Annotated in this window: 55 protein-coding genes and 1 pseudogene (1 of these 56 running past the window's edge); 18 read left to right on the top strand and 38 right to left on the bottom strand. The window is 68.9% G+C overall.

The window, feature by feature from the left end:
• Positions 1-1,039, top strand: partial view of a cryptochrome/photolyase family protein gene (locus ACK8HH_RS03520; RefSeq protein WP_045537615.1) — the 3' portion only. 404 nt of this gene lie to the left of the window's left edge; 1,039 of the gene's 1,443 nt are visible here — the last part of the coding sequence; the start codon falls outside the window, past its left edge; it ends in the stop codon at positions 1,037-1,039.
• On the opposite strand, the gene ACK8HH_RS03515 is transcribed toward ACK8HH_RS03520, so the two are convergent.
• Both ACK8HH_RS03515 and ACK8HH_RS03510 read right to left on the bottom strand, forming a co-directional pair.
• Positions 1,024-1,221 (bottom strand): lipocalin family protein, encoded by a 198-nt coding sequence (locus ACK8HH_RS03515; protein WP_412475712.1) that lies wholly within the window; start codon positions 1,219-1,221, stop codon positions 1,024-1,026. The genes ACK8HH_RS03520 and ACK8HH_RS03515 overlap by 16 nt on opposite strands.
• 149 nt (positions 1,222-1,370) lie before the next feature.
• Positions 1,371-2,051, bottom strand: coding sequence for a fasciclin domain-containing protein (locus ACK8HH_RS03510; RefSeq protein ID WP_375002683.1), 681 nt, complete (start codon positions 2,049-2,051; stop codon positions 1,371-1,373).
• A 174-nt stretch (positions 2,052-2,225) separates the two neighbouring features.
• On the opposite strand from ACK8HH_RS03510, the gene ACK8HH_RS03505 reads away from it, so the two are divergent.
• Complete coding sequence (locus ACK8HH_RS03505; protein WP_009680160.1) at positions 2,226-4,016, top strand: cytochrome c biogenesis protein CcdA; 1,791 nt, start codon at positions 2,226-2,228, stop codon at positions 4,014-4,016.
• A gap of 59 nt (positions 4,017-4,075) precedes the next feature.
• Here ACK8HH_RS03505 and ACK8HH_RS03500 read toward each other — a convergent pair whose 3' ends face one another.
• Together ACK8HH_RS03500 and ACK8HH_RS03495 are read right to left on the bottom strand one after the other, a co-directional pair.
• Positions 4,076-4,519, bottom strand: a complete 444-nt coding sequence (locus ACK8HH_RS03500) for an SRPBCC family protein (protein WP_009680161.1) — start codon at positions 4,517-4,519, stop codon at positions 4,076-4,078.
• A 14-nt stretch (positions 4,520-4,533) separates the two neighbouring features.
• Positions 4,534-5,478 carry an SDR family NAD(P)-dependent oxidoreductase gene (locus tag ACK8HH_RS03495; protein ID WP_412475537.1) on the bottom strand — a complete coding sequence of 315 codons (945 nt, stop codon included), beginning with the start codon at positions 5,476-5,478 and terminating at the stop codon, positions 4,534-4,536.
• Between the two features lie 173 nt (positions 5,479-5,651).
• Here ACK8HH_RS03495 and ACK8HH_RS03490 point away from each other — a divergent pair, with 173 nt between their 5' ends.
• Positions 5,652-7,007, top strand: a complete 1,356-nt coding sequence (locus ACK8HH_RS03490; protein WP_009680163.1) for a TIGR01777 family oxidoreductase — start codon at positions 5,652-5,654, stop codon at positions 7,005-7,007.
• A 57-nt stretch (positions 7,008-7,064) separates the two neighbouring features.
• Here ACK8HH_RS03490 and ACK8HH_RS03485 read toward each other — a convergent pair whose 3' ends face one another.
• From ACK8HH_RS03485 to ACK8HH_RS03475, 3 genes are all read right to left on the bottom strand, one after another.
• Positions 7,065-7,616: a lipocalin family protein gene (locus ACK8HH_RS03485; protein WP_009680164.1), complete on the bottom strand. Its 552-nt coding sequence runs from the start codon at positions 7,614-7,616 to the stop codon at positions 7,065-7,067.
• 181 nt (positions 7,617-7,797) lie between these two features.
• Complete coding sequence (locus tag ACK8HH_RS03480; RefSeq protein ID WP_231875718.1) at positions 7,798-8,226, bottom strand: hypothetical protein; 429 nt, start codon at positions 8,224-8,226, stop codon at positions 7,798-7,800.
• A 169-nt stretch (positions 8,227-8,395) separates the two neighbouring features.
• Positions 8,396-9,280, bottom strand: coding sequence for an exodeoxyribonuclease III (locus ACK8HH_RS03475; RefSeq protein WP_045539615.1), 885 nt, complete (start codon positions 9,278-9,280; stop codon positions 8,396-8,398).
• Positions 9,281-9,369: 89 nt separating this feature from the next.
• On the opposite strand from ACK8HH_RS03475, the gene ACK8HH_RS03470 reads away from it, so the two are divergent.
• The 3 genes from ACK8HH_RS03470 to ACK8HH_RS03460 all read left to right on the top strand — a co-directional run bounded on the left by ACK8HH_RS03470 (position 9,370) and on the right by ACK8HH_RS03460 (position 13,749).
• Positions 9,370-10,980, top strand: a complete 1,611-nt coding sequence (locus tag ACK8HH_RS03470) for a helix-turn-helix domain-containing protein (protein ID WP_412475536.1) — start codon at positions 9,370-9,372, stop codon at positions 10,978-10,980.
• A gap of 142 nt (positions 10,981-11,122) precedes the next feature.
• Entirely contained in the window at positions 11,123-12,622 is a 1,500-nt protein-coding gene (locus ACK8HH_RS03465; protein ID WP_045539619.1) for an aldehyde dehydrogenase family protein, read from the top strand.
• Positions 12,623-12,636: 14 nt separating this feature from the next.
• Entirely contained in the window at positions 12,637-13,749 is a 1,113-nt protein-coding gene (locus ACK8HH_RS03460) for an NDMA-dependent alcohol dehydrogenase (protein ID WP_006894463.1), read from the top strand.
• Between the two features lie 100 nt (positions 13,750-13,849).
• On the opposite strand, the gene ACK8HH_RS03455 is transcribed toward ACK8HH_RS03460, so the two are convergent.
• Positions 13,850-14,350 (bottom strand): flavin reductase family protein, encoded by a 501-nt coding sequence (locus tag ACK8HH_RS03455; RefSeq protein ID WP_045539621.1) that lies wholly within the window; start codon positions 14,348-14,350, stop codon positions 13,850-13,852.
• Between the two features lie 84 nt (positions 14,351-14,434).
• Between ACK8HH_RS03455 and ACK8HH_RS03450 the strand changes: the two genes are divergently transcribed.
• Positions 14,435-14,941 carry a hypothetical protein gene (locus ACK8HH_RS03450; protein ID WP_045539623.1) on the top strand — a complete coding sequence of 169 codons (507 nt, stop codon included), beginning with the start codon at positions 14,435-14,437 and terminating at the stop codon, positions 14,939-14,941.
• Between the two features lie 17 nt (positions 14,942-14,958).
• Here the strand turns inward: ACK8HH_RS03450 and ACK8HH_RS03445 are convergent, their stop codons facing one another.
• From ACK8HH_RS03445 to ACK8HH_RS03410, 8 genes are all read right to left on the bottom strand, one after another.
• On the bottom strand, positions 14,959-15,558 hold the full coding sequence (locus ACK8HH_RS03445) for a TetR/AcrR family transcriptional regulator (RefSeq protein WP_006894459.1): 600 nt from the start codon (positions 15,556-15,558) through the stop codon (positions 14,959-14,961).
• Positions 15,558-16,349: an enoyl-CoA hydratase family protein gene (locus tag ACK8HH_RS03440; RefSeq protein ID WP_062367394.1), complete on the bottom strand. Its 792-nt coding sequence runs from the start codon at positions 16,347-16,349 to the stop codon at positions 15,558-15,560. Before ACK8HH_RS03440 ends, ACK8HH_RS03445 begins: the two co-directional genes overlap by 1 nt.
• 223 nt (positions 16,350-16,572) lie before the next feature.
• Positions 16,573-17,730 carry an acyl-CoA dehydrogenase family protein gene (locus ACK8HH_RS03435; protein WP_006894457.1) on the bottom strand — a complete coding sequence of 386 codons (1,158 nt, stop codon included), beginning with the start codon at positions 17,728-17,730 and terminating at the stop codon, positions 16,573-16,575.
• A gap of 47 nt (positions 17,731-17,777) precedes the next feature.
• Complete coding sequence (locus ACK8HH_RS03430) at positions 17,778-19,796, bottom strand: biotin carboxylase N-terminal domain-containing protein (protein WP_006894456.1); 2,019 nt, start codon at positions 19,794-19,796, stop codon at positions 17,778-17,780.
• A gap of 11 nt (positions 19,797-19,807) precedes the next feature.
• Positions 19,808-21,409 carry an acyl-CoA carboxylase subunit beta gene (locus tag ACK8HH_RS03425; protein ID WP_412475535.1) on the bottom strand — a complete coding sequence of 534 codons (1,602 nt, stop codon included), beginning with the start codon at positions 21,407-21,409 and terminating at the stop codon, positions 19,808-19,810.
• Positions 21,406-22,566 carry an acyl-CoA dehydrogenase family protein gene (locus ACK8HH_RS03420; RefSeq protein ID WP_045536648.1) on the bottom strand — a complete coding sequence of 387 codons (1,161 nt, stop codon included), beginning with the start codon at positions 22,564-22,566 and terminating at the stop codon, positions 21,406-21,408. Before ACK8HH_RS03420 ends, ACK8HH_RS03425 begins: the two co-directional genes overlap by 4 nt.
• Positions 22,567-22,569: 3 nt before the next feature.
• Entirely contained in the window at positions 22,570-24,291 is a 1,722-nt protein-coding gene (locus ACK8HH_RS03415) for an acyclic terpene utilization AtuA family protein (protein ID WP_412475711.1), read from the bottom strand.
• A gap of 47 nt (positions 24,292-24,338) precedes the next feature.
• A complete protein-coding gene (locus ACK8HH_RS03410; protein ID WP_062367396.1) occupies positions 24,339-25,127 on the bottom strand; it encodes a TIGR03084 family metal-binding protein in 789 nt (262 codons plus the stop codon).
• A gap of 137 nt (positions 25,128-25,264) precedes the next feature.
• On the opposite strand from ACK8HH_RS03410, the gene ACK8HH_RS03405 reads away from it, so the two are divergent.
• A complete protein-coding gene (locus ACK8HH_RS03405; RefSeq protein WP_045536644.1) occupies positions 25,265-26,149 on the top strand; it encodes a PaaI family thioesterase in 885 nt (294 codons plus the stop codon).
• A 378-nt stretch (positions 26,150-26,527) separates the two neighbouring features.
• Here the strand turns inward: ACK8HH_RS03405 and ACK8HH_RS03400 are convergent, their stop codons facing one another.
• The 8 genes from ACK8HH_RS03400 to ACK8HH_RS03365 all read right to left on the bottom strand — a co-directional run bounded on the left by ACK8HH_RS03400 (position 26,528) and on the right by ACK8HH_RS03365 (position 33,480).
• Positions 26,528-27,157, bottom strand: a complete 630-nt coding sequence (locus tag ACK8HH_RS03400) for a hypothetical protein (protein WP_231875719.1) — start codon at positions 27,155-27,157, stop codon at positions 26,528-26,530.
• Between the two features lie 169 nt (positions 27,158-27,326).
• Positions 27,327-28,577, bottom strand: coding sequence for a hypothetical protein (locus tag ACK8HH_RS03395; RefSeq protein WP_006894449.1), 1,251 nt, complete (start codon positions 28,575-28,577; stop codon positions 27,327-27,329).
• Positions 28,574-29,164, bottom strand: a complete 591-nt coding sequence (locus ACK8HH_RS03390) for a nuclear transport factor 2 family protein (protein ID WP_006894448.1) — start codon at positions 29,162-29,164, stop codon at positions 28,574-28,576. The genes ACK8HH_RS03395 and ACK8HH_RS03390 overlap by 4 nt, the downstream gene beginning before the upstream one ends.
• A gap of 1 nt (position 29,165) precedes the next feature.
• Positions 29,166-29,357 carry a ferredoxin gene (locus ACK8HH_RS03385; RefSeq protein ID WP_045536639.1) on the bottom strand — a complete coding sequence of 64 codons (192 nt, stop codon included), beginning with the start codon at positions 29,355-29,357 and terminating at the stop codon, positions 29,166-29,168.
• Positions 29,357-30,775 carry a cytochrome P450 gene (locus ACK8HH_RS03380; protein WP_346074713.1) on the bottom strand — a complete coding sequence of 473 codons (1,419 nt, stop codon included), beginning with the start codon at positions 30,773-30,775 and terminating at the stop codon, positions 29,357-29,359. The genes ACK8HH_RS03385 and ACK8HH_RS03380 overlap by 1 nt, the downstream gene beginning before the upstream one ends.
• On the bottom strand, positions 30,772-31,605 hold the full coding sequence (locus ACK8HH_RS03375; protein ID WP_062367397.1) for an SDR family oxidoreductase: 834 nt from the start codon (positions 31,603-31,605) through the stop codon (positions 30,772-30,774). Before ACK8HH_RS03375 ends, ACK8HH_RS03380 begins: the two co-directional genes overlap by 4 nt.
• The gene (locus tag ACK8HH_RS03370) at positions 31,602-32,849 is read right to left on the bottom strand and encodes a cytochrome P450 (protein ID WP_062367422.1); all 1,248 of its coding nucleotides are present in this window, start codon (positions 32,847-32,849) and stop codon (positions 31,602-31,604) included. Before ACK8HH_RS03370 ends, ACK8HH_RS03375 begins: the two co-directional genes overlap by 4 nt.
• Positions 32,850-32,883: 34 nt before the next feature.
• Positions 32,884-33,480 (bottom strand): TetR/AcrR family transcriptional regulator, encoded by a 597-nt coding sequence (locus ACK8HH_RS03365; protein ID WP_006894443.1) that lies wholly within the window; start codon positions 33,478-33,480, stop codon positions 32,884-32,886.
• Positions 33,481-33,543: 63 nt separating this feature from the next.
• Here ACK8HH_RS03365 and ACK8HH_RS03360 point away from each other — a divergent pair, with 63 nt between their 5' ends.
• The 5 genes from ACK8HH_RS03360 to ACK8HH_RS03340 all read left to right on the top strand — a co-directional run bounded on the left by ACK8HH_RS03360 (position 33,544) and on the right by ACK8HH_RS03340 (position 37,953).
• On the top strand, positions 33,544-35,025 hold the full coding sequence (locus ACK8HH_RS03360; RefSeq protein WP_412475534.1) for an aldehyde dehydrogenase: 1,482 nt from the start codon (positions 33,544-33,546) through the stop codon (positions 35,023-35,025).
• Positions 35,026-35,193: 168 nt separating this feature from the next.
• Positions 35,194-35,925 carry an SDR family oxidoreductase gene (locus tag ACK8HH_RS03355; protein WP_006894441.1) on the top strand — a complete coding sequence of 244 codons (732 nt, stop codon included), beginning with the start codon at positions 35,194-35,196 and terminating at the stop codon, positions 35,923-35,925.
• Positions 35,922-36,794 (top strand): NAD(P)-dependent oxidoreductase, encoded by an 873-nt coding sequence (locus ACK8HH_RS03350; RefSeq protein WP_006894440.1) that lies wholly within the window; start codon positions 35,922-35,924, stop codon positions 36,792-36,794. The genes ACK8HH_RS03355 and ACK8HH_RS03350 overlap by 4 nt, the downstream gene beginning before the upstream one ends.
• Positions 36,795-36,866: 72 nt before the next feature.
• Positions 36,867-37,229 carry a carboxymuconolactone decarboxylase family protein gene (locus ACK8HH_RS03345; protein ID WP_062367423.1) on the top strand — a complete coding sequence of 121 codons (363 nt, stop codon included), beginning with the start codon at positions 36,867-36,869 and terminating at the stop codon, positions 37,227-37,229.
• Between the two features lie 49 nt (positions 37,230-37,278).
• Positions 37,279-37,953, top strand: a complete 675-nt coding sequence (locus ACK8HH_RS03340) for a PaaI family thioesterase (protein WP_412475533.1) — start codon at positions 37,279-37,281, stop codon at positions 37,951-37,953.
• A gap of 8 nt (positions 37,954-37,961) precedes the next feature.
• On the opposite strand, the gene ACK8HH_RS03335 is transcribed toward ACK8HH_RS03340, so the two are convergent.
• The 3 genes and pseudogenes from ACK8HH_RS03335 to ACK8HH_RS03325 all read right to left on the bottom strand — a co-directional run bounded on the left by ACK8HH_RS03335 (position 37,962) and on the right by ACK8HH_RS03325 (position 40,984).
• Complete coding sequence (locus ACK8HH_RS03335) at positions 37,962-38,600, bottom strand: hypothetical protein (RefSeq protein WP_412475742.1); 639 nt, start codon at positions 38,598-38,600, stop codon at positions 37,962-37,964.
• A gap of 85 nt (positions 38,601-38,685) precedes the next feature.
• A pseudogene (locus ACK8HH_RS03330) lies at positions 38,686-39,567 on the bottom strand (SulP family inorganic anion transporter); the annotation flags it as partial.
• Between the two features lie 106 nt (positions 39,568-39,673).
• A complete protein-coding gene (locus tag ACK8HH_RS03325) occupies positions 39,674-40,984 on the bottom strand; it encodes an ion channel protein (RefSeq protein ID WP_412475532.1) in 1,311 nt (436 codons plus the stop codon).
• 95 nt (positions 40,985-41,079) lie between these two features.
• Between ACK8HH_RS03325 and ACK8HH_RS03320 the strand changes: the two genes are divergently transcribed.
• Entirely contained in the window at positions 41,080-41,988 is a 909-nt protein-coding gene (locus tag ACK8HH_RS03320; protein WP_062367426.1) for an amidohydrolase family protein, read from the top strand.
• A 43-nt stretch (positions 41,989-42,031) separates the two neighbouring features.
• The gene (locus tag ACK8HH_RS03315) at positions 42,032-43,066 is read left to right on the top strand and encodes a TIGR03617 family F420-dependent LLM class oxidoreductase (RefSeq protein WP_278126164.1); all 1,035 of its coding nucleotides are present in this window, start codon (positions 42,032-42,034) and stop codon (positions 43,064-43,066) included.
• Here the strand turns inward: ACK8HH_RS03315 and ACK8HH_RS03310 are convergent.
• Positions 43,011-43,976: an NADPH:quinone oxidoreductase family protein gene (locus tag ACK8HH_RS03310; RefSeq protein WP_197462931.1), complete on the bottom strand. Its 966-nt coding sequence runs from the start codon at positions 43,974-43,976 to the stop codon at positions 43,011-43,013. The genes ACK8HH_RS03315 and ACK8HH_RS03310 overlap by 56 nt on opposite strands.
• 44 nt (positions 43,977-44,020) lie before the next feature.
• Between ACK8HH_RS03310 and ACK8HH_RS03305 the strand changes: the two genes are divergently transcribed.
• Positions 44,021-44,680 (top strand): class I SAM-dependent methyltransferase, encoded by a 660-nt coding sequence (locus ACK8HH_RS03305; RefSeq protein WP_006894432.1) that lies wholly within the window; start codon positions 44,021-44,023, stop codon positions 44,678-44,680.
• A gap of 2 nt (positions 44,681-44,682) precedes the next feature.
• Here the strand turns inward: ACK8HH_RS03305 and ACK8HH_RS03300 are convergent, their stop codons facing one another.
• Genes ACK8HH_RS03300 through ACK8HH_RS03280 form a run of 5 tightly spaced genes read right to left on the bottom strand, consistent with a single transcriptional unit; the run spans position 44,683 to position 50,303 of the window.
• Entirely contained in the window at positions 44,683-45,534 is an 852-nt protein-coding gene (locus ACK8HH_RS03300) for an LLM class F420-dependent oxidoreductase (protein ID WP_006894431.1), read from the bottom strand.
• A 55-nt stretch (positions 45,535-45,589) separates the two neighbouring features.
• Positions 45,590-46,645 carry a hypothetical protein gene (locus tag ACK8HH_RS03295; protein WP_006894430.1) on the bottom strand — a complete coding sequence of 352 codons (1,056 nt, stop codon included), beginning with the start codon at positions 46,643-46,645 and terminating at the stop codon, positions 45,590-45,592.
• Between the two features lie 2 nt (positions 46,646-46,647).
• Entirely contained in the window at positions 46,648-47,379 is a 732-nt protein-coding gene (locus ACK8HH_RS03290) for a class I SAM-dependent methyltransferase (protein ID WP_222111199.1), read from the bottom strand.
• Positions 47,380-47,382: 3 nt separating this feature from the next.
• A complete protein-coding gene (locus ACK8HH_RS03285) occupies positions 47,383-48,621 on the bottom strand; it encodes a glycosyltransferase family 4 protein (RefSeq protein ID WP_062367404.1) in 1,239 nt (412 codons plus the stop codon).
• Positions 48,621-50,303, bottom strand: coding sequence for an FAD-dependent oxidoreductase (locus tag ACK8HH_RS03280; protein ID WP_062367427.1), 1,683 nt, complete (start codon positions 50,301-50,303; stop codon positions 48,621-48,623). The genes ACK8HH_RS03285 and ACK8HH_RS03280 overlap by 1 nt, the downstream gene beginning before the upstream one ends.
• Positions 50,304-50,433: 130 nt before the next feature.
• Between ACK8HH_RS03280 and ACK8HH_RS03275 the strand changes: the two genes are divergently transcribed.
• Positions 50,434-51,255, top strand: coding sequence for an acyl-[acyl-carrier-protein] thioesterase (locus tag ACK8HH_RS03275; protein WP_062367405.1), 822 nt, complete (start codon positions 50,434-50,436; stop codon positions 51,253-51,255).
• Positions 51,256-51,284: 29 nt separating this feature from the next.
• On the opposite strand, the gene ACK8HH_RS03270 is transcribed toward ACK8HH_RS03275, so the two are convergent.
• From ACK8HH_RS03270 to ACK8HH_RS03260, 3 genes are all read right to left on the bottom strand, one after another.
• Positions 51,285-51,830 carry a DUF3558 domain-containing protein gene (locus ACK8HH_RS03270; RefSeq protein WP_006894425.1) on the bottom strand — a complete coding sequence of 182 codons (546 nt, stop codon included), beginning with the start codon at positions 51,828-51,830 and terminating at the stop codon, positions 51,285-51,287.
• Positions 51,827-52,702: a DUF3558 family protein gene (locus ACK8HH_RS03265; RefSeq protein ID WP_006894424.1), complete on the bottom strand. Its 876-nt coding sequence runs from the start codon at positions 52,700-52,702 to the stop codon at positions 51,827-51,829. The genes ACK8HH_RS03270 and ACK8HH_RS03265 overlap by 4 nt, the downstream gene beginning before the upstream one ends.
• A gap of 162 nt (positions 52,703-52,864) precedes the next feature.
• Complete coding sequence (locus ACK8HH_RS03260) at positions 52,865-53,254, bottom strand: SHOCT domain-containing protein (protein WP_006894423.1); 390 nt, start codon at positions 53,252-53,254, stop codon at positions 52,865-52,867.
• A gap of 270 nt (positions 53,255-53,524) precedes the next feature.
• Here ACK8HH_RS03260 and ACK8HH_RS03255 point away from each other — a divergent pair, with 270 nt between their 5' ends.
• A complete protein-coding gene (locus tag ACK8HH_RS03255) occupies positions 53,525-53,977 on the top strand; it encodes a flavodoxin domain-containing protein (RefSeq protein ID WP_375002711.1) in 453 nt (150 codons plus the stop codon).
• Between the two features lie 32 nt (positions 53,978-54,009).
• On the opposite strand, the gene ACK8HH_RS03250 is transcribed toward ACK8HH_RS03255, so the two are convergent.
• Both ACK8HH_RS03250 and ACK8HH_RS03245 read right to left on the bottom strand, forming a co-directional pair.
• Positions 54,010-54,870: a DMT family transporter gene (locus ACK8HH_RS03250; protein ID WP_039866598.1), complete on the bottom strand. Its 861-nt coding sequence runs from the start codon at positions 54,868-54,870 to the stop codon at positions 54,010-54,012.
• 55 nt (positions 54,871-54,925) lie between these two features.
• Entirely contained in the window at positions 54,926-55,465 is a 540-nt protein-coding gene (locus tag ACK8HH_RS03245; protein ID WP_062367406.1) for an OsmC family protein, read from the bottom strand.
• Between the last annotated feature and the right edge of the window lie 36 nt (positions 55,466-55,501).

Genomic DNA, 55,501 nt, shown 5'->3' with positions numbered 1-55,501 from the left:
GGCCGGCGGGCCCTACCGTGTCTTCACTCCGTTCAAGCGGGCGTGGCTCGACCACGGCTGGCATTCGCCCGCGCTGACGGGACCGGACACCGTCGACTGGCTCGACCCGGATTCGATTCTTCCGCGCGGCCGCATCGAACGTGTGGGACGTGCCGCCGTCGCCGAGCTGCTGACCGAGGAGGCGAGCGACGCCGCGGCGTTGCCCGTCGCCGGGGAGAAGGCCGCGCTCGAGCGATGGCGCGCGTTCCGGGACGGCGGGACCAGCGAGCTGGATCGTTACGCCGACGACCGCAACCGGCCCGATCTCGACGCGACGTCACGCCTGTCGCCGTACCTGAAGTTCGGCTGCCTCCATCCGCGAACGATCCTGCACGATCTGCGGGCGCGGACCGACGACGGCGCAACCACCCTGCGCAGTGAGCTGGCCTGGCGCGACTTCTACGCGGATGTCCTCTTCCATCGCCCCGAGACTGCTCGCACCGGCGTCGACGCGAAGTTCGATCGGATGGAGTACGACAGCGGCCCGGACGCGGATGCGGCGTTCGACGCCTGGTGCCGCGGCAGGACCGGGTATCCGATCGTCGACGCCGGGATGCGCCAACTGCTGGCGGAGGGCTGGATGCACAACCGGGTGAGGATGATCGTGGCGTCGTTCCTCACGAAGGATCTGCACCTGCCGTGGTGGCGCGGCGCGCGGTACTTCATGACGCACCTGGTCGACGGCGACCTCGCGTCCAACCAGCACGGCTGGCAGTGGACGGCAGGCTGCGGCACCGATGCCGCCCCGTACTTCCGGGTGTTCAATCCGGTGTCCCAGGGCGAACGCTTCGACCCTTCGGGCGACTACGTGCGCCGCTGGGTGCCCGAGCTTCGCAGCATCGCAGGCAAGGCCGTCCATCGGCCGTGGAAGCAGGCGGGCGGACGCACGGCCGAGCCCGCCCTGTTCGACGCTGCCGACGGCGACCGAGGCTACCCGCCGCCGATCGTCGACCACGCTGAGGAACGCGTGGTGGCCCTGGCTCGCTACCGCGATCTGTGACGCGCGACGCCCGTCATCCCAGGCGGGCGAGTTCCTCCGGCAGACCGACGGCACCCCGCACCGCGGACCGACTTCCACTGCGTCGACGACAGGACCGGTGTTCTGGAGAGCACGAAGCCGGACGTCCGGGCGGGGTCGGTCACCAGCGCCCACGAGTAGTCCCTGCCGAGCGCCACGATCACACAGTTCGGCGGGTGGTGGCGACCGCGCTGCGGACGGTCACTCCACGCTGCTCCGACATCGTCTATTCTCCTGGTCTCCACAACGTTCCTGGTACGGACAGCATCGGCGCGCGGAGCGCACGCCCGCTACCCCGCCGCCGATGCGCTCATCACTTGTCGGCGGGCGGAGTGAGGACCTTGTCGATCAGGTAGACGGTCGCGTTGGCGGTGTGCACGCCACCGCAGATCACCCGCGCTCCGTCGACCGACAGATCATCGCCGCTGCCGGTGACCTCGACGGTCGCGCCCTCGACGGTCTTGTGCTTGCCGACGACCTGATCGGGACCGAGCTGACCGGAGACGACGTGATAGGTCAGCAGGGACTTGAGCGCGGGCGCGTCGGTCTTGAGCATGTCGAGAGTGCCCGGATCGACCTTGGCGAAGGCGTCGTCGACCGGCGCGAACACCGTGAACTCGCCGCCGTTGAGCGTGTCGACGAGGTTCACCTGGGGGTTGAGCTTGCCCGACAACGCATCGGTGAGCGTGGTCAGCATCGGGTTGTTCGACGCGGCCACGGCGACCGGTGACGTCGCCATGCCGGTCACCGAGCCCGGTCCGGTCGGCACCTTCTTGGCGTAGTCGGCGCAGCCCGGTCCCACCAGATCCGCGGCGGGGTCGGCGCTCATCGGCGACGAGTTCATGGCCGTGGTCGCCATCGGCGAGCTCGACGCCGCACTGTCCATGTCGTCACTCGAGCAGGCGGTCATCGACGCCGCGACAGCGAGGGCGAATCCCATCGCAGTCACCTTGACGGCCGTCTTTCTTCCTGCGCGCATCGTTCGTGTTCTCATCGGCTGCTCTCCCTTGTCGTGGACCGCGGCGGTTGCCTGGGTCATCAGCAGTGCCGTCAGTCATTCGGGGCGGTCGCGAAAACGGATGGGTCCGATGTCGACGCGTTCTCGGTCGAGCCTGCTAGACCCGACCGCGCGACCCATCCGGGACCGGTACCGCGCCGAATGACCTGCATGACCTCACTGATAGCGATCGGCTTCGTCGGCGGACTCATCACCGGGATCTCACCGTGCATCCTGCCGGTGCTGCCGGTCCTGTTCTTCTCGGGCGCCCAGAACGCGCGCACCGACGACGCAGACGGGAACGCCGAGGGTGTCGCCGAGGACGCAGGGGACGCGTCGACGCGACGGGACCGCCTCGCCGAGAGCTCCCGCCCCTACCGGGTCATCGCCGGCCTCGTGACGAGTTTCTCGCTCGTCACCCTGGTGGGGTCGAGTCTGCTGTCGCTGGTGCGCCTGCCCCAGGACAGCATCCGGTGGGCCGGTCTGGTGGTGCTGACCGCGATCGGGTTGGGACTGATCTTCCCGCGGATCGAGCAGCTCCTGGAGAAGCCCTTCGCACGACTGCCCCAGCGTTCGGTCGGTCGAGGTCGTTCCGGCTTCGGCCTGGGACTGGCGCTGGGCGTGCTGTACGTGCCGTGCGCGGGCCCGGTGCTCGCCGCGATCGTGGTCGCGGGCGCGACCGGTGAGATCGGGGCCCGCACCGTGGTCCTGACCTTGTCGTTCGCGATCGGCGCGACACTGCCCCTGCTGTTCTTCGCTCTCGCCGGGCGACGAGTCGCCGAGCGCGTCGGAGCGTTTCGCCGCAGGCAGCGCCTGATCCGCGTCGCAGGCGGCGTGGTGATGATCGCGTTGGCCGTCGGACTGGTCTTCGACGTTCCCGGCGCACTGCAACGCACGATCCCCGACTACACCGGAGCCTTGCAGAACTCCGTCGGCGGCGGCGATGATCTGAACCGCCGGCTCGATCTCGGCGGAATCGTGACCGACGAGAACCGACAGCTCAGCAACTGCACCGACGGCGCCGAGGAGTTGCAGAGCTGCGGCGCCGCACCCCGGTTGACGGGCATCACCGACTGGTTCAACACTCCCGACGGCCAGGCGCTGCCCCTGTCGCACCTTCGGGGGAAGGTGGTCTTGATCGACTTCTGGGCGTACTCGTGCATCAACTGCCAGCGAGCGATCCCGCACGTCGTGGACTGGTACCGCGCGTATCGCGACAGCGGTCTGGAGGTGATCGGCGTGCACACCCCGGAGTACGCATTCGAGAAGGTGCCGGCCAATGTCGTCACTGCCGCGCGGCGCCTGGGCATCGAGTACCCGATCGCGCTCGATCCGGCGTTCTCGACGTGGACGAATTATCGGAACAGCTACTGGCCGGCGCAGTACCTGATCGACGCGTCCGGGACCGTCCGGCACATCGACTTCGGCGAGGGCGGATACGAACAGTCCGAGCGGCTGATCCGAGAGCTGCTGACCGACGCGCATCCGGGGATCGATCTGCCGCGGCCCACCGAGCAGACAGACACCACGCCCACCGAGGCGACCACTCCCGAGACATATCTGGGAGTCGGCAAGGTCGTCAACTACGGCGGTTCCACGCCCTACCGTGCAGGCACCGCCGACTTCGAGTCGCCCCGCGAACTTCGCTCCGACACCTTCGCTCTCGGCGGTCGCTGGACGCTGGACTATCAGGGAGCGCGCGCCGACCACGACGCGACCATCACCCTCGACTACCGCGCGAAGGACGTCTACATCGTCGCGGGCGGCACCGGAACGATCAGCGTCACCGGCAGCGGCGGGACTGGCGACGGCGGGACTGTCGGCAGCGGGCCGGTCGCCTCGCTTCCGATCAGCGGACCGCCGACTCTGCACCGGATCGTGCACAGCTCGGCCGCCGAGCGCGGTCGCGTCGAGGTGTCGATCCCTGAGGGCATGACGGTCTTCTCGTTCACGTACGGGTGACGTCGGCCGGTCCGCGGTGCTCGCCGCGCCGCTCCCCTTCCCCGCTCGACCGACGCCGATCATCCCAGGCGGGCAAGTTCCTCCGACAGACCGACGGCACCCTGTTCCAGCAGCCTGCGGACCGCGGGGCGCAGCAGCGGCGCAAGCAGGCCGAACACCCCGTGGAAGTCGAACTCCACCGCATAGGTGACGGCGGTGCCGTCCGGTCGCGGCTCGATCCGAATGGTGTCGACCGCGGTCACCGCGGGCTTCTCCCCGCGCAAGCGGATCAACGTGTGCGGCTGCAGGTCGACGAGCCGGTAGTCGAGGTCGGTCTCGCGACCGGCGAACCGACTGGTGACGCGGTAGACGACATCGCCGCTCGGCGTGCCGGCGTCGTCGGACAGCCGAATCACCTTCACTGCGTTCGGGTCCCACTGTTCGGCGTTGGTGAAGTCCGCCAGGTAATCGAAGACGGCGACGGCCGGGGCCGTCGTCGTGACGGTGCGCTGCATGCTGATCATGGCTGTGTTCCTCCTCAGAGTCCGGCGGCCGCGAGGACGTCGTTCCAGACGGCGCGACGGTCGGCCTCGTTCGTTTCTCCCGACAGCAGCCGGTAGTTCATCGGGCGCGGGCGGCGGTCGTGCCAGAAGCGGCCGGTCGGAGGTCTCGGGGCGGTCGCCGCCAGCCAGACCGCGGTGTCAGCGCCCTGCTCTACGGTGCGCAGCAGCGGACCCATCGCGCGTCCGAAGCGTGGCAGCGACTCGGCGACCCCGGGGGTGTCGACCCAGCCAGGATGCATGCCCGCCGTCATGACGCTCGCGTCCGCCCACCGCTCGGCGAGGATCGGCACCATCTCGGTCTGGATCCGTTTGCTCCGCGCGTAGGCCCGCGCACCGCGGTATTCGCCGGACCGGTAGTCGATGTCACCGACCGGCAGCGCCGCGGTGTACATGCCGCCGGACGACATGAAGATCACCCGCGCGTCCGAGCTCGCCGCGAGCTGCGGGAGCAGTCGTTCGGTGAGTCGGATCGGGCCGAGGACGTGGGTCGCCAGCGACAGTTCGTGCCCGTCCGGAGACTCGGTGCGCGTAGGGGGCATCACGCCCGCGTTGTGCACTACGACGTCGACGGAGTCTTCGGCGAGCCGGGCAGCCAGATCGTCGACGTCGTGGGGGTCCGACATGTCGCCGAGTTCGATACTGACCCGGGCGTGGGGTCGTCGTGCCTCGAGGTCGGCGCGGACACGGTCGGCGCGTTCGCGATCCCGTCCCACCAGGATCACTCGACCGCCCAGCGCCAGTGCGCCGGCGGCGACGGCCGCGCCGATGCCGGAGGTCGCGCCCGTCACCACCACGGTCCTCCCGGTCAGCACTTCCGGTTGAGGATCTTCGTCGGGCCACGACGCCGCGCGCACCCGGTACCCCACCCGCGAGTAACCGGCGACCACCGCTCGGTCGAGTGCTGTGTCGAGCAGTTTCATCGGTGTTCCATGCCTTTCCGTTGTCCGGACACTGCAGTCATTCGGAGCGGTCGCCGCTTCGGATCGGTCCTCGGTGTCTCAGGTGGATGACGTCAGGCGATCCGGGTGAGCATCGGCTCCGAATCACTCAGCGTCATGAATCAGCGTCGAACCACCACTGGTAAGGAACCCAGATGAGCTTTGAGCACACCGTCCTTCTCGATGCCCCGATCGACGAGGTCTTCGCATGGCACGAACGCCGGGGAGCATTGCTGCGGCTGCTCCCGCCGTGGCAGCCGATGCGGGCGGTCCGCGAGGCGTCGTCGATCGCCGACGGGCACGCGATCCTCGGTCTGCCCGGCGGATTGCGATGGCGCGCGCAGCATCTCGTCGATGAGTACGACCCGCCGCATCGGTTCGTCGACGAGCGGATCTCCGACGGGATCGCGACCCTTCCCGCCCTGCTGTCCGGTCCGTGGAGGCATGAGCACGTGTTCACCGAAGAGAGCGCGACCACCACCCGCCTCACCGATCGGGTCCACACCGCCGTACCCGGTACGCTGCTGCGGTCCACCTTCCGCTATCGGCACCGGCAGCTGGCCGACGACCTCGCCTCCCACACATCGGCCCGCGCTGCCGGTCTGGCACCGTCGGTGGTGGCGGTCAGCGGCGCCTCCGGAATGGTCGGCTCCCAACTCTGCGCGTTCCTCACCACCGGCGGCCATCGGGTGATCCGCCTCGTTCGCCACGACCCGCGGAGCCGTGACGAACGTCGGTGGGACCCCGACGCCCCGGCCGCCGACCTGCTCGACGGGGTCGACGCGGTGATCCATCTCGCGGGAGCCCCGATCGCCGGCCGATTCACGGACCGGCACCGTGCCGCGGTGCGCGACAGCCGCGTCGGACCGACGCGCCGCCTCGCGGACGCGGCCGTCGGCGCCACGGACGGACCGACGGTGTTCATCAGCGCCTCGGCGATCGGCTTCTACGGGCACGAACGGCCTGACGAGACGCTCGACGAGAGCGCCGCCTCCGGCGACGACTTCCTCGCAGACGTCGTGCGGTCGTGGGAGGAGGCGACTGCGCCCGCAGCGCAGGGCGGTCTCCGGACCGTGCAGGTGCGGACCGGCATCGTCCAGAGCCCGCGCGGGGGCACCCTGCAGATCCAGCGTCCGCTGTTCACGGCGGGTCTCGGCGGTCGTCTGGGCAGCGGGAAGCAGGTGCTGTCGTGGATCGACCTGGACGACCTCGTCGACGTCTATCACCGCGCACTGTACGACGCCGACCTGTCCGGCCCGGTGAACGCGACGGCTCCGGAACCCGTCACCGGGACCGAGTACGCGAAGACTCTCGCATCGGTGTTGCGGCGGCCTGCGCTGCTGCCGACGCCCGCGCTCGGCCCACGGCTGATTCTCGGTGACCAGGGCGCCCGCGAGCTGGCGCTGGCCGACCAGCGCGCGGTGCCCGCAGCGCTCGCCGACCGGGGACATCGGTTCCGCAGGGGATCGCTCGAGGCCTGCCTCCGGCACCAGTTGGGTCGCATGCACTGAGCCGCTGCACGCCGAGGTCGCCTTCACGACGACCTCGGCGTGCGACGGTCGGAGAGATCAGTCGCAGAGTCGGCGGATCTGCTCGAAGCCACCGGTCGTCGGCGACGTCAGATACAGGCAGTCGTCGTTGCCTGCTCGCGCGATGGCGCGTCGGACGGCGGACCATTGCTTCGAGGACAGCGACGGCGTACGGGAGAGGACGAACCCTGAGCCCCGGCGCGAATCGGTGACGTGCGCCCACGAGTAGTCCGGTCCCACTGCGGTCACGATGTAGTTGGCGCGCCCGCGATCCGGATTCGGGATGCCCGGGAAGCTCACATGCAGCCGTGCGTCGGTCTTCGTGTCCAGCACGGTGGCGGTGCCCTTGATCCGGTTCTTCTGCCCGGTCCACGTGGTGCACGAATTGCGAACCGTGACAGCGCCACGCGGGCTGAGCGAGTACCGCGCCTGGGTGTCACGTGCGCAGACCAGGTTGAACGCCTGCGGAACGGCCGCCAGCTGATGCCAGGTGCCCAGGTACTCCGACAGGTCGAACCCGGCGAACGGCGCGGGTGACGCCGCATCGGCTGCCGCGGGGACTGCGGCGGTACACGCGACGGCAGTAAGCATGATCGCGAGGGCGCGTCGTCTCAGGCCGCCTCGGGCTCGACGAATAGTGACTGGTGCGGTCGGGGCTGACATGGCGGTCTCCTGATCCTGTGGTGCGACATTTCCGCGGCGGCGTCGACGAAGACGGACGCCATCAAGGATTCGGAGACGGATCTGATTCGGATGGGTGACGACTGCGCCGTCAGAGCTTCCCGAACGACACGCCCTTGTACGTCCACCCGGCGCCGGTCACGGCGTCCTGGATCGGCTCTTTGATCTCCCCGGTGCGGAACCGATAGTTGTACACCTGGCCGTACTGGCCCTGCTCGGTGAACGCGTACGCGGTCCCGAACGACGCCTCCACCTTCTGCCCGCGGAAGGCCTCGGCCTTCATCGACAGCGACGGCACCCCCGCGCGCCATTCGACGGTCCACTCACGGTCGACGGCACGGACCTCGTGCTGCGCGGGATCCAGCTTCAGGAGGATCTGGAAGACCGAGGTCAGCGACGCCTTCGCGAAGACTTCGTACCAGCGGGCGTCGACCATCCGCCATTCGGCGACGAAGTCGCAGCCCTCGTCGGACCGGGCCGGTCGGATCTGGAAGGGCGCCGTCGGACGATTCACCGCCATGATGGCGTTCGCGACCTCCTGCGGGCTGCGCGGGGGTTCCGGCGGCAGGTTTCTTGGTGCCGGTCAGCTTGTCGAAGAGTCCCATGTGCTCGACCGTATCCGCTGGTGACGGCGGTGTGGAGGGGTGTCGTGCGTCCGACCGACGGAGGTGGTGCCGGGTCCCGGCTTCTCAGTCGCCGATCGTGTGCGGCAGCTTCACCGAACCTGCGGCAGGCTTCGAGGGCCGCGACGGCGGCGGAACCACCGGACCCACGTCGCCGTCGGGTGCGACGTCCAGGTCGAGTAAGACCGGCGCATGGTCGCTGGGCTTGGTGCCCTTGCGCGCCTGCCGGTCCACCCACGACGCCTTCGCGCGCTCGGCCACCGAACCGCCGGCGAGGAGGAAGTCGATCCGCATGCCGAGGTCCTTGTGGAACATCCCCGCGCGGTAGTCCCAGTACGTGTAGATCTGCTTGTCGGGCCAGTGCTCGCGCATCACGTCGTGCAGACCGAGGGCCTTGAGCGCCGCGAAGGCCTCGCGTTCCGCAGGCGTCACGTGGGTGTGTCCGACGAAGGACTCCGGGTCGAAGCAGTCGGCGTCGGTCGGGATGATGTTGTAGTCGCCGCAGATGACGGTCGTATCGGCGTCGGGCTCGACGGCCAGCCGCAGCTTCTCCAGCCAGTTCAACTTGTAGTTGTAGTGGTCGGAGTCCACTTCGCGGCCGTTCGGCACGTACACCGAGTAGACGCGCACACCGCCGCAGACTGCGGACACGGCTCGCCCCTCCGGCGCACCGTCGGCGTCCGGGAAGCCCGGCGCGTCGGGGAACGCGACGCGGACGTCGTCGAGCCCCACCCTGCTCAGCAGGGCGACGCCGTTCCACTGCCCCTGCCCGGCGTGCGCGAACTCGTAGCCGCGCGCCGCGAGCTCGTCACCGAGCTCGGCGGCGAACGCCTCGTCGGACACCTTGGTCTCCTGCAGGCACACGACGTCGGGCTGACGGTCGTCCAACCAGGGCAGAAGTCGCGGTACCCGCTGCTTGACAGAGTTCACGTTCCAGGTCGCCAGGCGCATACCGGTCACCGTAGTCGGGGCCGCGAGCGGACTCGGAACCCGCACCGCCCTTCTAGCCCGACACCTGTAATCCGTGTCACAGTAGACCCGTGACAACCCAGCTCCCTCAGCGCGACGTGATCGCAGCATCGTGGCGACGCGTGCAGTCGTCGGGCCTGGAGCCCGACGATCGTCCCGTCCCGACGCTCTCCGACATCGCCGCCGCCGACCCGCTCCTCGACGCCGCGCGGCCCGTGCTCGCGCGCGCGGCCGAGGTCCTCGGCGGAACCAAGACGGCGCTACTGCTGGTCGACGACCAGAGTCGGATGGTGGCCCGGGTGTCCGCGGACACCACCCTGGAGCGGCATCTCGCCGACTCCGGTGCCGTCGATGGCGCCGCCTTCGACGAGGAGGCGATGGGCACGACCGCCCTCGGCACCACCGCGGAGGTCCGCGGCGACCTCGTCATCAACGGCGGCGAGCACTACCTGGAGCAGTTCCGGAGGCTGAGCTGCTTCGGCCGCCCGATCATCCACCCCGCCACCCGCCGCGTGGCGGGCGTGATCTGCATGACGGAGATCGCGCCCCGCATCAACCCGCTGTCGGTGCCGCTGGTCCGCGGGCTCGTCGACGACATCGCCGAGCGACTGCTGAACCGCTCCCACGCCGAGCACCGGGCCGTCGTCGCGGCGTTCGAGAAGGCATCCCGGCGGCGCGACGTCGCGGTCGCCGCGGTGGGCGACGACCTGCAGCTCACCAACACTCTCGCGGCCGGTCTGCTGGGCCCGGGCGACTTCGGCACCCTGCGCATGATGGTCCACGAGGGTTCCTCTCGCAACCGCACCATGACGCTGGTGTCGGGGATCGTCGCCGACGTCGCCGTCGACCGTCTCCCGGGTGTCCGGCACGCGGCCGTCTTCCGTCTGCGCCCGCGCTTGGATCACGACCAGGCTTCCGTCCTGGCGGCCCCCACGACCACCGACGTGGCGTCGATCGCGATCTGCGGCGAGCCGGGAACCGGTCGCAGTTCTCGCGCCGAGGCCCTGGTCCCCGCCGATCGAGTGCTGCTCGACGTCGCCGCCCGCCTGCTCGACGGCACCGTCCCGGACCTCGCCGGCGCGATCCGAGAAGCGCGGTCGCGGGAGACCGGACTGGTGATCGACGGCGCCGACCTCCTCGACGACCGCTCGCTCCGCCTCCTCCAGACGGCGATCGCGACGTACGAGCCGGGCAGGCCGCCGATCGTCGTCATCTCGGAGCCGGCAACGGGTGGTTCGTCCTCCCTCGCCGCGGTGCTCGGCCGCTGCCGCAGCCGGATCACGCTGCCGCCGCTGCGCCAGCGGACCAGTGAGATCGCCGCCATCGGACAGCAACTCGTCGAGCGGATCGATTCCCAGCTGGAGCTCGGATCCGACGCCGCCGACGCCCTGGTCTGCCAGGAGTGGCCGGGCAATCTGACCGAGCTGTCGATCGTGCTCGACGAGGCCGCCGCGGCGGTCCTGGCGCGCGGCTCCCGCCTGGTGACCGCCGCCGACCTGCCCGCCGAGTACCGCGGATCCACCCGCGCCTCTCGACTGATGGGCATGGAGCAGGCGGAGCGGCAGGCGATCATCGACGCGCTCGACGCGTCGGCCGGCAACAAGTCCCACGCCGCGAAGGCCCTGGGCGTCTCCCGGACCACGCTGTACGCCCGCATCCGGGCGCTGGGCATCGGCCGCTGACCCGACCGTCCAGCACCGTCCACCCGCGCTGTTCAGTTTCTGCACACGCACACCCCCTGGAAACGGGCGATAAATGATGCACGCCGCGCAGTGGTCCACATCACAGGCGGCAGAACCATCACACGCGCACCAGGAGGGTCCCATGACCGCAACGCTCGACTCCGCCCTGCTTCCCGAGGTCGCCGACTTCGTCTCCCGCGACCGCCAGATGCTCATCGGCGGACAGTGGGTCGACGCCGCGTCCGGCCGCACGTTCGCCACCGTCGATCCCGCGACCGGCCAGACCATCACCAATGTCCCGCACGGCGACGCCACCGACATCGACCGGGCGGTCGCCGCCGCCCGCGCCGCCTACGAGGGCCCGTGGGGTCGAATGAAGCCGAACGAGCGCGAGCGTCTGATCTGGCGCGTCGGCGACATCCTGTCCGAGCGCGCCCAGATCTTCGGTCAGCTCGAGGCCCTCGACAACGGCAAGTCCGTCGCCATCGCCACCGCCGTCGACGTCGGCTGGTCCGCCGACGTGTGGCGGTACAACGCCGGCCTGGCAACCAAGATCAAGGGCGCGTCGATCACCCCGTCGATGCCGTTCGCCGGACCGGACGCCGAGTTCCACGCCTACACCCGCCGAGAGTCCCTCGGCGTGTGCGGGCAGATCATCCCGTGGAACTTCCCGATCCTGATGGCCACGTGGAAGCTCGCCCCGGCGCTCGCCGCGGGCAACACCGTCGTGTTGAAGCCTGCCGAGCAGACGCCGCTCAGCGCACTGATGCTGGCCCAGGTCTTCGAGGAGGCAGGCTTCCCGCCCGGCGTGGTCAACGTCGTCACCGGTTTCGGCGAGGCGGGTGCCGCACTGTCGGCGCACATGGACGTCGACAAGGTGGCGTTCACCGGCTCCACCGAGGTCGGCAAGAAGATCGTGCAGGCCGCCACCGGCAACTTGAAGAAGGTCTCCCTCGAGCTCGGCGGCAAGAGCCCGAACATCGTGTACGCCGACGCCGACATCGAGGCCGCGGTCGCCGGATCGGTGGCCGCGTGGATGTTCAACCACGGCCAGTGCTGCGTCGCGGGCACCCGGCTGTTCGTGCAGCGCAGCATCTTCGACGAGTTCACGCAGGCTGTCGCCGACGCCGCGTCGCAGGCCAAGATCGGACCGGGACTCGACCCGACCACCGAGCTCGGACCGCTGGTCTCGCAGGAACAGTTCGACCGCGTCTCCCGCTACATCAACGAGGGTCTGGCCGACGGCGCCCGCGCCCTCACCGGCGGCAAGCGCTGGGGCGATCAGGGCTACTTCATCGAGCCGACCGTCTTCGTCGACGTGAAGCCGGAGTACTCGATCGTCGAGGAGGAGATCTTCGGTCCGGTCGTCGCCGCCCTTCCGTTCGACGACGAGGACGACGTCGCCCGCGCCGCCAACAACTCCGTCTACGGTCTCGCCGCGGGCATCTGGACCAAGGACATCTCGAAGGCACACCGGACCGCCGCGAAGGTGAAGGCCGGCTCGGTGTGGGTGAACCAGTACAACGGCTTCGACACCGCCCTCCCCTTCGGCGGCTTCAAGCAGTCGGGGTGGGGCCGCGAGCTCGGCGACTCCGCCCTCGACCTCTACACCCAGACCAAGTCCGTCAACATCGCTCTCTGATCAAAGGACCCCTCATGAAGACCAAAGCAGCAGTCCTCCTCGAGCCCGGCAAGCCCTTCGAGATCATGGAACTCGACCTCGACGGCCCCGGCCCGGGCGAGGTCCTCATCAAGTACACCGCCGCAGGCCTCTGCCACTCCGATCTCCACCTCACCGACGGCGACCTCCCGCCCCGCTACCCCATCGTCGGTGGTCACGAGGGCTCCGGAATCATCGAGGAGGTGGGCCCCGGCGTCACCAAGGTGAAGCCCGGCGACCACGTGGTGTGCAGCTTCATCCCGAACTGCGGCACCTGTCGCTACTGCTCCACGGGCCGGCAGAACCTGTGCGACATGGGCGCCACCATCCTCGAGGGCTCCATGCCCGACGGCACCTTCCGCTTTCACGGGAACGGCCAGGACTTCGGCGCCATGTGCATGCTCGGCACGTTCTCCGAGCGTGCCACCATCTCGCAGCACTCGGTCGTCAAGGTCGACGACTGGCTGCCGCTGGAGACCGCTGTCCTCGTCGGCTGCGGCGTCCCCTCCGGTTGGGGCACAGCGGTCAACGCGGGCAATCTGCGCGCGGGCGACACCGCCGTCATCTACGGCATCGGCGGCCTCGGCATCAATGCGGTTCAGGGCGCGGTCAGCGCGGGCTGCAAGTACGTGGTCGTCGTCGACCCGGTGGAGATGAAGCGCACCGAGGCGCTGAAGTTCGGCGCCACGCACGCCTTCGCGACCGCCGAGGAGGCGCAGGAGAAGGTGACCGAGCTGACCTGGGGCAAGGGCGCCGACGCCGCCCTCATCCTGGTCGGTACCGTCGACGTCCCGGTGGTCCAGGCGGCCACCGCTGTCATCGGCAAGGGCGGCAAGGTGGTCATCACCGGTCTGGCCGACCCCGCCAAGCTCACCGTCCAGGTCTCGGGTGCGGATCTGACGCTGAACCAGAAGACGATCATGGGCACGCTCTTCGGTTCGATGAATCCGCAGTACGACATCGTGAAGCTGCTGCGCCTGTACGACGCCGGTCAGCTGAAGCTCGACGAGCTGGTGACCCAGCGTTACTCACTGGAGGACGTCAATCAGGGCTACCAGGATCTGCGCGACGGGAAGAACATCCGCGGCGTGATCATGCACGAGTCGTAGGCCTCGTCCCCCCGAACTCCGCGGGCTCATCGGTGATCGACACCGGTGGGCCCGCGGTTTCCATTCGCCGGTCGCCAGGAGGATGTCCTCCCGCCGTGCGTCAGGCCGGGTGCCCCGGTTCGAGGTCGTCGACGTCGGCCAGTCCCGCCAAGCCTCCGCGCCCGCCGGCCGACCCGCCGCCGGCGACCGGAGCGAGGACGTGGCACGTGTGGTCGCCGACGTCGTGCCGAGCCAGCACTCGGCCGACGAACCAGGCCTCGGCGTCGGACAGGATCGGCACGCCGTGCGGTCCCGGAACCCATCGACAGCGCTCGAACTTGTCGACCTCGTCCCCGGTCTCTCCGCCGAACAGTCGCACCAGATCCAGGTGCTCGCGGGAGACCACGTGCACACCGAGGTGACCGGTCGCCGCGGCGATGGGATAGGTGTGGTTCTGTCGCGAGATCCCGGCCACGAACCGCTCCGGTTCAATACTCATCTGCGCGGCGAAACCCACCAGGCAACCCGCTCGGCGACCGTCGGCGGCTGCCGTCACCAGGTAGACGGATGAGTCGATCGAGGCCATCATCGCTTCGAAACCGCGCACCGGACCGTCGTCCATGCCCGCCCCTTCTGCTCGCGCGTGGCCGTTACCCGGCCACCACGACCGACCCTACGCCGCGGCGGGCCCGACTACGCTCTGTGCATGTCCGGCACCCGCGCGCAGCCGACCCGAGAGGAACAGGCTGCGGTTCTGAAGGAGTCCATCTATCTCGTCTTCGCGACGCTCTCGGTGACGCTGGCGATCCGAGCGCACGGGGACGTGAGCGCCCCCGCCGCGCTGGCCACCCTCGCCGTGACGCTCGGAGGCACGGTGCTCGCCGTCTTCACCGCAGACGTCCTCGCTCACACGGTGGTCCACGGCGTGATGATGAGCCGTCACGAGTTCGCGCACGCCGTGCGGACGAGTTTCGGCGCGCTGTCGTCGGTGACGCTGCCCTTCGTGTTCCTCTGTGTCAGCCTGATCACCGGCTGGGACGTGAACGCGGCGCTGCTCGCGTCGACGATCGCCCTCACCGTCGCCCTGGTCCTGATCTGCGCGAGAGCCGTACATCGGGTGGGCCTCAGCTGGAAGCAGCAGGTGGTGATGCTGACGATCGAAGCCGCGCTGGCGCTGGCAGTGATCGCCCTGCAGGTGATGGCGCACTCCTGACCCGAGCCCCGGCGCGATCAGTCCAAGGCCGCGGTCAGCTGCTCCACCCACGCCGCCTGGACCCCGGCGCGTCTGCGCGAATCGTCGGTCAGCGTGTCGGCCAGGCCGAAGCCGCGGGCGAGGTCGAGGGTGATCTGCGCCAGCCGGTAGGCCTGCGGGCGGGTCCCGTCGGGGTCGAGTCCGGAGACGACGAAGGCGTGTGCCGCTCGGCCCATCTTGGCCTCCAGCGGACGGATCACGTCGGCGAGGGCGGGATCGGACGCCGCGGCGGCCCACACCTGAAGCGCGGCCTTGAACGACGTTCCCGTATAGATCGAGACGGCCTGCTCCACCACCGCGGCGATCCGGCCCGGGCCCGACGGGATGCTCTCCAGTGAGTGTCCGACGTCCTCGGTCATGTCGTCGTACATCTGCTCGATGACCGCGGTGAACAACGCCTCCCTCGTCGGAAAGTGATGTTGCGCCGCGCCTCGTGAGACACCGGCCTCCTCCGCGACCTTCGCGACCGTCGTCGCGGCCCAGCCACGGGTCGCGAGCAAGTCGACAGTCGACGCCAGCAGCCGCTCCCGAGTGGCTCGGGACCGGTCCTGCTGCGGTTCACGGAGTGGCGCGTTCATCAGCGGCTAGTGTCCCACTCCGGTCGACGCTTGCTGAGGAAGGCCGTCATTCCCTCCCGCGCCTCGTCGGACGCGAACAGTCGCATCGACTCCTCGGCGCGCGCCTGCGCCTGCACGTCGAAGCCGTCGAGCAGCGCCGCGGTGGTCAGCTTCTTGCTCACCGACAGTCCTTGCGGGGACGCCTTGCGGATGCCTTCCAGCACACTGTCGAGTTCAGCGGCGAGGTCGTCGTCCGTGGCGCAGGCGGCGGTCACCAAGCCGATTCCGGCCGCGGTGTCGGCGCCGAACTTCTCTCCGGTCAGGAAGTATCGGCCGGCTGCCCGGGCGGACATCTTGGCCAGCAACGGGATCGAGATGATCGAGGCCGCAAGGCCGAGCCTGGACTCGGTGAGAGCGAAGGTGGCGGCCGGTCCGGCGAGCGCGATGTCGGCCGCGCCGACCAACCCCAGTCCACCGGCACGGACGTGTCCGTCGGCGACGACGATCACCGGCTTGTCGAGTTCGAGGACGGTGCGGATCAGTCCGACCATCGCACGACCGCCCTCGGCGGTCGCCTCCTCGGGGCTCAGACCGCGCTTGAGCGCCTCCCCCAGATCCGCGCCCGCACAGAACGTCCCGCCGGTGTGCGTCAGCACGACCGCCCGAATCTCCTCGTCGGTCGCGGCATCGAACGCCGTCTGCAGCTGCGCGACGAGCGCCGAGCTGAGCGCATTGCGGTTGGCGGGTGAGTCGAGCGTGACGGTGAGGACGGACGCGTCTACGGCGGTGTGGACGAGGATGTCGTCGGTCATGGTTCTCCTTCTGAAGGTCGATGAGGAAGGCCCGTACTCGGCTGGTCGCAACTACCGGATTGTCGATTCTCCGCGAACGAAGCGAGTCGGGCGTATCGAGACCGCGCAGGTCAACGGCCTCGATACGCTCCTCACTCTGTTCCTCGCTACTCGACGAACCTGAAAGGGCGAGAGCCGCAGTCGAAACCCCGCGACGTCCGCTGGAAAGGGCGGCGAAACGGGATCAGTACGACTTCGGCAGTCCCAGGCTCGTCTGCGCGACGAAGTTCAGGATCATCTCGCGGCTCACCGGAGCGATGCGCGTCAGGCGCGACAGCGGGAGCAGCGCGGCCAGACCGTATTCGACGGTGAGACCGTTGCCGCCCAGGGTCTGGATGGCCTGGTCGACGATCTTGGCGGTGGCCTCGCCCGCCGCGTACTTCGCCATGTTGGCGGGGACCGCGGCGCCCCAGTCGTCGCCCGCGTCGTACAGGGTGGCGGCCTTCTGCATCATCAGCTTGGCCATCTCGAGCTCGATCTTGCCCTGCGCGAGAGGATGAGCGATCGCCTGGTGCGCCCCGATCGGCGTCTTCCAGACGGTCCGATCGTTCGCGTACTCGACGGCGCGGTCGAGCGCGTAGCGGCCCATGCCGATCGCCGACGCGGAGGCCATGATCCGCTCCGGATTGAGACCGGCGAAGAGCTGACTCAGCGCGGCGTCCTCGGATCCCACCAGCGCGTCGGACGGGAGCCGGACGTCGTCGAGGAAGAGGGTGAACTGCTTCTCCGGGTTCAGCATCTCCATGTCGATGATCTGATGCTCGAAGCCCGGTGTGTCGGTGGGCACGATGAACAGCGCGGGCTTGAGCCTGCCGGTCTTGGCATCCTCGGTCCGCGCCACGATGAGCACCGCCTGCGCTTGGTCGACGCCGGAGATGAAGACCTTGCGGCCGTTGAGGATCCAGTCGTCGCCGTCACGGCGAGCGGTGGTCGTGATCTGATGCGAGTTCGATCCGGCGTCGGGTTCGGTGATGCCGAAGGCCATGGTGATCGAGCCGTCGGCGAGGCCCGGGATCCACCGCTGCTTCTGGTCGTCGGTTCCGAAGCGGGCGATGATGTTGCCGCAGATGGCCGGCGAGACGACCATCATGAGCAGCCCGCTGCCGCCGGCGGCGAGTTCCTCCATCACGATCGCGAGCTCGTACATTCCGGCGCCACCGCCGCCGTACTGCTCCGGCAGGTTGACGCCGATGAAGCCGAGTTCGCCGGCCTCCTGCCACAGTTCGTCGGTCTTGCGTCCCTGTCGGGCGCAGTCGCTGAAGTACTGCTGGCCGTACTTCTTCACCAGCGCGGCCACGGCCTCGCGCAGCGCTGTCTGCTCTTCGGTCTCGATGAAACTCATTGGGGCTCCTGGAGTTCGGTTGGAGATAGGTCTGGTCCCGCGAGGGCTCACTCCGCGGATGGTTCCTCTTCGGTGATCACGGCGAGCACATCGCCCACCGAGAGCTGCCGTCCCGGCTCCACCGCGAGGACGGACACCACGCCGTCGGCGGGTGCTTTGATGGTGTGCTCCATCTTCATCGCTTCGAGCCACAGCAGCGGCTGTCCGGCCGTCACGCGATCGCCTTCGGCCACCGCCACCCGGATCACCGAACCGGGCATCGGCGCCAGCAGCGAACCGGGCCGTTCCACGGACGCCGGGTCGACGAACCGCGGTGCGCGGGTCAGTGTCACCGATGCGCCCGGCCAGTCGACGAACACCCGGTCGCCGACCGCGCTCACCTCGTAGCGGCGCACCACGCCGCCGCGCGAGAGCACCACCTCGGTGGGCTCGACGGACTCCACGGTCGCATCGTCCAGATCGGGCAGTTCGGCTCGCCCGTCGCGCCCGAAGCGATACCGCGCCACGATCTCGGTCCCATCGGCGGCGAGGTAGGTCTTGCGCTGGTAGTCGGAGGCGATGTTGCGCCAGCCCGACGGCGCCGCCGGGACCGCACGGGCGTCGGCGCGGTTGCGCGCCGACTGCGCCAGCGCCGCGACGGTCGCCGCCACCACGTCCGCGCCGTCGCCGGCGAGCGGCCGCGACAACTCGGCGATCCGCTCGTCGCTGAGGTAGCCGGTGTCGGTCGCGCCGGCGAGGAAGTCGGCCTCGCGCAAGGTGTTCACGAGCATGTCGCGGTTGGTGACGACACCGTGGATGCGCGCGTCCGAGAGGGCACGGGCCAGCACGGCCGCCGCCTGGTCGCGGTCGGGAGCCCAGGAGATCACCTTGGCGAGCATCGGATCGTAGAAGGTCGAGATCTCGCTGCCGTCGGTGATTCCCGAGTCCACGCGGACCCCGGGCCGCTCCAGCAGCCCGAACCGGGTGGCGGCGGGGAGGTCGATGCGCGCGACGGTGCCCGACTGCGGCTGCCAGTCGTGCGCGGGATCCTCGGCGTAGAGCCGCACCTCGATCGCGTGGCCGACGCCGCCCGCCGGAGCGGTCGCCGGAATCTGTCCCAGCGGCTCGCCCCGGGCCACGCGCAGCTGCCACTCCACGAGGTCGACGCCGGTGGTCAGCTCGGTGACCGGATGCTCCACCTGCAGTCGCGTGTTGGTCTCCAGGAAGAAGAACTTGCCGGTCTCGTCGGCGAGGAACTCGACGGTGCCCGCGCCTCGGTAGCCGATCGACTCGACCGCCTTGCGCGCGGCCGCGAAGAGCTTGTCGCGCATGTCGGCACCGATCCGCTCCACGAGCGGTGCCGGAGCCTCTTCGACCACCTTCTGATGCCGGCGCTGGATCGAGCATTCCCGCTCGCCGACCGCCCAGATCTGGCCGTGGTCGTCGGCCATCACCTGGACCTCGATGTGGTGGCCGCGCTCGATGTACGGCTCGCAGAACACGGTCGGATCGCCGAACGCCGACTCCGCTTCGCGCCGGGCCGCGGCGACGGCGTCGCTCAACTCGCCCAGTTCGCGGACGATCCGCATGCCGCGTCCGCCGCCGCCCGCGGAGGCTTTGATCAGCAGCGGAAGATCATCGGCGGTGACCGATTCGGGATCGATGTCCTTGAGCACCGGCACACCGGCGCCCTCCATCAGCGCCTTCGCGTTCACCTTGGAGCCCATCGCGGTGATCGCGGCGGGCGGCGGACCGATCCACGTCAGTCCGGCGTCGATCACGGCTTGCGCGAACTCGGCGTTCTCCGAGAGGAATCCGTACCCGGGATGGATCGCGTCCGCGCCCGCCGCCTGTGCGGCGGCGATGATCTTCTCACCGCGCAGGTACGTCTCGGCCGAGGTGGAACCCGGCAGTCGGACCGCGGCGTCGGCGGCCCGCACATGCGGGGCGTCGGCGTCTGGATCGGAGTACACCGCGACGGTGCGCAGGCCCATCGTGACGCAGGTGGTGAAGACCCGGCACGCGATCTCGCCGCGGTTGGCGACGAGCACGCTGGTGATCGGCTTCTGAGAGATGGCTGTAGTCATGTGCAGATTCCTCACATCCGGAAGACGCCGAAGTTGCTGGTGCCCTCGACCGGGGCGGACGCGATGGCCGAGAGCGCCTGGCCGAGCACCGTCCGGGTGTCGCGCGGGTCGATGACGCCGTCGTCGTAGAGCATCCCGGACAGGAACATCGGCACCGACTCGGCCTCGATCTGCGCCTCGATCATGGCGCGCATTCCGGCGTCGGCCTCCTCGTCCACGGTGCCGCCGCGTGCCTCGGTGGCCGCACGGGAGACGATCGAGATGACGCCCGCGAGCTGCGCGGCGCCCATCACCGCACTCTTGGCGCTGGGCCACGCGAACAGGAAGCGGGGGTCGTACGCCCGGCCGCACATGCCATAGTGGCCCGCTCCGTAACTCGCGCCCATCAGGATCGAGATGTGCGGCACCGTCGAGTTCGACACCGCGTTGATCATCATCGAGCCGTGCTTGATGATGCCGCCCTGCTCGTATTCCTTGCCGACCATGTAGCCGGTGGTGTTGTGCAGGAACAGCAGCGGCGTGTTGCTGCGGTTGGCCAGTTGGATGAACTGAGTGGCCTTCTGCGATTCGGCCGAGAACAGCACGCCCTGCGCGTTCGCGAGGATACCGACCGGGTAGCCGTGGATCCGGGCCCAGCCGGTGCACAGCGAGGTGCCGTACTCGGGTTTGAACTCGTCGAAGTCGGAGTCGTCGACGACGCGCGCGATCACCTCGCGCGGGTCGAAGGGGATCTTCAGATCGGGAGGAACGATGCCGAGCAGCTCCTCCGGGCTGTACCGGGGTTCGCGGACCGGCTCGGCGATCGGCTCCGGTCCCTGCTTGCGCCAGTTGAGGCGGGCGACGATCCGCCTGCCGATCCGCACCGCGTCCTGCTCGTCGGCCGCGAGGTAGTCGCCGAGTCCGGAGACGCGGGCGTGCATCTTGGCGCCGCCCAGTTCCTCGTCGTCGCTCTCCTCACCCGTGGCCATCTTGACCAGGGGCGGGCCGCCGAGGAAGACCTTGGAACGGTCCTCGATCATCACGACGTGATCGCTCATTCCGGGGACGTAGGCACCGCCCGCCGTGGAGTTGCCGAAGACCAGTGCGATGGTCGGGATGCCCGCCGCCGACAGTTGCGTCAGATCGCGGAACATCCGTCCGCCGGGGACGAAGACCTCTTTCTGCGTCGGGAGGTCGGCACCGCCGGACTCCACGAGCGAGATGACCGGGAGCCGGTTCTGCCGGGCGATGTCGTTGCACCGGAGGATCTTCCGCAGCGTCCACGGGTTAGAGGTGCCGCCCTTGACCGTCGGATCGTTGGCGACGATCAGGCATTCGGTGCCTTCGACGACGCCGATGCCGACCACCACCGAGGCGCCCACAGTGAACTGCGAGCCGTACGCCGCGAGCGGGCAGAGTTCCAGGAAAGGCGAATCCTCGTCGACCAGCAGCTCGATTCGCTCGCGCGCGGTCATCTTCCCGCGTTTGCGGTGCCGCTCGACGTACTTCTCGCCGCCGCCGGCGAGGACTTTGCGGAACTCCAATTCGAGTTCGGCCAGTTTGGCGTTCATCGCCTCGACGTTGGCCGCGAACTCCGCCGACGAGGTGTCGATCTTGCTCCTCAGAACCGTCATGCCTGGTACCCCAATCGCTTCGCCGCCAGTCCGGTCAGGATCTCGTTGGTGCCGCCGCCGATGCCGATGATGCGCATGTCGCGGTACTGGCGTTCCACCTCCGACTCCCGCATGTAACCCATTCCGCCGTGCAGTTGGACCGCCTTGTTCGCCACCCACTCGCCCGCCTCGACAGCGGTGTTCTTCGCGAAGCAGATCTCGGCGATGAGGTCGTCGCCCGACGACACCTTCCGTTCGACGACCGCCCGGGTGTAGGTCCGCGCCACGTCGATCCGGCGTGCCATCTCCGTGACCGTGTCCTGCACGGACTGCCGGGAGATGAGCGGCTTGCCGAAGGTCTCCCGGTTCCGCACCCAGTCGAGGGTCAGGTCCAGGCACCGCTGCGCGCTCGCGTACGCCTGGGCCGCCAGCGAGGCGCGCTCGGTGACGAAGGCCTGCGCGATCTGCGCGAAGCCGGAGTTCTCGGCACCGACGAGGTTCGCGGCCGGCACGCGGACGTCGGTGAACGACAGTTCCGCGGTGTCGGAACTGAGCCAGCCCATCTTGTCGAGCTTGCGCGCCACCTCGAATCCCGGCGTGCCCTTCTCGATCACCAGCAGCGAGACTCCCGCGGCGCCGGGCCCTCCGGTCCGGACCGCCGCGACGACGAAGTCGGCACGCACCGCCGAGGTGATGAATGTCTTGGAGCCGTTCACCACGTAGTGGTCCCCGTCGCGCACGGCGCTGGTGCGCAGGTGGCCGACGTCGCTGCCGCCACCGGGTTCGGTGATCGCGAGGCTGCCGATCTTCTCGCCCGCCAGGGTCGGCCGGACCCACTTGTCGATCTGGGCCGGGTCGTTCGCGGCGATCAGATGCGGCAGCGCGATGCCGTGGGTGAACAGCGAGGCGAAGACGCCGCCCGCGACGCCCTGACAGTGCAGTTCCTCCACCAGGATCATCGAGTCGATCAGGTCGCCGCCGCTGCCGCCGATCTCCTCCGGCACGCCGAGACCGAACAGTCCCAGTTCGGCCGCGGCCAGGTGTGTCTCGCGCGGAATCAGTCCCTCGCGCTCCCACTCGTCCTGATACGGCAGAATGTGCCGCTTGGCGAAACCGGCGATACTCGCGCGGAGTTCACGCCGTTCCGGTGAATCCCAGATGTCACTGGCGATGGGCACGGATCAGTTCCCTTCTGTCTTGCTGAAACGGGTCGGGATCGGTACCACGCGCGAGCGCAGCCACTCTCCCAGCCCCTTGGCCTGCGGATCGAAGCGGACGTTCTCGGCGACGCCGCGCCCGAGCACCTGCTCGATCACGAAGTTGACGGCCCGCAGATTCGGAAGCGGGTACCGATGCACGGTCAGGTCCGCGACCTCCGGCAGCAGTTCCTTGAGCTTGGCGACGCTGAGCGTCTCGTCGAGCCATGCGTACTCGTCGTCGGTCCGGGCCCAGAGCCCGATGTTGGCGCTGCCGCCCTTGTCCCCCGATCGGGCACCGGCCACGGTGCCGAGCGGAAGGTCGACGGTCTCGCCCCAGTCGGTCGACGACGCCGCCGCCGGGACGCTCTCGTCGACGATCGGTTCCGCGCGAAGCGGCGACGGATCGATTCGCACGGTGACCCCGTCGGGCTGGTTCACCTGGTGGGGAACCAGCGCGGCGTCGACGTAGCCGGGCTCGAAGACGCCGTACGGCGAACCGTTGCCGGGAGGTGCGGTGAGGGTGAAACCCGGGTAGCTCGCGAGCGCGAGTTCGACTGCCGCACCGGTGAACTGCCGTCCGGCCTTCTTGGGGTCGGTGTCGCGGGCCACGCAGCGCAGCATCGCGCTGGCCTGCTCCTCGGTGTCGGCGTCGGGACGGTCGAGGCGGACCAGCTCCCAGGTGAGTTCGGCGGGACGCTGCCCGAGCGCGGCCTCGAACTGCTTCTGGAACAACTCGGCCTTGGCCTCGATGTCGAGGCCGGTGAGCACCACCTCGAACTCGTTGCGGATGCCGCCCAGATGATTGAGCGAGACCTTCAGGTCCTTCGGCGGCGCCTCTCCCCGCACCCCGCTCACCCGCACGCGGTCGGTGCTCTCCTGCGCGAGTTCGACGGTGTCGATCCGCGCGGTCGCGTCGGGGTTGTAGTACCGCGGCCCGCCGATCTCGTAGAGCAGTTGCGCCGTGACCGTTCCGACCTGCACCGCGCCGCCCGTGCCCTCGTGTTTGGTGATGACCGAACTGCCGTCGGCGTGCACCTCGGCGATGGGGAAGCCGAGCCACGTCATGTCCGGGATCTCGGTGAAGAACGAATAGTTGCCGCCGGTGGCCTGGGCGCTGCACTCGATGATGTGCCCGGCCACCACCGCACCCGCGAGCTGATCGAGGTCTTCGTAGCCCCAGCCGAAGACCGACGCCGCCGACCCGACCACCAGCGAGGCGTCGGTGACACGGCCGGTGACGACGATGTCGGCGCCCGCGTCGAGCGCTGTCTTGATACCGAATCCGCCGAGGTAGGCGTTGGCCGTGATCGGTGATCCCAGCCCGAGTTCACCCGCCCGCCCGACGATGTCGTCACCGTTGACGAAGGCGACCCGGCGATCCACGTCGAGGCGGTCGACCAGTTCCCTGAGCGCCACCGCGAGGCCGTGCGGGTTGAGTCCGCCGGCGTTGACGACCACCTTGACGTCCTTCTCGGCGACGAGGTGCAGGTTCTCCTCCATCTGCCGCAGGAAGGTCTTCGCGTAACCGAGGTCGGGGTTCTTCATGCGGTCACGGCCGAGGATCAGCATGGTGAGTTCGGCGAGGTAGTCGCCGGTGATGAAGTCGAGATCGCCGCCTTCGAGCATCTCGCGGACCGCGCTGAAGCGGTCGCCGTAGAAGCCGGAGACGTTGCCGATCCGGACCGGACGCGATGCGTCGGACATCATTCCTCCTGGTGTTTCACGCGTGTGGGTGCGGGTGCGGCCGGCGCTCAGGACCTCTGGGGCGCTCGGCCGGCGCCGGGAGGTCCGGCGAAGGCCTGGGCTATCCGCGACCACGCGGCGGCCTCGTCGCCGATGAACTCGAGGTTCAGATCGTCGAGGTGCCGTCGCTGAGTCACGAGTTCGCAGAAGTCCACCGCCGGGCCGCGGACGATGTCGGTCGCGTCTTCCGGTCCCCACGTCCACAGCCGGCCCGACGGCGCGGTGATCTCGTAGCGGAACGGTTCGGCCGGGGCGTCGAGCCCGTTGACCAGGTAGGCGAAATCGCGGGTTCGGACCCCGAGGTGCACCACGTTCTTGATGCGGTCGCCCTCGGGACGCTTCACACCGAGCGCGTCGGCGACGTCGAGACCGTGTGCCCAGGTCTCCATCATCCGCGCGGTCGCCATCGACGCCGCGGACATCGGCGGACCGAACCACGTGAGCTTGGTGCCCTCCGGGACCGCGACCAACGCACCGCCGAGCCGGTCGCGCGTCTTGCGCCAGTCAGCCAGGAGTTCGGCGGGCGGCCTGGCCGCCTCGGTCTCCGCTGCCGCGTCCACGAAGCCCGACGGGTCGCCCATCGCCTGCTCGACGAGGTCGCCGAACCCCGCGGGATCGGTGATCGACAGCAGGGACACGCGGTCGGTCCAGTGCAGGTGACCGATCTGGTGCGCCACCGTCCACCCCTGGGCCGGCGTCGGGGTGGCCCACTGTTCGTCGGAGAGCTCCGCGACGAGGCCGTCGAGGGATTCCGATTCCGCCTGCAATGCCTGAACGAGTTCATCGACGATCGCCATGCGCCCAGCGTCACACGGATCGGCAAACAAATCAAGCGTGAATGATTGTTTCTCTTCCGGACCCCGCGCGAGTGGCACCGGTCTCATCCGAGTCCGCGAGTTTCGCCCCGCGCGCTGTCCCCTGATAGGACGGACCCATGACGAGTCACGCCCCGCCGATCGCCGACCCGTTCACCACGTTCGCCATCGGCCGGGACACCGACGTCGACGCACCGGTGTTGGTCCAGAAGCTCGGCAGCGGCGTCACCGATCACCGCGGCCTCATCGAACTGCCGGCTCTCACGGTGCTCTTCGACGACGTCGGTGGCGTTCCCTTCTACCGGCTCGACGCCGCGTCGTCGTCGATGCAGGCACGGCTCACGATGTCGATGGTGCGGCGTCCCGCGCCCCACGACGTGCTCCGCGCGAGCGCCGACCTCCGCATGCACGACGACGCGTTCGGCACCACGTCGGTCACCATCGCCGGGTCCGCGGGTGAGACGGTGTGCTTCGGCACCGCTCGCAACGTCCGGGTCGGTCGTCCCACCAGCGGCGACCTTCAGTGGCATCCGGAACAGCCCGCACCCGACGGCGTACCCGCGGTCGAGCGGATCGACCCGTCCCTCTCCGGTGCCGAGGTGGTCGCGAAGCTGATCGACGGTTCGCTCCCGATGGGCCCGATCTCAGAGATCCTCGACGGCGGCGTCACGGGAACCGGCGACGACGGCTCCGTCGACGTGCAGTTCACCACCGCACCGTGGATGCGCAACCTCATGGGCACCATGCACGGCGGAGTGATCGCCGCGATGCTCGCCCAGGCGTGCTCGTTCGGAGCCCAGCGCAATGTCCGCGCCGGCGGCGGCTACCAGCTGATCGACTTCACCTGCGAATTCCACCGGTCGCCCGTCGTCGACGGCCGCCGCGTGCGCATCGACGTCGTGCCGGTCAAGCTCGGGCGCCGTCTCTGCCTCTTCGACGCCCGCATGTACGACGGCGACCGACTCCTCGGACGGGCGACGGCCGACGCGCGCTTCGACGTCTGACGTCGCGCCTGCCGGCGACAGATCCCCCGTCCGGGACGGGGGTTTCGTCGCCGAGCCTCGCGTCCGCGATGCCGCGGGGAGGATCCCGAACCGCGACAGCTGCCGTCGCAGCAGCGGCACCATCTGCCCGAACGCCAAGTGTTCGGTCGTCCACCGCACCACGTGCAGATCGGGCGCGCAGTTCGTCCTCGCGCAGCTTCTCGGCGATCACCACGTCGTCAGCCGGCTGATCCGGCTTCCGCATCTCCCGCCGGTACTTCCCGAAACCGTCGAACTCCGCCACCACGGACCCATCCCAGTCGTAGTCGCAGATCGCCGTCCGGCCGCTCGGCAGACGGTAGCGGGTCTGAAGCTCGGGAACTGGCAGTCCGGCCTCGATCATCTGTGCCCGCCCCACGACTCGCCGGGGTTGTCCGACCGCCCGTCCGCATGACGCAGCGCCCGACGCGCCCGGGCGACTCCGCGCCGCGGCCGTGCGAGCTCCGCGAGCAGTACGCCGCGATCCGCACCGAGCCGCAGTGCGCTGTCCATGACCGACAGGGCCCGCGGAAAGTCCGGCACCGAGAGCGCCACGTCGACCGCGGTCCGCGAGATCGACGTCACCGCGAGCCCATTGACCTCGACGACCTCGTCGTCGCGCAGTCCCCCGCTGTGTATCACGCGGTGGGGTCGACGGTGACCGCCGTTGCTGCGACCGTTGGTGAGGTGAATGCTCGTGAGATCGGGACGCAGAGTCCCGAGCCCGAGGACTGCGGCCGCAGACTCGTGACTGAGCACGTTGCCGCAGTCGCGGGCGGTTCCGACAGCGGCCGCCACGCACCGGAGCCGATAGCGGTCCCGCAGCGCCTGCCCCGGGTCCGGACCGAGCGACTCACGCGTCACGTACACGCCCCGTCCCACCGGTATCAGCGTGTGTCTGCGAACGGCCTCCCGGATCTCGCGTTCGGTGACTCCGGAATCCAGGGCGACGCCGCGCCAGATGAGTCCGTATCGATCTGCAGGCCACATATCTCTTTAGACGCGACCGGGCCCAAGACGGTTCCATCCGCCGTCCACAGCCCACGATCCGCCATCCGCAGCAGCGCCACTCAGCGACAGATCCCCCGTCCGGGACGGGGGATCTGTCGCCGAGCCTCGCGTCTACCCGAGGCACACGTCCACAGGCGCGCCCCTCTCCTCACACCACCGAGAGCGGCAGGGGCTTCGACGGACCGCGGTCGGCGAAGGTGAACGACGACCCGGCCGAGAAGCGCACGATGGCGACCTCGTCGCACTCGGGCTGCGGATCGCCGCGGCCGACGGTCACCACGAGTTCGTCGCCGTTCACGGCACTCTCTTCGACGACCCACGTCGGCTCGACCGCCCGCACCGCCGACGCGATCGCACCGAGCCGGCCCGCGGCCAACAGCCGCATCCACGCGCCGTCCTCCACCGCAGGCGAATCCACTCGAATGCGCACGCGAACGCCGTCACCGTCTTCGCGCACCTGCGCGACCACCCCCGTGTACTGCTCGGGGCCGAACACCGGGTGCGCGTTCAAAACGCCGGCGAGCGCCGTCGCGTCGGACCGACCGTCGAACAGCGCGGCCGACAATCGTTCGGCGGTGATCCCCGCGATGCCGATGAGCTGCTTCTCGAGGATCTCGTCCGCGCGCGCAGCATCGGTCCGGCGTCGCACGGATGCCAGGAATCCGATCGCGAGCAATTGGTGCTGCAAGGCCGTCTCCTCCGCGATCCGCACCAGTGCGGAGGTGGAGAACTCGTCGAAGGCCAGGTCCTCGACGAGCGGACCGCGGTAATCGGCGAGACCGTCGCCGGCGGACCCGTCGATCGGGCTGAGGGCGATCGACGCCGCCCGGGTTCGCAGAGTCGGCTCGGTGACCTCCGGCAACGGAAGCTCCTCGCGGTCGGGCTCGATCGTCACCGTCCACTCGCAGTGCGGCGTCCGGCCCGCGGGTACGCGGGGCGGTCGGTGCACCGGACGGATCCGCGCGCGCCGATTGGTCGCTATGGCGGTCGCATCGAATGTCGGATCCTCGATGTCGTGGCACATGGCCGTCACGTACTCGTCGCCCATCGGCTCCACGTCGAGAAGCGCGCCGCAGTGATCGAGCACGAACGAGCCGTGGTACCGATCGACGATCCGGTAGCGGAAGTCCATGAACTGCGGCGGCGCACCGATATCGAGCTGCAGGCATTTGAACATGTCCTCGACCCCGTCGCCCTCGATCCCGAGCGCGGTCCGCATCCGCCCCGTGTACACCGGGCTGGCCGCCATCCACTCCTCGATGGCGACCTGGGTCATGCCCTCGCGGCCGAACGCCGCGATCAGGTGTGCCATCCCGGACCGATCGATCAGCTGGCCCGACAGCAGCGACTCCGGGACCAGAGCCACCAACTGCGCGCGGGTCAGTCCGGCCAGGCTCACGGCAGGTCCCACAGGCCGACGGGCGACTGCCCGAGCGGATACCAACCGGGCAGGTTCCCCGGCGCGGACTTCTCGATGCGCTTGAGCATGCCGTCACTGCAGGCTTGATCGGTCAGCATCTCCAGGAACAGTGCCGAGACGTTCCCGAAGTCGAAGAAGTCGCGCTGCCAGCCGAACTGGAAGTTCCCCGCGTAACGGAACCAGCTCCCGCCGATGCCGTGCACCGCGTAGTGGGAACCGTCGGCTCGAGTGCTGACGTCAATCGGCCCGCTCACTGGGTTCCCGGCGCCGGAGTACACCTGGCGCCACAGCCCGATCATGTCGCCGGTCCGCTCGTCGATCACCCACGCCTGGTACGGATACTCCCAGCCCTCCAGGCCCTCCATCTCCTGGCCGAGCGCGATCTCTCGGATCTCGTCGCGGCCCACGGCCATGAAGTCCTTCTCCGGACCGTAGTTCCAGCCGTAGGTGGCGTCCTCGGTGTAGAAATCCGCGAGCGGGCGCCAGTCGCCCGCCTTCTCGGCTTCGACGTTGGCATCCAGCCAACGCTGCTTCATCTCGTCCAGTTCGGCACGGGGAAAAGCCATGTCATTCCTCCACGATCTTCAGTGCTTGGGTCGGGCAGAACCGAACAGCGGCCTCCACTTCGGCGCGCTGCGATTCGTCAGGGTTCTCGTTCAGGATCGTCACCGCGTCACGGCCCGCCTCGAAGACGTCGGGGGCTTCCAACTCGCACATCCCGTGTCCCTGACACAGATCCAGATCGACGACGACGCGCATCACCGCTCCCGCCGCCGATAGGCGACGCGGCACGGCTGCTGCAACTGCACGACCATCTTGGAATGGTCGTTGCGGTAGCTGTCCGGCTCCTGAACCAGGGAGAACTCATAGTTGCGCAGCAGCACCGAGAAGATCGCCTTCAACTGCATCATCGCGAACTGCGCGCCGACGCAGCGATGCCGTCCGGCACCGAACGGGATCCACGTCCAGCGATTGACCAGATCCTCCTGCCGCGGCTGCTCGTACCGAGCGGGATCGAAGGAGTCCGGGTCCGGAAAGTCCTCCGGCAGCCGGTTCGAGACCGCAGGCGAGACCGCGATCGACTGTCCGGCGCGAACCGTGACCCCGCCGACCTCGAAGTCCTCCTGAACCAGGCGCATCAGGATGATCAGCGGCGGATGCAGTCGCAGCGCCTCCTTGATCGCGCCTTCCAGCTTCGGGATCTGACGCATCGCAGCGAAGCTGTACTCGACGCCGTCCGAGTAGATCCCGTCGAGTTCGCCGACGACCTCGGCGAGATGGTCCGGATGTTTGAGCAGTTCGATCAGCGTCCACGCCGCCGTCCCCGAAGTGGTGTGGTGGCCCGCGAACATCATCGAGATGAAGATGCCGGTCACGGTGTCCGGACTGAACATCTGCGAACCGTCGTCGTTCTTCAGCGACACCAGCACGTCGAGCAGATCCCGGTCGGCGGAGTCGGCCGGCGGGTTCGCGATACGGCGGTCCATCACGCCGCCGATGAACTCTACCAACTCGGCGCGCGCGGCGTCGCGTCGGCGGAAACTCTCGATGTCGGCGTGCATGTCGACGTAGGCGATCGGGTCGGTGCCCTTCTCCAGCTCGTGATAGAGGTGCGCGATGTGGCCCGACAGCTCTTCGCGGAACTTGCGTCCGATCAGGCACGACGACGAGGTGTACAGCGTCAGTTCGGCGAAGAAGTCGAGCAGATCGATTTCGCCGGCGTCGCCCCAGCCGGCGATCATCCGTTCCACCTCGTCGGGGATGGTGACCGCGTGCTGCTTCATGTGCGCCCCCTTGAGCGCCTGATTGTGCAGCATCTCGCTGCGCCGCTCGGGACTGGTGTCGAAGACGACGCCCTCACCGAAGATCGGAGTCATGAAGGGGTACGCGGCGCCCTGATCGAGCACCTCGTCGGGCGCGCGGAAGAACTCTTCGTTCGCGGCCGCACCGCTCACCAGGACCACCTCCCGGTCGGCGAGCTGGAACATCCCGACGTCGCCGTGCTCGGCCCGGACACGCCGGAACAGGCCGATCGGATCGGTGGCGAGCTCGTCGAGGTGTCCGTGCTCGCCCTCTCCGCCGGATACGCGGATCGATGCTGCAGGGTCGGAGGATGCTGCGTGCTCGGAGGATGCTGCGCGGTCAGAGGGTTCAGTGTGAGATGCGCTCGTGGTCATGCCGGTGCTCCTTCCGAATGCGCGACCGGTTCGGGCTGGGCGGGGGTGGACGATTCCGGCGGTACGAGCTCGCCCTCGGCTTCGACGTCGACCGATCGCATGTGCGCGCCGGGCGGCATCGAGATCATCGCCATGACAGCCGAAGCCAGATTCTCGGGTGTGAGGAAGTTGCCGTGCCGGGCCAGGCCGAACGCGATCCAGTCGTTGAGCATCGCCTCGGTCTGCTTCTGATCGAGATTCATGCCCATGCCCGTGATCGTCTGGCCGGGCCGCACCAGACCGGCGCGCACCCCGGTGCCCTCCAACTCCATGTCGATGGTGGCGACCATGCCCTCGACACCGCATTTGGCGGCGACGTACGCCGACGACCACGGACGCGGGTGGGCGACGACGTCGGAACTGATGAACACGATGTCGCCACGGCGGCGCGCGATCATCGCGGGCGCCACCGCGCGGTAGAGCCGGTACGCGCCGACCAGGTGCACATCGATCTGCGCCGCCCACTCGTCCACCGGCATCTCGTGGGCTCGGCCGATCTGGAGATCGCCGGCACCGGCGACCACCACTTCGAGGGGACCCAGCGCCTCCTGCGCCGCGTCGACCGCGTTCCGGACGGAGTCGTCGTCGGTCACGTCGAGCGCGACGGCGGCCGCTTCACCTCCGTCGGCGACGATCCGTGCGGCAGTCGCGGCGCACTTCTCCACACGGCGTGCGCCGAGGGCGACCGGATGGCCGGCCGTGGCGAGGGCCAGGGCGGTGGCCTCGCCGATGCCGGACGAGGCACCGGCGACCAGCACGGGCCGACGTTCGGGATGGGGCTGAAATCTCATCGGGGGACCACTTTCATCGGGAGGGACGCGAAACCGCGGACGTTCACCGAGTGCACGCGTTCGGCGGCGTCGAGGTCGACGTCGAAACTCTTGACGGTTCGGGCGATCTCGGCGAGGCCGAGGTCGGCCTCGAGTCGGGCCAGGTGCGCTCCCAGGCAGAAGTGCGTGCCGAGTCCGAACGAGAGGATGGTGCGGCTGCTGTCACGGCCGATGCGGTACTGGTCCGCGTCCGGCCCGAAGACCTCTTCGTCTCGATTCGCCGAACCGATCAGCAGCAGCACCCGATCGCCCGCGGGAATGGTGTAGCCGCCGTATTCGACGTCGTCGACCACGCGCCGCAGCAGCATCTGCGTGGAGGTGTCGAACCGGAGCGTCTCCTGGACCCAGTCCCCGACGACGGCCGCCGGATCGGCGCCCGCGCCGACCTCATCGAGGATCCCCGCCACCTGCCCCCCGCTGCGATGACCCCAGTAGACGGAATTCGCCAGCAGCTTGGTGGTGGTCTCGTTGCCCGCGACCACCATGAGCATCATGAAGCCGATGATCTCCTGGTCGGTCATCGTGGTGCGCTCGCCCTTCGCCGCGGCCACCCCGTCTCCGACGAGTTCGGCGCCGATCAGCGCGGAGACGAGGTCGTCGCCCGGGCGTCTGCGGCGGTCGGCGAGCAGCTCCGCGTAATAGCCGTGCAACTCCAGGTAAGCGCGCACAGCGGCTTCGGGGACATCGGTGACGCCCTCCTCCCGGTGGATCAGCAGATCCGACTGCCGTCGCAGGTATGCGCGGTCGGACGGCCCGACCCCGAGCAGCTCCGAGACCACGTCCATCGGCAACAGTCCGGCGAAGTCGTGGACGAAGTCGAACTCCCCCATCTCCACGCAGCGCGCCCAGTGCCGACTCGTCAGCTCGTGGATCCGAGGTGCAAGCTCGCTGACCCGGCGCGGCGTGAATCCCTTCGATACGAGCTTGCGCAGGCGCAGGTGGCGCGGGTCGTCCATCGCCAGGAAGCTCATCGCGTACTCGGCGTTCTCGTTGTACGAGGTCGGATCCATCGAGACGCCCCAGCTGTTCGACAGCCGCACGTTGTCGCGGAAGGCCTCGGAGACGTCGTCGTGCCGGGCCAGCGCCCAGAAGTCGCCGTCGGTGTTGCGGTACACCGGCGCGTCGCGGCGCAGCCGCGCGTAGGTCGGATACGGGTCCTCGTGAAAGTCGTAGTCGTACGGGTCGAACGGAATCGACTCCTGCATTCCGGTGTCGGTGACGGTCAACGTCTCATTCCCATCAATCGTTGAAGAGCAGTGCGGCGGCCGCGACCAGCCGCTCGGATGTCGCTTCGTAGGTCAGGTGTCCCATGCCGGCGGTGACGAGTCCGCCTGCGTAGAGCATCTGCAGGGCGTCCACCACCCGAGGGGCATCGGGGTGGTCGTCACCGACCGCGGCGGCGAGGCGGTCGTGAATGAACCCGCCGATCCGCCACCGCAGGTGCTCGGAGTCCGGGTCGCTGCCCAGCAGCGCGACGGTGACGGCTCCGCCGAGCTGTCCCTCTCCGGCGACCACGGTCGAGACTCCGCGCAGCACCTGCGCCACGCGCTCGGCCCGGGGCAGGGAGGCGTCCACCTCGGGCACTCCGGCGGCCAGACGCCGCCAGAACACCTCCGCCACCAGGTGACTCTTCGAGCTGAAATACGTGTAGGCGGTGGCCGGCGCCACCCCCGCGCGCTTCGCGACGTCACGCACCGAGAGCGCATCGAAGCCGTCCGCGGCGAGGATCTCGACGGCCGCCTCGGTCATCTTGGTGATCTTCTCGGCCTGCTGCGGACTCAGGCGCCGCCGGGTGGACTCGGCCGCGACACCGGCGGACTCGACTGGGGTGGACATGTGACGCACGCTACTCTACGGTTGAACCGAAGTCCAGACACCTGTCCAGATGGAGTTCTGACAATGACCCGAGCGAGCCTCCCACTCAGGCCCGACACCGCCACCGACCTGCTCGTCGACGGCGCCCTGATCCCCGGTTCCGGCGGCGTCTTCGACGTCGTCAACCCCGCTACGGAGGAGGTGATCGGCCAGGCGGCCGAAGCCACCGCGTCCGACATGGATCGGGCGATCGAGGCCGCCCGCCGAGCCTTCGATCGGACCGACTGGTCGCGCGACCACGCCTTCCGCGCCCACTGCCTGCGGCAACTGCGCGACGCACTGCTCGCGCACGCGGACGAACTGCGGGAGCTGACGGTCGCCGAAGTGGGCTGTCCCACGTTCCTGACGCACGGCCCGCAGCTGGTGGGGCCGATCACCGATCTCGGGTACTTCGCCGACCTCGCCGAGAGCTATTCGTGGATCACCGATCTCGGCGAGGCGAGCCCGATGGGCATCAAGAACCGGCGAGAGCTGCGCGCCGAGGCGATCGGTGTGGTCGGCGCGATCACACCGTGGAACTTTCCGCACCAGATCAACTTCGCCAAGATCGGTCCGGCGCTCGCCGCCGGCTGCACCGTGGTCCTGAAGCCGGCCCCGGACACCCCGTGGTGTGCCGCGCTGGTCGGGAAGGTGATCGCCGAGGAGACCGACTGCCCTCCGGGCGTGGTCAACATCGTCACCTCCACCGACCACGCACTCGGTGAGCAACTGTGCACCGACCCCCGCGTCGATCTCGTCTCGTTCACCGGTTCCACCGACACCGGCCGCAGGGTGATGGCCGCCGCCGCGCCCACGCTCAAGAAGGTCTTTCTGGAACTCGGCGGCAAGTCGGCCTTCATCGTGCTCGACGACGCCGACCTTGCAGCCGCCTGTTCGATGGCGGCGTTCTCCGTCGTGACTCACGCCGGGCAGGGCTGCGCCATCACCACCCGTCTGCTGGTGCCGCGCGAGAAGCTCGCGGCCGCCGTCGAACTCACCAAGAACGCGATGGCGGGCCTGTCCGCGGCGGACCCGACGGACCCGGGAACGGTCTGCGGACCGCTCATCTCCGCTCGGCAGCGGGAGCGCGTCGAGAACTACCTGCGTCTGGCACGCGAGGAGGGCGGCGTGATCGAGATCGGCGGTGGCCGGCCCGCCGGACTGGACCGCGGTTTCTTCGTCGAACCGACGCTCATCTCCGGCGTCGGCAACTCCGCTCGCGTCGCACAGGAGGAGATCTTCGGCCCGGTGCTGGTGATCATCCCGCACGATGGCGACGACGACGCGATCGATCTCGCCAACGACTCCCCCTACGGACTGTCGGGCGCCGTGTGGGGCACATCGCCGGAACGGGTGAACGCTGTGGTCGACGGCGTCCGCACCGGGACGATGGGCGTCAACGGCGGCATCTGGTACTCCGCCGACGTCCCGTTCGGCGGCTACAAGCAGAGTGGAATCGGGCGAGAGATGGGCCGCGCCGGTTTCGAGGAGTACCTCGAGATCAAGGCGGTCGCCACACCCGTATAGGGAGGTCGGCCCCTCGCGCTCCCACCTCTCCCGCCGGCCTGCCCCGCCCGCTGCCCACCTCTCCCGCTGGCCTGCCCCGCCCGCTGGTTGAGCGAGCGAAGCGAGTCGAAACCTCCACCCCCACAACTCCACCCCCGACCACACCCCACAACACCCCGAAGGAACAACATGACCAGATTCGCCGACAAGACCGCCATCGTCACCGGCGCCGCCGGAGGCATCGGAGAGGCCTACGCGCGGGCACTCGCTGACGAGGGCGCGTACGTGGTGATCGCCGATGTCAACGACGACGCCGGACGGTCGGTGGCCGACGCGATCGGAGGCATGTACGTGCACACCGACGTCTCCGACCCCGACTCCGCGGCATCGCTCGCGACGGCCGTCGTTGACGAACGCGGGAAGATCGACGCGCTCGTCAACAACGCCGCGATCTACGGCGGCATGAAACTCGACTTCCTGACCACTGTGCCGTGGGACTACTACAAGAAGTTCATGAGCGTGAACCTCGACGGTGCGCTCAACGTGACCCGCGCCTGCTACCCGCATATGCGGCACGGCGGGGCGATCGTGAACCAGTCGTCGACGGCGGCCTGGCTGTACAGCGGCTTCTACGGTCTGGCCAAGGTGGGCGTCAACGGCCTCACCCAGCAGCTCGCCGTCGAACTCGGCGGTCAGCGCATCCGCATCAACGCGATCGCCCCCGGCCCCATCGACACCGAGGCCACCCGCTCCACCACTCCCGCCGCGATGGTCGACGACATGGTCGCCAAGCTCCCGCTGGGGCGGATGGGCACGCCGCAGGATCTGGTCGGCATGTGTCTGTTCCTGCTGTCCGACGAGGCGTCCTGGATCACCGGACAGATCTTCAACGTCGACGGCGGACAGGTCATCCGCTCATGAGCGAGGCACTGCGGCTGGGCTGTGTCGGGCTCGGCAACATCGGCGGTCCGATGGCTGCGCGCCTGGCCGGATCCGCTCCGACCACCGTCTTCGACCTCTCTCCGGATGCCGTCGCCACCCTGGTCGATGCGGGCGCGGTCGCCGTGGACGGTCTGCCCGAACTCGCGTCCGCCAGCGATCTGGTCAGCATCTGCGTTCGCGACGACGCCCAGGTCCGCGAGGTGATCGGGGAACTGCGCCCGCACCTGGCGCCGGGCTCGCTCATCGCGATCCACTCCACCATCGCCCCCGAGACGGCGGCCGAGCAGGCCGCCGCGTGCGCGGCGGACGGGATCGTCGTGCTCGACGCTCCGATCTCCGGCGGCGCCCCCGGGGCTGCGGAGGGCCGGCTGGCGATCATGATCGGCGGCGATCGCGCCGGCTACGAGCGGGCCAGAGCCGCACTCGCGCCGGCGGGCGATCTCATCGTCCATGCCGGCCCGGCGGCCGGCGACGGAACGCGGATGAAGCTGGCCCGCAACCTGCTGCACTTCGTCTCCTTCGCCGCCACGGCCGAGGCGTCCCGACTCGCCGAGGCCGCCGGAATCGACATCGCACAACTCGGGCGAGTGGTCCGGCACACCGATGCGATCACCGGCGGTGCGGGCGCGATCATGCTTCGTGACACCACCGGGCCGATCGCTCCCGACGACTTCTGGTTCGGTGTCTTCACGCACGTCCGCGATCTCGGCGAGAAGGACCTGACCCTGGCACTGACACTGGCCGACCGGCTCGGCGTCGACCTCCCGCTGGGCCGCCGCGCCCTCACCGATCTGGCCGCCGGACTCGGTGTGCCCCATTCCGCCCACGACACACGCCGCGACGGCTGATCCGGCGCGCAGCGAAATGAACCGAACCGAAGGAGCATTGTGAACCCGACCCCGCAAGACGATCTGCCCCCGATGACCGAGCGACGCCGCAAGGGCCTGGCGACGATGTCGGAGGTGTACGGCTGGGAGATGTCCGACGGTCCGGGCGACTTCTTCGCGCACACCGCCGATCAGGTCTTCGGCGAGGTGTGGAGCCGCGAGGGCCTCACCCACCGCGACCGCAGGCTGGTACTCCTCGGCGCGCTGGCCGCCAACGGTCAGGTGGACGTCGCCGAGATCCAGGCGGCGGCGGCGCTCGGCAACGGCGAACTCACGCCGGAGGAGCTGAACGAGATCGGACTGTTCCTCTGCTACTACGTCGGCTGGCCGCTGGGCACCAAGATGACGATGATGTTCGGCGAGGTCGCCGGCAAGCACCGGAAGTCCGAGCACTGAGCCCGAACCCGCGCCCGTCGAGACCGCGCACGACCATAGGCTGACCGGCATGGACTTTCGATTGGTAGACCTCAGCGCCGACGAGGTCGCTGCGCAGCTCGCCGTGGTGGAACCGCTGACCGAGTCGGTCCGCGCGCTGATCGACGCGGTGATCCGCACCGAGGTGCCCGACGACGATCTGGACGACGCGCGCCGGCGGATCGACGCGGTCACCGCCTCACTGCGCGCAGCGCAGAAGCCGGGCAGCTACGGAGTGCCGTTCACCCGCGACTTCACCGGCATGCCGTGGGGCAACGCGGCCGTGGGTGTGCGCAACGCCATCGCTCCCCCGCTGCGGGTCGACCACCACGACGACGGGACGGCCACCGCTCGGGTACGGCTCGGCGCCGCGTACGAGGGCCCGGCCGGCCTGGTCCACGGCGGGATCTCGGCCATGCTGCTCGATCAGATGCTCGGCGAAGCGGCCAGCGTCGGCAACGGAACCCCCTGCTTCACCGGCACGCTCACCGTGAAGTACCTGCGCCCGACACCTCTCGGCGACGTCGATCTGCGCGCCCGCACCACCGGATCGGAGGGACGGAAGGTCTTCGTGCGGGCCGAACTCTGCGACGCGGACGGCCCGACGGTGACGGCGGAGGGAATCATGGTCTCACCGAGGAATCTCCCGTCCCGGGATCAGATCGCGAAGTTGCGTGCAGCGACCGCCGCAGATCACGACGCCTGACGACGAGGTCAGGACGTACCTGTGTCCGGACCGTTCCCGTCGGTCTCCGCGAGCCAGCGCTGGGCTTCGGCGTAGGCGGTGTCGAGACCACCGAAGACATGCCGGGACGCGGGCACGACATTCTCCTCGCCCAGCGCTCGGACCAGGCCCGCTCGCGTCACCGCGTCGATCATCGCGGGACTGACGCCTGCGAGCATGAGACGCCCGCCCGACTTCCGCAATGCCTCGGCCTTCGCGCGCAGCAGCTTCTGCAGTGTCGCCGACGGCACGTCGGGCAGGACGCGTACGTTCAGAATCACCACGAACCGGCCCGGTGCGGAGGGCGGCGCCGGCCACGTCTCTGAGATGCGGGGCACTTCTGCGAACAGCGCGACGCCGGCGTAGTACAGCACGGTGATCCCGTTGGCGGGCAGCGTCTTCGGCGGTTCTTCCAGACGCCAGCCCTCGTCGTCTCGGACCAGCGCCAGCAGCCGGGCGCTGCGTGCCGCCTGGACGCAGTAGAGCACCAGCGAGATTCCGGCACCGACGAGGATCGCGTACTGCAGGGGGATCTGGGTCGTCGCGAGGAAGGTCGCCACCATCGCGACGGCGCTCAGCGGCGCCGTGCGCAGAACCAGAGTGACGTCGGCCCATCGACCCTGAATCAACTCGAACCCGATGACGAACAGCAGTCCCCCCGATGACAGGCATCGGGATGATCTGCGCGGCGGCGCCGGCGATCAGCACGAGAACCACCAGCCACGCACCGGCGAAGACGCCCGCCCAGCGGCTCGTCGCGCCCGCGGAGACCGCGACACCTGTGCGGGACAGGGATCCGCCTGTCGGCAACGATCCGAAGAAGCCGCCGACGATGTTGGCCGCACCCTGCGCCGAGAAGTCCCCGGACGCACTCGCCTTCGATCCGTCCGGGTTCGGCACCGCCGCCGAGATGCCCGCTGCCTGAGCGAGACCGACCAGGGCGATGGCGAACGCTCCGAGAACGAGGTTCGGGAATGCACTCAGATCCGGAAACGTGAACGGCGGCAGACTGTTCGGCACCTTCGCGATATCACCGACGGTCTCCGTGTCGGCACCGGTCACCGCGGCCACCGCGGTGACCGCGACGAGTGCGATCAGCGTGGCGTACGACTTGACCGGTCTGACGAACTGCAGAACTCCCCACACCGCGACGGTGCCGAGCGCCACCGCCACCGACGCCCCCGACCATTGGGGCACGTGTCCGAGCACCTCGACGAACTTCACGACGGTGTTGTGCCGTTCCGGGTCGTAGCCGGTGACGTCGCCGAGCACCCCCGCCACGATCTGTACGGCGATGCCGACCGTGAATCCGGTCATCACGGCGCTCGAGACGAAGTCCATGATCGCGCCGACGCGCAGCAGACCCATCACCAGCATCACGGCACCGACCGCCACCGTCAGCATCGCGATGTTCCCGACGTCGTGCGGGTCGAGGCCGGCCGAGGACAGCACACTCTGCGACGACAGTGCGATAGCGCTGGTCAGGGTGGTGACCATCAACGCGGTCCGGGCGAACATCGACCCCACGAGTGTCGAGAGCATCCCCGAATACAGACCGCTGACCGGATTGAATCCACCGATCGACGCGTACGCCATCCCCTCCGGGATGGAGAACAACGCGGTCACCAGACCGGATACGGCATCCGCTGGTCTCGGCCGCGAGATGTTTCGGATCCGGCGCATGATCGCTGACACGGCCACCTCAGACGTTCCTCTCCGTATCCTGCGAACCTCGTCGGATCTCGACCGGCCGAGCACTCAATTCCGGTGCGTTAGCCACCACCAGCCACGCCGCGAGCGTGGAGAAGAGCAGTGGAACCATGAGATCCATCTGCGGCACGATCGCCAACCCGAGGAACAGACTCAGCCAGCCGTTGCGCGCAGCGGCCACCGAGATCCCGACCACCGACGCGCTCACGCACAGGGTCAGCGGTATCGAGGTCCAGAGTGTGTGAACGCCGAATCCGAAGGCCGCTCCGATGAACACCGCGGGGAAGATCCGGCCGCCCCGGAAACCTGACGCCCCGGCGACCAGCAGCGCGCACAGCTTCACCGCCGCGAACACGAAGAATCCCATGGCGGTGGTGGTCGCCACCTCGCCCGGCAGCTCGTTCATCTGCTCGAGGCCTTTGAACAGGGTGATGGTGCCGCCGAGCGCACCGAGGCCGCCGAGGACCGCCCCGGCCACGGTCAGCCGCACCACGGGACCGGGCAACCGGGTGTTCAGCAGTCGGTGCAGGGGGTCGAAGAGCGCGGCACCGACCACGCCAACGGTTGCCGCGGCCGCCGCGACACCGATGGCGAGGAGCACGTGGACCACACCGCCGATCGTCTCGTCCGGCAGACCCATCGACAGCCCGAGATCGGTGAAGTGCAGCATCACGAACGAACCGGTCGCCGCGGCGACGAGCGGCACGTACAGCCGGTGCCACAGCGGGACGCGGGGATCGCCGCTGTTGAGTTCGGACAGCATCAGCGCCGCGGCGACCGGTGTCCCGAACATCGCGCCGATCGTGGCCGAGGTCGACAGCCCCATCCACTCCTTCTGCCCCAGCTTCGGCACGATCCGGACACCCAGCCCGACGATGATCGCGGCGTTGATCGCCATGATCGGGTTCTCCGGCCCCAGGCTCACCCCGCCGGACAGGGTCAGAACGGTGGCGAGCACGAGGCCGGGGAGCACGCGTATTTCGAGAGGAGTGGAGACGATTCCCTCCGTCGCCGGATCGGGGCCGGCATGGCCCGGCAGGTACCGGATCACGAGTCCGGCGAGCAGACCGACAGCGGTGAGCGTCCCGAAGATGAACCAGCCGTTGTCGCCGGACACGCCGAGCGCGGCACTGAGATCGTCCCAGACCAGTTTCTGAACCAGTTCTGCGAGCGCCGAGACGCCCCACAGCCCGAGCGCGCACAGCGCGCCGACCGCGATCCCGACGGGGGTCAGCGCGATCATCTGCGCGACCGGCGACCGGACCGTCGGCGTTGCAGCGGCGGAGGACCCGGTTTCATCCATCGCAGTCCTTTCGTCGCCCGTCGCGCGAACCACCCGGCTCGATCGTTCCCACCGGTCCGCCGGCCACCGATCGGCCGTTCGGTAGCGTCGAGGCCATGTGTGACGATCATCGCATGGAGCCCTTCTCCGCCGAGGAGTCCGAAGCCGTTCAGCGCATCTGGCGAGAGCTGGGCATTCCGGGTCTCATCGACGTGCACACCCATTTCATGCCGCGCCGGGTGATGGACAAGGTCTGGGCGTACTTCGACTCCGCCGGCCCGATGCTCGGCAGGCAGTGGCCGATCGCCTACCGGGCCGACGAGGACCGCCGCGTCGAGACGCTGCGCGCGTTCGGTGTGCGCGCGTACTCGTCGATGATCTATCCCCACAAACCCGATATGGCCCGATGGCTCAACAGTTGGGCGGCGGAGTTCGCGTCGGCGCACCCGGACTGCCTGCAGACGGCGACCTTCTACCCGGAGGAGGGGGCCGCGGCGTACGTCTCCGAGGCGATCGACGCCGGAGCGAGGATCTTCAAGTCGCACATCCAGGTCGGCGCGTACTCGCCGATCGATCCGCTGCTCGACGGCGTGTGGGAACGGATCGACGACGCGCAGATCCCCGTGGTGATCCACTGCGGTTCGGGTCCGGCACCGGGCGAGTTCACCGGCCCGGAACCGATCGACGAACTGCTGCGGCGGTTCCCGAGCCTGCCGCTCATCGTCGCGCACATGGGCACCCCCGAGTACGAGCCCTTCCTCGCACTCGCCGAACGGTACGAGAACGTCCGGCTCGACACGACGATGTCGTTCACCGCGTTCTCGGAGGAGTCGGCGCCGTACCCCCGCGAGCTCTTCGGCCGGCTCCGGGACGTCGGCGAGAAGATCCTCTTCGGCAGCGATTTCCCCAACATTCCGTACAGCTACACCGAGGCGCTCGCCGCCTGCGCCCGGCTCGACCTCGGCGACCGCTGGCTGCGCGGCGTGTTCCACGACAACGCCGCCGCGCTCTTCGGAATCGGCTGACACCGTGTATGTCGACACGACGATCGTCTGTCGATTGGAGCAGATGGGCGCGGCATCGGCCGCCGCCGAATCGGCCGGATACGACGGAGTGTGGACCTTCGAAGGCGCCCACGATCCGTTCCTGCCGCTGCTGCTCGCCGCGGAACGCACCGAGCGGGTACGGCTCGGGACCTCGGTGGCGATCGCGTTCGCCCGAAACCCGATGCTGCTGGCGACCACCGCATGGGACCTGCAGGCCTATTCACGCGGGCGGTTCGTGCTCGGCCTCGGCACTCAGATCAAGCCGCACATCACCCGGCGATATGGGATGCCGTGGAGCCGCCCCGCCGACCGGATCCGCGACATGGTCACTGCGATCCGCGCGATCTGGGACAGCTGGGAGACGGGCGGCCGCCTCGACCACCGCGGCGAGTTCTACCAGCACACGCTGATGCCGCCGCTGTTCCGGCCCGACGCGCGAGAGGTGGAGGGCTTCGGTCCGCCGCCGATCTGGCTTGCGGGCGTGGGGCCGAGGATGACGGCGGTCGCGGGCGAGACGGCCGACGGATTCCTCTCGCATCCGCTGTGCCCGCCCGCGTTCCTGCGTGAGACCACCCTGCCCGCGTTGGCCGCAGGCGCGGCGTCGGCGCGGCGCCGGGTCCCGGAGGTCCACCACTCGGCGATGGTGATCACCGGGCGCGACGCAGCCGACCGCGCGGCGGCGCGCGAAGCCGTGCGGACGCAGGTCGCGTTCTACGGCTCCACGCCCGCCTACCATCCGGTGCTCGAAGCCGTCGGCCGCGCCGAGCTCGGCCCCAGGCTGCACGAGCTCTCACGCGCAGGCGACTGGACGGCGATGGCTCAGATGGTCGACGACGCGCTGGTCGACGCCGTCGCGGTCACCGTCGACGACATCGGCTCGGGCGCTGCCGAGTTGGTGGATCGGTACGGACCGTGGGTGGACCGGCTGGGCTTCAACACGCCCTACCGCGCCGATCCGGCACTGCTCGCGGACCTCGCCGCCGCGGTCCGGGAGGCCGCGGTCACGAGATCCGCACCACCGCCTTGCCCCGCACGCGACCCTCGGCCAGATCGGTGAGCGCCCGCGGCAGTTCGGCGAGTTCGTAGACGTGGTTCACCGGCGGTCGCATCCCCTCCCCGACCAACCGGACGATGTCCTCGTGCAGCAGCCCGGGCACCTCGGGGTGCGTCCGGATGTATTCGCCCCAGGCCGCGCCGACGACGGAGATGTTCCGGAAGAGCACGCGGTTGAGCTTCACCGTCGGGATGCCGCCGGCGGCGAAGCCGATCACCACGAAACGGCCGTCGGGCGCGACGGTGCGGAGCGCCTCGTCGAAGACCTCACCGCCGACGGGATCGATCAGCACGTCCACGCCTCCCCCGGTGCGCTCGAGGACCCGGTCCTTCCACCCCTCGGTCAGTGCGATGACCTCGTCGGCGCCCAGCGCCCGGAGCATCTCCTCGTTGCCGGTCCGGTGCACCACCGCGACGACCCGGGCGCCGAGTGCCTTGGCGACGATGATCGAGGCCACACCGATGCCGCCCGCGGAACCGAGCACCCCGACGGTCTCGCCGGTCCGCAGATTCGCCCGCATCTTCAAGGCGAACAGCGCGGTCTGGAAGTTGATGCCGAGCGCGGCGCCCTCGTCGAAGCTCAGTTCGTCGGGCAGGGGGAACAACTGCTGTTCGGCCACGGCGATCTGCTCACCGAATCCGCCGAGCATCGATGCGACGACCACGCGGTCGCCGACCGCGAACCGACCGCCCTCCGGAGCCGCGGCGACGACGCCGGCAACCTCGGTGCCGGGAACGAAGGGCAGCGGCGGCCGCAGCTGATACTCGCCGCGGCTCATCAGCAGGTCGGGGAAGCACACTCCGCACGACCGCACATCCACCAGGTACTGACCCGCTTGCGGCTCGGGAGCCGGAATCTCTTGCAGTTCCAGGCCTTCCGGGCCCACTTCATTGACGATCACCTGTGCTTTCATGACTTCCACGGTAACCGTCGGACACCTGTCTATACGATTGAACGATGGCATTGACCTCCCCCACCAACGGACTGTCCGACGAGCGTCTGCGCGTAGCCGACGAAGCGCCCGGCTTCATGCCGCTCGATGAGGCCCTCGCACTGCACGAGGCGGCGACGTCGTATCTCTCGCAGCCCGACTCGGTCGGCATCGGCGTCGAGATCGGCACCTACTGCGGAAAATCGACGGTGTTCCTCGGCGCCGCCGCCGAAGCACACGGCGCCCTGGTGGTCACCGTCGACCACCACCGCGGTTCGGAGGAGCATCAGCCGGGCTGGGAGTACCACGACACCGAACTCGTCGACAGTCACAGCGGACTGCTCGACACGGCCGCCCGCTTCCGGCGGACGATGTACGACGCCGGGCTGGAATCGACTGTGCTCGGGTTGCTCGCGCCCTCGACCGCCGCCGCGCGGGTCTGGGGACGCGAGGTGGATTTCGTGTTCATCGACGGCGGCCATTCGATGGAAGCCGCGCAGAACGACTACGACGGGTGGTCCGGGTGGGTCCGCGCCGGCGGCGCACTCCTCATCCACGACGTCTTCCCCGACCCGAACGACGGCGGGCGGCCGCCGTACGAGATCTACCGTCAGGCCCTCGACTCCGGCCGGTTCACCGAGCAGTCCGCGCACGGTTCACTGCGCGTCCTGCGGCGGATCCGCTGAGCCTACGCGGCGACTCCGAGTCCGAGCTTGCCCGCCAGCTTCTCCAGATACGAGCGCGCGGTGTCGGCGTTCTCGTCCGGCAGCCCGTAGAGGACGCGGGTGACTCCGATCCGGTCCCACCGCGCCAGACGCTCGGCGTCCGGCCGCATGTCGAGCGCGACGATCTGCGGTGCGCCGTCGCGTCCCGCGTCGGCCCAGATCGTCTTGAGCAGGGCCACCGACTCGTCGATGTCGGTCTCGCCCGGTGTCGTGATCCAACCGTCCGCATTGCGCGCGATCCACGTGAAGTTCTTCTCGGTGCCCGCCGCGCCCACCGACACCCCGATGGTCCGGGACGGTTTCGGCCACGCCCAACTGGGACCGAAATCGACGAACTCACCGTGGTACTCGGCCTCGTCCTGCGTCCACAGGGCGCGCATCGCCTCGAGGTATTCGCGCAGCATCGTGCGCCGGCGGCCCGCCGGGACGTGGTGGTCCGACAACTCGTCCAGGTTCCAGCCGAATCCCACGCCGAGGCGCACGCGTCCGCCCGACAGGTGATCGAGGGTCGCGATCGTCTTCGCGAGGGTCAGCGGGTCCGACTGCACGGGCAGCGCCACCGCCGTCGACAGTTCGATGCGCGAGGTGACCGCCGCCGCGGCCGCCAACGACGTCCATGGGTCCAGCGTCCGGGTGTACCTCTCGTCGGGGAGGCTCGCGTCGCCGGTCCGCGGGTGGGCCGCCTCGCGCCTGGTCGGGATGTGACTGTGCTCGGGCACGTAGTACGCGGCGAAGCCCGCCTGCTCGATCAGCGGCGCCAACTCGTGCGGTCGCAGACCGCGGTCGCTGGTGAACTGCACGATTCCGTAATCCACTTGGCCCTCCGAACTCAGACGCCCTCACTGGACGCTAGACTGGACACTAGTCCAATCATCGCCCTTGCGCTACCGGTTCATCGGCTGCGAGACGGTCGTCGTCGAGTTCGGCGAAGATGCCGCCGGCGGGTGTCGCACGGCTGATCGCGTCCGCCGCGAGGATCACCGCGGCCGACGTCCAGCAACTGCGCTCCACCGGCCAGCGCTTACCGTCCGCGAAGACCAGCCCGGTCCAGTACGAACCGTCGGGATCACGCAGGTGCTGAATCGACTCCACCATCGCCGCCGCGCGATCCACGTCGCCGAGCGCCTCCAGCGCCAGCGCGAGCTCGCTGGTCTCGGCGCCGGTGACCCACGGGCGATGGTCCACGCACCGCGCTCCCAGTCCGGGAACCACGAACCTCTCCCACTCCGCATCGATCTGCGCGCGGCCGGCATCGCCGCGCAGGGGCCCGCCGAGAACCGGGTAATACCAGTCCATCGAATGCTCGCCGGCCGGGACGAAGACCTCGTCGGGCCGGGTGAACGCCACCGCGAGGTCACCGCGCGCACGCTCCCACGTGCCGGCGTCGGCTCCCACCTCGCCCGCGATGCGGATACCGCAGCACAGCGCCGAGTAGATGCTCGAATTACCGGTCCGGAGGGCGTCGTCGAACATGGCTCCGGTCCGGTAGTCGGCCGCCCATCGGAACGCCCCGTCGCCGCGCTGGAACATCAACACCCGGTCCAGAGCGGCACGCACCGTGGGCCACATGCTCCACAGGAAGGCCTCGTCACCGGTGATCAGATAGTGATGCCACACTCCGACCGCGATGTAGGCACAGAAGTTGCTGTCGACGCCGGGGTCGACGACCCGCCCGGCCCGCAGCTCCATCGGCCAGGAACCGTCGTCGCGCTGGGTGTGCGCCGACCATTCGTACGCCGCACGAGCAGCGTCGAGGTAGCCGCTCGCCGACAAGGCCATCGCCGACTCGACGTGATCCCACGGGTCGGTCTTGCCGCCCGGGAACCACGGAAGCGCACCGTCGGGCTCCTGCATTCCGACGATCGCGGCTCCGGTCGCGCGCACTTGCGCGGGCGTCAGGACGCCGGACACGGAGGGGACGGCCATCGTTACGCGGATTCGGCTAGTCCGGCCGGCTTGCGCAAGTAGATCGCCACCGACTTCCCGACGAGCGGATTCAAGAGTTGCTCGCCCGCACGGGTGACCCACGGCTTACTCATCATGTCCCACACCAGCATCTTGTGATAGCCGCGGACCAGCGGGTTGCGGTCGTTGTCGACGCCGACCGCGCACTTGAGCCACCAATACGGCGCGTGCAGGGCATGCGCGTGTCCCGATCCGGTGATCTCCAGGCCCGCGGCCGCGAGCTTGTCGGCCAGCTCCGACTCGCGGTAGATACGGACGTGGCCGCCCTCCACCTCGTGGTACTCGTCCGAGAGCGCCCAGCACACCCTCTCCGGCCAGTAGCGGGGAACGGTGACCGCGGCCGACCCGCCGGGTTTGAGGATGCGGACCATTTCGGCGATGGCCGCCTCGTCGTCGGGGATGTGCTCCAGGATCTCCGACATCAGCACGACGTCGAAGGACTCGTCGTCGTAGGGCAGCGCGAGCGCGTCGCCGACCTCGGTGCGCGCGACACCCGATTCGGGAACCTCCCCCGCCGCGGCCAGCGCGCCGAACATCTCCGCGACGTCGGCCATGTCCTTCTCGTTCTGGTCGAAGGCGATGACCTCCGCACCGCGGCGCAGCATCTCATACGAGTGACGGCCCTGACCGGCGCCGATGTCGATGGCCTTGACTCCCGGTCCGACGGCGAGACGGTCGAAATCCACAGTGAGCACGTGTCAGTTCCCTTCGCCCGCGGCGGCGTCGACGGCCGCCCGATATCGATCCGCTGTCGCTTTGGCGACTGCCGACCAGCTGTACCTCGAGGTGGCACGGGCGCGACCGCCCGCGCCCGTGCGCGCCGCCAGTTCCGGATCCTCGAGCAGCCGGAGCAGCGCCTGCGCGAGAGCGCCGGCATCGCCGGGAGGAACCAGGAGGGCGGCCGACTCGTCCTCGCCGACCACCTCCGGGATCGCGCCCGCACGAGTCGCCACCAGCGGTGTGCCACAACTCATGGCCTCCACCGCGGGCAACGAGAAGCCCTCGTACAGCGAGGGCACACAGGCGATCTCCGCGCTCGCCAACAGGTCGGCCAGCTCGGCGTCGTCGAGTCCGGAGACCACCGACACCCGCTCGCCGATGGACAGTTCGTCGATCAGCCGCGCCGAGGGGCCATCCGGATCCAGCTTCGACACCAGCGTGAGGTGCACGTCCCGTTCGACGGCCACCTTGGCGACCGCCTCCAGCAGGTACGAGACCCCCTTGAGCGGTGCGTCGGCGCTCGCGACGCACACGATCCGCCCGGGGACCCGCTCGCCGCGGGGCGCGTACAGATCGACGTCGACGCCCAGCGGGATGGTCGCCAGTGCGCCCGGCTCCACGTGAAACGCATCGCGGATGTCCTGTTCGCTGCTGTTCGAGACGGTCAGCAGCGACGGAATCCGCCGCGCCACGCGGCCCTGCATCGCCAGGAACGAATGCCACCGCCACGCGCTGATCTTCTTCAGTCCCACGGCGGCCTTCACCGCCAGCGAACGGTCGCGGGTGATCGGGTGATGGATCGTCGCCACCAGCGGGAAACCCTGACGCTTGATGTCGAGCAGCCCGTAGCCCAGGCATTGGTTGTCGTGCACCACGTCGAAGTCGGCTCGCCGGCCGCGCAGCAGCCGCGCCATCCGCAGACTGAACGTCAGCGGTTCACCGAACGCCGCGGTCCACATGGCCGCCACCTCGAGCACGTCGATCCAGTCGCGATACTCGCCGAGCCGCGGAGTCCGGAACGGTTCGGGTTCGCCGTACAGGTCCAGGCTCGGCACCTTGGTGAGCCGGACGCCGGCGTCGAGCTCGGGATACGGCTGACCGGAGAAGACCTCCACGTCGTGGCCGAGTGCGACCAGTTCCCGCGAGAGATGGCGGACGTACACGCCTTGGCCCCCGCAGTGCGGTTTGCTGCGGTACGACAGCAGCGCGATCCGCACTAGAAGGCCTGTCCGACGGGATCGGCCTGACCGGCCACGCCGGTCATCTCCTCCACGGAGACGAACTTGACCCGTCGGCGGCCGGACTCCGACCCGGCCTCGCGTTCGGCCGCGTCGATGCGTTTCCAGCCCGCCAGATCCACGCGATGTGCGCCGCGAGAGGCCACCAGGTCGGCGACGTCGGAGTTGTCGACCGCGGGATCCGTCAGCGCGCCGGCGGCGAAGTCGGCCAGGATCGCCGCCGCGGCCTCCTCGCCGCACAGCCGGTTCCGGCCGATGCCCCCGGTGGGTCCGCGCTTGACCCAGCCGGCGACGAAGACGCCCGGAATCGGATCCCCGGCCGACCCGTCGAGGACGCGGCTGCCGGCGTTCGGGACCACCGACCGGCCCTCGTCGAAGGGCAGGCCCTTGATCGGCCGGCTCCGGTATCCGATCGACCGGACGATCAGCCCGGCGTCGAGCTCGGAGATCTCGTCGGTGCGCTCGATCCCGCCGTCGCCGATGTAGCGGTTGCGCACCAGCTTCACCGAGGCGGCCGCACCGTCACCGGTGATCTCCACCGGAGAGGTCAGGAAGCGGAATACGATCCGTCGATTCCCCTCGGTCCGCGGCATCGCGGCGAACTCCCGGGCCAGGCGGATCTTGGTCGCGATCACCGAGTCCAGCGAGTCGTCGGCCAGCGCGGCCGCCGTCTCTTCGGACAGCGTCAACTCCGATTCGTCGATCACCACGTCGACGCCTTCGAGGTCGGCCAGCGACACGAACTCCCCGTTGGTGAAGGCGCCGTGCTCGATACCGCGCCGTCCCACGACCACCACTTCGCGCACCTTGGACGCGCGGAGGACGTCGAGTGCGTGGTCGGCGATGTCCGTCCGTGCGAGCTCGTCGGGATCGGTGACCAGGATGCGCGCCACGTCGAGCGCCACGTTTCCGTTGCCGATCACCACCGCGCGCTCGGCACTGAGGTCGAACTCCCGCTGTGCGTGGTCGGGGTGGCCGTTGTACCAGGCCACGAAGTCGGTCGCGGCGATCGAGCCCGCCAGATCCTCACCGGGGATGTCGAGGCGGCGGTCGTGTGCGGCGCCGACGGCGTAGAGGACGGCACCGTAGCGTTCGCGCAGTTCGTCGTGGGTGATGTGCTCGCCCACCTCCACGCCCAGGTGGTAGGTGAAGTTCCGCTTCCGCTCCACCGCGGCGAAGGTCTCCTCGACCCCCTTCGTCTGCGCGTGGTCGGGGGCGACTCCGGCCCGGACCAGCCCGTACGGGGTGGGCAGACGGTCGAACATGTCGACGCGCACCTGGGCCTTCTTGACCAACTCCTGGGCGGCGTAGAAGGCGGCGGGCCCGGCTCCGACGATGGCGACACGGAGTTCGGTGTCGGGCAGCTGCGGCGGCTTGGGATGCCGCACGAGTCCGCCTTCGACGTCGTGGTCCTTGTAGTAGTCGGCGTTGATCTGGAGGAAGGGCTCTTCCCTCTCGGGGAGCTGATCGTCCGGATAGATCGCGCTCACCGGACACTCGTCGATGCAGGCGCCGCAGTCGATGCACGTCTCCGGGTCGATGTAGAGCATCTCGGCGGTGAGGAAGTCCGGTTCGTCCGGTGTCGGATGAATGCAATTGACCGGGCAGACGGCAACGCAAGATCCGTCGTTACAGCAGGATCGCGTGATTACGTGCGTCATCTGGGACATCCCTTCGAGCTCAAGGGTGAACGTGTTCTAGTTTCTCCGAGAGTACCGTATTCGAGGTCACACCCCGCCATGCCCGAAGCGTATCCCCGTCTCCGGACGAAGCAGAGGAGTCCCCACCCGAATGACCGCACCGCAGGCCTACCGGCCCCTGGAGGACCGCAAGCCGGGAGCCGACTTCTACTCGGCCGGATACCGCGTCCGGACCGGCGACATCGACCAGGACATGAGAGTTCGGCTCGACGGGATCGCTCGATATCTGCAGGACGTCGCGAACGACAACATCGCCGTCCTTCCGTTCGCCGACACCGACCCCTTCTGGATCATCCGCCGGACCGTGATCGACGTCCTCGAACCGATCACCTGGCCGTCGGAGCTGAGGATGGAACGGTGGTGCGGCGCACTGTCGACGCGGTGGACCAACATGCGCGTCCGGATCACCGCCGACGGCGGCACCAACCGGTTCAATCCCGAGCCTCGGCCCAACGGCCTCGTGGAGACCGAGGCCTTCTGGATCAACATGACCGCGTCGGGAACGCCCGCACGCATCAGCGATCTCGCGATGGAGACGCTCACCGCGATGACGGACGAGCACCGGTTGCGCTGGAGGGCGATGAATCCCGCCACCCCGCCGGCGGCCGAAGCACTGGAACTGCCCGACCGGGAACACGTCCTGCGGATCACCGACTTCGACCCGTTCAAGCACCTCAACAACGCCGCCTATTTCGAAGCGGTCGAGGACGAGCTGGTCCATCACGCCGACCTGATCGACGGACCGCACCGGGCGATCATCGAGTACCTGCGTCCGATCACCCCCGGCACGCGCGTCACCATCCGCAGGCAGCGGCTCGACGGCACCCTGCTGATCTGGTTCGTCATCCCGGACGACGCCGGCGAACCGCAGGTGGCGGCGTCGGTCTCGGTGGCGTCGATTCCCGCGCCGTGAATCATTCCGCGCCGTGAATCCCGCGCGGACTAGTTGGCGCCGGTCAGGATCAACTCCATCAGTTTGACCGGCGCGGCACAGGCGTCACCGGCCTGCTGCCCCTCCGGTTCCACCCACCACGTGAAGATCCCGCCCGCGGGCGACTTCGCGGTCACTCCGCAGACAGCCGGCCTCGCGGGGTCGCGCTGGGTGAAGGCCGCTTGACTCTGCACCGAGATGTTCTCGGTGGTGAAGCCGAGATGCTGCGCGGTCTCCTTCTCCAGGTTGTAATCGCCCCACTCGAACCAGTTGAAGGTCACGTCGATCTGCTGCGGCAGCACCGACCAACGGCAGTTCGCTCCGAAGAAGTTCGATTCGGCGGTGGTTCCGCCCACCGCCTTCGCGATCGTCGCCGCGGGCAGTACCTCGCACTCGGCGAGCAGTTTGTCGAAACGGCTGGTGTCGACGTGGCCGGTGTCGGAACCGACCGCTCCTCCCTCGCGGACGGGCTGTCCGTCCACCGTGCACGCCGCCGACGCCGCGACCGCTGCCAGGCCCAGCACCGCCGCGGTCGCCCGCCTCCGGATCGACGTCATGCCGCCCCCTTCACGACCTTCTCGGTGATGCTCTTCGCGGCGCCGCACAGCTGGTCCTCGGCGATGGTGGGACCGGCGCCCGGACTGATCGGCGACGCCAGCGAGATCTCGATGAAATCGGCGTCCCACGCGACGCCGATCTCGCAGATTCCCGCGGTATGGGCGAGGAAGCCGGGATTGCCGTCGATCTCGTAGTCCTGCGTCGTGTCGCGGCTGAGCTGTTCGGTCCCTCGCTCGCGTCCGATCGGCGAGCCGCGGTACCAGTTGAACGAGACCGAACCGTTGCGCTGCGCGTCGGCGCGCCATTCACACGTCGAGGGATTGTCGATCGCCAGCCGCAGACCCGCCATGCCCGACATCCGGACCACGTCGTCGGTCGTCAGCCCACCGCATCGCGCGAACTGCGGACCCGTTCCCGCCTTCGGCGTCTCGGAGACATCCGCCGAGTCGGAACCGCCGCCCGAGCACCCGGCGAGCAGCAGCGCCGCGAGCGCGGCGAGCGTCACCAGCATGATCTCCGAGCGGAAACGGTCGAGTTGCCTGCGTTCGCGCTTCGTCGGCCGTCCCGAACCCCGATCGCGCCGCGGGAGGCTGGCAAGAACCTCCCGCGGCGGCGGAGGCGGACTGTGGTCGATGTAGCACTCGGCCGCGGCCGGTGCGGAGACCCGTTTGCTGATCAGCCGCGTCACCTCGACGATCCGCTCGCGACCGTTCAGCCGCACGGTGACCCGGTCGCCGATCGACACCGGCGCCGCGGGTTTGGCGGTCGCACCGTTGAGCTGGACGTGTCCGGCGCGGCACGCGGCACCCGCGGCCGACCGCGTCTTGGTGAGCCGGATCGCCCAGATCCAGCTGTCGATGCGCGTCGCCATCACGCCCCTTCCCGTGGCAGTCCGATCGTCCCCCACAGTAATCGGCCCCGCGGACTCCGCCCGGAAGACGCAGTGCCCGAGAGACGCGGGCAGTGCCCCGAGAGACGCAGATGCCCGGAACCTGACGAGCAGGTCCCGGGCATCGGGTCGAATGCGATCAGCTCAGGACGCGAGGGCCTTGGCCTTGAGGGCCTCGTACTCGGCCTCGGTGATGGTGCCCGCATCGAGCAGCGACTTCGCGGTCGCGATGTCGGCGGCCGGCGAGCTCTTGCCCGCCGCGTGCCGGATGTACTCCTGGTTCGCCTTCTCCGCGGCCAGCGCCGCTGCCTGACTGCGTTCGGTCATGCCGCGCCCGCGCGCGATCAGGTAGACGAACGCTGTGAGATACGGAAGAACGATGAGGAAGATGATCCAGACGACCTTCCATCCGGCGGCCAGCTTGTGGTCGCGGAACAGGTCGGTCAGGACCATGAAGAGCACCATCAGGTATGCGATGAAGGCGAAGACCAGCACCGTGTACCAGATCACGTTCCAGAACGAACTCCAGTCCATGGGGACCTACTTTCTTAGACGGGCGTCAATCGTATCCACGCTCGGCACCTCATGGGCAACAGCATCACCCGTAAAGGACTATGGTCCCGGCAGCCACTCGAGCCTCATCGCAGCGTCGATCACGGGCCCCTCGGTCGTCACGACAGTGGGGCAACGGGTCCGCCCCGGCCTCATGAGGGAACAAAGTCCCTGGTAGGGGATTCGACTGAGCGATTAGGTTACGCTACCGTAATCGTCGTCGCAGACCGCAATACCCAGGAGTAAGCAACTATGTCAGCTGTCATCCTCTACGGCACCGAGACCGGCACCGGCGAGCTCGTGGCCGACGCCATCGCAGACGTATTGGCAGCAGACCACGATCCGTCGGTGTACGACATGGCGGAGTTCGCGGTCGAGGATCTCGACGCGAACGACTTCCTGGTGGTCGTCTGTTCCACCTACGGCGAGGGCGAACTGCCCTCCAGCGCGCTCCCGTTCGCGGACGAACTGGACGAGGAGAAGCCGGACCTCGCCGGGCTGCGTTTCGCGGTGTTCGGCATGGGCGACACCGTCTACGGCGACACCTACAACAAGGGCGGCGAGATCATGGCTGCCAAGCTCACCGAGCTGGGCGCGGTCCAGGTCGGCGAGCATTTCCGCCACGACGCGTCCTCGGCGGTGAAGCCGGCCAAGGCCGCCGAGAAATGGGCGCAGTCGCTCCCGGCGCTCATCGAGCAGGACTGAGCCGGCACACACCCCGACTCAGTGCGTGGACGTCACGGTCCGACGTTCACCCGCTCTTCACGCGTCTCACTCCGCTGTCCGCCTCGGACCGCCGCGTCCTGGGCGAGCTTGACCACCGCCGTCGCCGCGACCAGCGCCACGACGCAGAGGAACACGGCCGTCGGCGCGCTGACGTAGATGTTCTCGCCGAGCAGTGCGACGCCGAGGATCATGGCGACGGTCGGTTCCATCACGTTCATCGCGGGGAACGAGGTCTGCAGATCGCCGGCACCGAAACCCCGCTGCTGCGCGACGATCGCCAGCACGATGACCGCGATGAGCAGGTACAGCTCGGCATGCGGGAGCACGGACAGCGGGTCGTCCACGATGCGCAGGGCGACAGCCTTGATGAGCAGTGCGGACACGCCGAACAACGCTCCGGACGCCAGACCGTAGCTCAGCGCTCGAAAATGCGCGCTCCGGCACCGTTCGGCATTGACCACGATTCCGATGATCCCCAGCACCAATGCCCCGACCGTGATGCCCATGACCACCACGTTCGGTCGCCGATCGGTCGATACCGGGCGCGCGAGCACCAGGAACAGGACCACGCACACCACGAGCGTCAGACCCCACAGCCATTCGGCGCGCTCGAACCGGCGTCTGTCTATCCAGGCCTCCATGGGCAGCGCGAACAGGACCGCCAGCACCACCAGTGGCTGGACCACGAGTATCGATCCGAGGCCGAGCGCGGCGGCCTGGAGACCGAAGCCGGCCAGTGCGATCACGGCTCCGAGCCACCAGCCGGCGGTGATGGCGCCACTGGCGGCCGACGCCCGCTGCCGAAGCACGGTTCCGCCGGCGATCAGCACTGCTGCGGTGATCGCGAGCAGTATCGGTGCCCAGGTATGCATCACTGACAGATTAGTGCCCGCGACACCGCCCGAGTCGGCTACCGGCCGGTGGGACTCAGCGTGCGATGCGGAGTTCGGTGGTGACCGGCGTGGCGTTCACCGTCAGGTCCTGCACCGGGCAGTGGCGTTCGACGATCTCCTGGAGCCGCTGGTAGTCCCCGTCCGACGCAGGTCCGGAGATGTCGGCGATCACGCGCACCGCGGTGAATCCCGGTCGCACGTCGGCGTCGAGTCCGAAGAACCCGCGGACGTCCAGATCACCTTCGGCCGACAGAGTGAGATCGTCGAACTCCACCCCGAGCCGTTCGGCCCAGAAGCGGTAGGTCACCACCTGGCACGACAGCAGTGCGGCCAGGTAGTACTCGACCGGGTTGGGCGCGCTGTCGGTTCCGCCGAGGGTCGGCGGCTCGTCGACCCGGACGCTGAACGAGCGCAGGGAGACCTCGCTCGACACTCCGGCCGTCGCCACCGCGGATGCGCCGAAGACCACCTGGGCATTGCTCGCCCTGGCGGCGACGGCATCGGCCGTGGCGGCGGCGATGGAGTTGAGCGGGGTCCGCGAATCCGGGATGTCGATGAGCTGTGTGGTCGTCATGGATGGAACCGTACGAAGATCCCGAGGCGCCGCACA

The sequence above is a fragment of the Gordonia sp. LUNF6 genome, from assembly GCF_047041125.1.
GTDB classification, from domain to species: Bacteria; Actinomycetota; Actinomycetes; order Mycobacteriales; family Mycobacteriaceae; genus Gordonia; species Gordonia sihwensis.
This window is presented reverse-complemented; position numbering and strand designations above follow the sequence as displayed.

Bases quoted from the DNA above. Each gene is read 5' to 3' on its own strand.
- ACK8HH_RS03280 (WP_062367427.1), bottom strand. From the start codon at position 50,303: ATGACGCACGTAATCACGCGATCCTGCTGTAACGACGGATCTTGCGTT.
- ACK8HH_RS03480 (WP_231875718.1), bottom strand. From the start codon at position 8,226: ATGGCGGTGAATCGTCCGACGGCGCCCTTCCAGATCCGACCGGCCCGG.
- ACK8HH_RS03450 (WP_045539623.1), top strand. From the start codon at position 14,435: ATGTCCGGCACCCGCGCGCAGCCGACCCGAGAGGAACAGGCTGCGGTT.
- ACK8HH_RS03270 (WP_006894425.1), bottom strand. From the start codon at position 51,830: ATGACGTCGATCCGGAGGCGGGCGACCGCGGCGGTGCTGGGCCTGGCA.
- ACK8HH_RS03345 (WP_062367423.1), top strand. From the start codon at position 36,867: ATGACCGAGCGACGCCGCAAGGGCCTGGCGACGATGTCGGAGGTGTAC.
- ACK8HH_RS03375 (WP_062367397.1), bottom strand. From the start codon at position 31,605: ATGAGATTTCAGCCCCATCCCGAACGTCGGCCCGTGCTGGTCGCCGGT.
- ACK8HH_RS03370 (WP_062367422.1), bottom strand. From the start codon at position 32,849: ATGCAGGAGTCGATTCCGTTCGACCCGTACGACTACGACTTTCACGAG.
- ACK8HH_RS03350 (WP_006894440.1), top strand. From the start codon at position 35,922: ATGAGCGAGGCACTGCGGCTGGGCTGTGTCGGGCTCGGCAACATCGGC.
- ACK8HH_RS03380 (WP_346074713.1), bottom strand. From the start codon at position 30,775: ATGACCACGAGCGCATCTCACACTGAACCCTCTGACCGCGCAGCATCC.
- ACK8HH_RS03415 (WP_412475711.1), bottom strand. From the start codon at position 24,291: ATGTCCGACGCATCGCGTCCGGTCCGGATCGGCAACGTCTCCGGCTTC.
- ACK8HH_RS03260 (WP_006894423.1), bottom strand. From the start codon at position 53,254: ATGGACTGGAGTTCGTTCTGGAACGTGATCTGGTACACGGTGCTGGTC.
- ACK8HH_RS03475 (WP_045539615.1), bottom strand. From the start codon at position 9,280: ATGCGCCTGGCGACCTGGAACGTGAACTCTGTCAAGCAGCGGGTACCG.
- ACK8HH_RS03485 (WP_009680164.1), bottom strand. From the start codon at position 7,616: ATGCTTACTGCCGTCGCGTGTACCGCCGCAGTCCCCGCGGCAGCCGAT.
- ACK8HH_RS03405 (WP_045536644.1), top strand. From the start codon at position 25,265: ATGACGAGTCACGCCCCGCCGATCGCCGACCCGTTCACCACGTTCGCC.
- ACK8HH_RS03460 (WP_006894463.1), top strand. From the start codon at position 12,637: ATGAAGACCAAAGCAGCAGTCCTCCTCGAGCCCGGCAAGCCCTTCGAG.
- ACK8HH_RS03505 (WP_009680160.1), top strand. From the start codon at position 2,226: ATGACCTCACTGATAGCGATCGGCTTCGTCGGCGGACTCATCACCGGG.
- ACK8HH_RS03250 (WP_039866598.1), bottom strand. From the start codon at position 54,870: ATGCATACCTGGGCACCGATACTGCTCGCGATCACCGCAGCAGTGCTG.
- ACK8HH_RS03440 (WP_062367394.1), bottom strand. From the start codon at position 16,349: ATGACCGACGACATCCTCGTCCACACCGCCGTAGACGCGTCCGTCCTC.
- ACK8HH_RS03390 (WP_006894448.1), bottom strand. From the start codon at position 29,164: ATGGCTTTTCCCCGTGCCGAACTGGACGAGATGAAGCAGCGTTGGCTG.
- ACK8HH_RS03305 (WP_006894432.1), top strand. From the start codon at position 44,021: ATGGCATTGACCTCCCCCACCAACGGACTGTCCGACGAGCGTCTGCGC.
- ACK8HH_RS03275 (WP_062367405.1), top strand. From the start codon at position 50,434: ATGACCGCACCGCAGGCCTACCGGCCCCTGGAGGACCGCAAGCCGGGA.
- ACK8HH_RS03320 (WP_062367426.1), top strand. From the start codon at position 41,080: ATGTGTGACGATCATCGCATGGAGCCCTTCTCCGCCGAGGAGTCCGAA.
- ACK8HH_RS03400 (WP_231875719.1), bottom strand. From the start codon at position 27,157: ATGTGGCCTGCAGATCGATACGGACTCATCTGGCGCGGCGTCGCCCTG.
- ACK8HH_RS03255 (WP_375002711.1), top strand. From the start codon at position 53,525: ATGTCAGCTGTCATCCTCTACGGCACCGAGACCGGCACCGGCGAGCTC.
- ACK8HH_RS03490 (WP_009680163.1), top strand. From the start codon at position 5,652: ATGAGCTTTGAGCACACCGTCCTTCTCGATGCCCCGATCGACGAGGTC.
- ACK8HH_RS03425 (WP_412475535.1), bottom strand. From the start codon at position 21,409: ATGACGGTTCTGAGGAGCAAGATCGACACCTCGTCGGCGGAGTTCGCG.
- ACK8HH_RS03455 (WP_045539621.1), bottom strand. From the start codon at position 14,350: ATGGACGACGGTCCGGTGCGCGGTTTCGAAGCGATGATGGCCTCGATC.
- ACK8HH_RS03385 (WP_045536639.1), bottom strand. From the start codon at position 29,357: ATGCGCGTCGTCGTCGATCTGGATCTGTGTCAGGGACACGGGATGTGC.
- ACK8HH_RS03495 (WP_412475537.1), bottom strand. From the start codon at position 5,478: ATGAAACTGCTCGACACAGCACTCGACCGAGCGGTGGTCGCCGGTTAC.
- ACK8HH_RS03365 (WP_006894443.1), bottom strand. From the start codon at position 33,480: ATGTCCACCCCAGTCGAGTCCGCCGGTGTCGCGGCCGAGTCCACCCGG.
- ACK8HH_RS03430 (WP_006894456.1), bottom strand. From the start codon at position 19,796: ATGACTACAGCCATCTCTCAGAAGCCGATCACCAGCGTGCTCGTCGCC.
- ACK8HH_RS03360 (WP_412475534.1), top strand. From the start codon at position 33,544: ATGACCCGAGCGAGCCTCCCACTCAGGCCCGACACCGCCACCGACCTG.
- ACK8HH_RS03445 (WP_006894459.1), bottom strand. From the start codon at position 15,558: ATGAACGCGCCACTCCGTGAACCGCAGCAGGACCGGTCCCGAGCCACT.
- ACK8HH_RS03315 (WP_278126164.1), top strand. From the start codon at position 42,032: ATGGGCGCGGCATCGGCCGCCGCCGAATCGGCCGGATACGACGGAGTG.
- ACK8HH_RS03500 (WP_009680161.1), bottom strand. From the start codon at position 4,519: ATGATCAGCATGCAGCGCACCGTCACGACGACGGCCCCGGCCGTCGCC.
- ACK8HH_RS03355 (WP_006894441.1), top strand. From the start codon at position 35,194: ATGACCAGATTCGCCGACAAGACCGCCATCGTCACCGGCGCCGCCGGA.
- ACK8HH_RS03310 (WP_197462931.1), bottom strand. From the start codon at position 43,976: ATGAAAGCACAGGTGATCGTCAATGAAGTGGGCCCGGAAGGCCTGGAA.
- ACK8HH_RS03245 (WP_062367406.1), bottom strand. From the start codon at position 55,465: ATGACGACCACACAGCTCATCGACATCCCGGATTCGCGGACCCCGCTC.
- ACK8HH_RS03410 (WP_062367396.1), bottom strand. From the start codon at position 25,127: ATGGCGATCGTCGATGAACTCGTTCAGGCATTGCAGGCGGAATCGGAA.
- ACK8HH_RS03295 (WP_006894430.1), bottom strand. From the start codon at position 46,645: ATGGCCGTCCCCTCCGTGTCCGGCGTCCTGACGCCCGCGCAAGTGCGC.
- ACK8HH_RS03435 (WP_006894457.1), bottom strand. From the start codon at position 17,730: ATGAGTTTCATCGAGACCGAAGAGCAGACAGCGCTGCGCGAGGCCGTG.
- ACK8HH_RS03465 (WP_045539619.1), top strand. From the start codon at position 11,123: ATGACCGCAACGCTCGACTCCGCCCTGCTTCCCGAGGTCGCCGACTTC.
- ACK8HH_RS03325 (WP_412475532.1), bottom strand. From the start codon at position 40,984: ATGGATGAAACCGGGTCCTCCGCCGCTGCAACGCCGACGGTCCGGTCG.
- ACK8HH_RS03510 (WP_375002683.1), bottom strand. From the start codon at position 2,051: ATGAGAACACGAACGATGCGCGCAGGAAGAAAGACGGCCGTCAAGGTG.
- ACK8HH_RS03265 (WP_006894424.1), bottom strand. From the start codon at position 52,702: ATGGCGACGCGCATCGACAGCTGGATCTGGGCGATCCGGCTCACCAAG.
- ACK8HH_RS03340 (WP_412475533.1), top strand. From the start codon at position 37,279: ATGGACTTTCGATTGGTAGACCTCAGCGCCGACGAGGTCGCTGCGCAG.